We start from the raw sequence: 57,671 nt of genomic DNA on the forward strand, positions 1-57,671 counted from the left end.
CAAAAGTTAAAAGCAATTGGGGCTTAGATGTTGCAGATACTGCTTGGAATAAAGCGGTAAAAACATCTTTTTCCGATTTAAAAAATGGTTATGCCTTTGGTTTTGCATGGGACGATTATTTAGCCCCTAAAATGCTCAATACTTTACTTAAACAAGGTATTAAAGCACGCGTTGCATTGAGCTCATTAACTGCTAAATCAACATCGGGGGAGGTAAACTTCGAACCAGGTAGTATTATTATTCCAGCAGGCCTACAAACAAATATCGATTGGGTTGCCCAGCTTAGTAAAGCACAAAGTGAATTTGGTATTGCAATTAAACCAATTACATCAGGTTTAACAAGTAAAGGCGCTGATTTAGGTTCACGATCAATGGCCGTTGTTAGTGCGCCAAAGGTACTGCTTATTGGTGGGCAGGGCGCGAGCCAGTACGAAGTAGGCGAAGTGTGGTATTACCTAGATCGCTTTGTTGGCGCAGCGCCAACAATTGTTGAAATGAACCGCTTTAGCTCACTTGAGCTAAGTGATTACAGCCATATTGTACTTGCTCATGGCAATTACAATAGCTTATCTGACACTGATAAAGTGGCAATTAAAAGCTGGGTAAGAAAAGGTGGTGTTATTTGGGGTCACAAAGGCGGCGCTAAATTTTTAGTTGATCAGCAAATTCTTAAAGCAAGTTATCTATCACGACAAGATGTAGCGAGCGCATTTAATACGACAGGTTTAAGTTATGGCGACAAAGATCATTTAGCTGGACGTCAGCGCATTGCAGGTGCCATTTTTAATACCCATGTAGATTTAACTCACCCACTTAGTTTTTCACTTAATCGTAATACATTACCGGTATTTAAAAACAGCACATGGTTACTTGAAGCTTCCGATGCGCCGTTCGTAAATGTACTTACCTACACTAAAAAACCATTATTGGCAGGTTTTACTGATGCCGTTAATGTTGAGCAAGTTGCCGGCGGCGCCGGTTTAATCGCACACTCATACGGGCGAGGCACTGTGATTGGTATGACCGACGATCCTGTATTTAGAGGTTACTGGTATGGTACAAGCCGTTTACTTAGTAACGCTTTATTTTTTGGTCATACCTTTAGAGTGAATGGTGGGTAAAATTATTTTGTACTTTAAAACAGGCTGTTAAGACCTGTTTTAAAGTACGCGCTTTTTAATATGACATTTGCATGAATTTACAATGCAGGCGCATTTTAGTTCGTCATTTTAATTTACTATCTACCCTCTTTTAAAAGCATTATCGCTATAGGTTTAATTATGGTTTCCAGAAGACAGTTTCTTTTAAGTGCAGGTACGCTCGCATTTATCGGCCTTTCTAAAAGCGCATTTGGTAAAGTTACTTTAGCTAACTTAGCAGATAGCGTATATGCATACGGTGGTTTAATTCCTGATACAAAAAAACTACTCGATTTACCTGCTGGTTTTAGCTACAAGGTTATTTCTCAATTGGGCGATACTATGGATGATGGTTTAAATGTACCGGATAAAGCCGACGGCATGGGCTGTATTGCACTTGACGGCGACACTGTAGCGTTAGTTCGTAACCATGAACTTTCACCTAAAAATATTAAGCACGCAGCGACGAGCATTAAGTTGCATAAAACGCCTTTAGCTTACGATATATTTGATGATGGCGTAGCGCTCCCAGGTGGTACAAGTCACATAATTTACAACATTAAAGAGCATAAAAAAGAACAAGAATTTCTATCGCTCTGCGGAACAATAAGAAATTGCTCTGGTGGTATTACACCATGGGGAAGCTGGCTTACCTGTGAAGAAACCGTGGCTAATCAGGCTGATGGATTAGGTAAATCTCACGGCTATATATTCGAAATACCCGCTACTGCAAAAGGTTTGGTAAAACCAGAACCACTTGTTGCAATGGGACGATTTAACCATGAAGCAGCTGCAATAGATCCACGCACAGGCATTGTTTATCTTACTGAGGATAGAGGCGATAGCTTATTTTATCGATTTATTCCCAATGAATTTGGCAAGCTTAGTAAAGGTGGCAAGCTACAAGCAATGGTTATTAAAAAACACTCGCAATTTGATACCCGCAATTGGAGTGAATCAACAATGCTTAAACATACACCGATGGATGTTGAATGGATTGACTTAGATGAGCCACAGAGCCCAAAAGATGATTTAAGAATTAGAGGTTATAAACAAGGGGCTGCACTGTTTGCTCGTGGCGAAGGTGTACACTGGGGCGAAAACGAGCTTTATTTTTGCTGCACGAATGGTGGTAAAGAACAGCTTGGTCAAGTTATGAAATACCAGCCATCAGAGTTTGAGGGTAGAGAAAGTGAAGGCTCTGCCCCAGGTAAGATAGAGTTGTTTGTAGAAAGTGAAGATGAATCATTATTTAATTTTGGTGATAATTTAACAGTCGCACCGAATGGCCATCTTATTGTTTGTGAAGATCAGTATACCGATATTGTTGATAACCATTTGCGTGGAGTAACGCCAAACGGAGATGTTTATACATTTGCTCGCTTAACCGAACAAACAGAGCTTGCAGGCGCGTGTTTCTCTCCTGATGGTAATACACTATTTGTAAACGTATATTCACCAACTAAAACATTAGCAATAACGGGCCCGTGGAATAGCTTTAAAGGATAAAAGGTTAAACCTGTTGAGTTGATAATTTTAGAATCGATTAACAGGTTTAATGTACATGATAGATAAAAAGTAAATTAATTTATCGACACAAACACCTGTAACGTTATAGTATATCTATTATGCCAAGATTTACATTACATTCACTTCGAAATCAAACAACACTAATAAAATATGCATTAGTGCTTGTTGTGCTATTCAGTGTTTTTTCTGCTTGGCACGATACTTCTCACGTATTAAAGACAGATCAAGAATGTGAACTCTGTTTAAGCTCTATTGATTTAGAGCATTCAATACCTGCTAAAGTGACTCTGTTTGAGTCAGACTTTCATTCTTTTTCTTCAATAAAATTAAATAGCCAGCACTTTCACAGCGTGTTTGTTGCTATTACAGGTAATAGAGATCCACCGTTCGTTATTTTTAATTAATCAGTTAAACGTATTTTAAACGCTCGTTATTTAACAATAGTGAGTGAGTTTTATTGTGTATTTTTAGAGATAACAACATGAAAAATAACTATTCACCTTTAGTGCTAGCCTTATTAACGGCAATGAGCAGCACCGCGTATGCAGCCGACAAAAACCTTCAAAAAGATGAAACCGATATAGAAAGAGTCTTAATTACAGCGTCGCCAATAAAGCGTACGGTGCTTGAGTCAAGCACCCCTGTAACAATTTTAAGTGGCGAAGAGTTAGATCAAAATCAAGCTGCAACGTTAGGCGATACTTTGAAAAATGTACCCGGCGTACATAGCTCTTATTTTGGACCGGTTGCGAGTAGCCCAATAATCCGTGGCTTAGACGGGCCACGAGTCAAAGTTGTCCAAAACGGTTTAGGTGCTTCTGATGCTTCGCGTGTAGGGCCTGATCATCAAGTTTCAACCGAGACCTCTACCGCCACTCAAATTGAGGTATTAAGAGGCCCAGCTACACTTCTCTACGGAAGCGGCGCTATTGGTGGAGTGGTAAATGTGGTTGATAACCGCTTACCCTCACAAAGGCAAGAAGGCGTAAGTGGTGAAGTATTTGCACAGTACGATAATGTTGCAGATGCTAAAACTGTTTCAACAGATTTAAATGCAGGCTCAGGTGACTTTGCTTTCCATGTTGATGGATATACTCGTAAAACCGACGATTATAAAATTCCGCTACCCGCAAATATAGATGAAGAGGGCGGTAGTACAACTCTTGCAAACTCAGACATTGATGCCAGTGGCTATAACTTTGGTGCGGGTTGGATAACAGATGATACGCGAGTTGCTTTTTCGTATGGTCATATGGACTCTGAATACGGTTTACCGGGCGAAGAAGGCGTATTTATAAAGCTAAACCAAGATCGCTACCAAGGCGTAGTTGACTGGAATAATTTGGATGGCTTTATAAAAGCCGTGCATTGGCAAAATGCCTATACAGATTATGAGCATTCTGAAATTGAAGGTGTTGAAATTGGCACTACGTTTAAAAACGAAAGCATAGAATCGAGATTATGGGCTGAGCATGCACCTGTATATGGCTGGAAGGGTGTTGCTGGCTTACATTATAATAAAAGTGATTTTGAAGCGATTGGTGAAGAAGCATTTACCCCGCCTACTAAGACAGACAGTATTGCTGCATTTTTAATGGAAGAAAAAGAAGTTGGTCCACTTTTATGGCAATTTGGTGCACGTGTTGAGCAATTAACGCATGATGTAAATAATGACTTTTTCACAGGATTAAGCGGTTCAAATAGTGTTTCGTTTGATAACAAAGATTACACTGCGGTATCAGGGTCAGCTGGGGTTGTTTGGAGTATTGATGATAGAAACTCTTTAGCTTTTAATTACGCGTATTCACAGCGTGCACCATCGGCTTCAGAGATATACGCATACGGCCCTCATATTGGGTCGGGCACTTATGAAATTGGCGGTGGTTTTGAGCTTGACGACGACAATGGGCAATATAATGTTGTTCAAACTGATGAAAGCGTAGAAAAAGAGATCTCAAACAATATAGATATTACTTATCGTTATAACGCGGATACATGGAATGCGAGTGTTAGCGTATTTAATAATGAAGTAGATAACTATATTTTTGAAGATTTTACCGATTTAGTTATCAGCGATGGGGCTTTTATTACATCAGCTGATTTTGAGGATCAAGTTGCTATATCAGGAGGGTCGGATGAAGAAAGTGACGGCTTGCCAGTCGTTTTGTTTTCACAGCAAAACGCGCGTTTATATGGCTACGAAGCACAAGTTGATTGGCATTTAAACGATGACTGGTGCTTAGAGGTATTTACTGATTATACCCGCGCTAAATTAGATTCAGGCGGTAATGTACCAAGAATGCCACCAATGAGATTTGGATCATCTGTTCACTACGAGTATGGAAATTGGCATACCGAAGTCGAAGTTATTCGTAACGCTAAGCAAGACAAAGTAGCCGAGAACGAAACGCAAACAGATGGCTATACAATGCTATCTGCCTCAGCTAATTATTACCTTGATTTAGGTGATGTCGATATGACAATTTATATTAAAGGCGATAACTTAACGGACCAAGAAGGTCGAGTGCATTCGTCATACTTAAAAGATGAAGCACCTCTACCTGGTCGTTCAGTTAGCCTAGGTATAAGAGCTCGTTTTTAATCGTTAAAACTAAATAGGTGTTAAACACGTTGTAAAAGCCCAAACGTGTTTAGCGCCGGCTTGCTTTAAGGCGTATGTAGCTGCATTAAGTGTTGCACCTGTCGTCATCACATCATCAATAATAGCGACGGTTTTTCCGCTCATATCCTCTGTACAAATAAAGGCATTTTTAAGTTTTTAATACGCTTTGTTTTTGATAGTTTTGACTGAGCCTGTGTTTTTTTGTCGCGAATAAGTACGTTACTCAATGGTAAGTAATTAGTTAAACATGGATACCATACTTGGCTGACTTGATTAAATCCACGGTCCAAAAAACGATTTTTATGCAGTGGTAAAATAACAAAAGCATCAGGTAAGTTTTGGCTCTGAGCAAACAGTTGTACAAGCTGTTTTTTAATGACTTGCTGCAATGCCTTTTTATAATGAATTTGGTTATTAAATTTAAGTTGCTTAAGCCAGTGCTCAAAGGGAGGTTGATAAAAAGCGCAGGCAAATAACTTATCAAACTCGCAATTAGGAAACATCTCAACAATATCGGGTCGGTGCAGTAAATTAGTATGCTTACTAAAATCAAATAACGGTAAATCTTCAAGGCAATAATCACACAACCCTAAATTAGCTGTAATCGGGCTTTGGCATTGCACGCAATAAGAGGGAAATAACCAATTTAAAACGGCTTGTTTCATTGATTCACTCCGTGCATTACAACCACCTATTTAAACGTTATGATAAGCTTAAGTTTGGTAAAGGTTAGGCAAATATGCAAAACGAATTAGTGTTATTACATGGTTGGGGAATGAATCAAGGGGTATGGCAGTTGGTTCAGCCAGAGCTTGAATTTTTATATTCAGGGAATGTACGCAGCCTTGACCTACCTGGGTTTGGTAATAGTATTGCTTGCCCAAGCCCTTATACACTTCATGATGCAGCCGCACTTTTGAGTGAACAACTAAAACCACAATCAATTTTAATGGGCTGGTCATTAGGTGGCTTATTTGCACTGTATATTGCTAAGCATTGGCCTGAAAAAGTGTCAAAAGTAATATTGGTTGCATCAACGCCATTTTTTGCAGAGCAAATAGATTGGCCTGGTATTAATTCCAAAGTATTAGAACAATTTAAAGACCAACTAGTTAATCATAGAGAAAAAACGATAGAGCGATTTTTAGCAATTCAAGCGATGGGAAGTGAGTCGGCAAGGGATGATATAAAGCAACTTAAACTATTACTAAATCAGTACAGCGCACCAAATACTGAAGCGCTTATGGCAGGTTTGGATATTTTAAAAAACGAAGACTTGCGTGAGTTATTTACTCGTTGCCCGGTCTCTATTAAAGGTATATTCGGGCGTTTAGATGCACTTGTACCTTATAAAGTGATTGCGGAAATATCAGCACTAAATACTGAGTTTGAATATGAAGTGCTTGATAAAGCATCGCACGCCCCATTTATTTCTCATAAGAGAGAGTTTTTATCTGTCGTTAAATCAATGCTTTAAAATTGAGCTGAAAATAGCGCAGTTTAAAGCTTTATTTTGTGCATAACCTGAGCGATAATTAAGCAATGTTAATTTGGTGGAGGTTTTAATATGCCAATCGGATCTGTATTTAATAACGGTGTTGAAGGATTTAATCGTGCTAGCCAAGGTATCGAAAAGGCCAGTGCTGAGATTAATCGTGCCAATATTGAACAGCAAGACGACGCGCAGTTAGCGCAGCAACGTCAGCTTACGGCAGCACGCCCTGAAGAAGCTATTACTGCACCTGTAGCACAGCCTGCTCGTGTTGATGAAGCGCTTGTTAACTTAAAAGTTGAAGAGTTTAATGCCAAGGCAAATACGCAATCAATTCAAACGGCCGATGATGTACTTGGCACGTTAATCGATATTAAAGTTTAGTATTATGAATATTGTCACGCCATTTCCATCTATCAATATAAACACTGCAAATGTTTATACGGAAACTGCACGACGTGACAACCAACTACGCGAAGTCATTCCTGCACCAGCATCAAGTAGCGCAAGTAATACCGAAACTAAAGCCCAAAGTGACGCTGAAAAAGCGAAGTTGCCAGGTGGAAGTGATAGCGTAACATATGATGCAACGGGAAAAACAACAGACGAAAAATCAGTTCAAAAACGCGATGAAAACTCAGAAAACCCTGAAGGCTCTGAACAAGAAAACGAAGCAAGTGAGCAACAAGAATTAGAGCAAGAAGAGCTGCAATTAGAGCAAGAACAGCTACAAATTAAAGAGCTAAAGGCTCGAGATACCGAAGTCAGAATACACGAACAAGCGCATGCCTCTGTAGGTGGACAACATGCAGGTTCGCCAAGTTATGAATATCAACGCGGGCCCGATGGTACTAATTACGCAGTTGGCGGAGAAGTACAAATTGATGTATCAGAAATACCCGGCGACCCACAAGCGACGATTGATAAAATGCAAACGGTGCGCGCTGCTGCATTAGCACCTGCTGAGCCTTCGGGAGCTGATCGCTCTATTGCTGCAGATGCTACGCAAAAGCTAGCAGCGGCTCAGGCTGAGCTTGCACAACCTGAAAAAGAAGATGACGAAGACGCAAAAAGTAAACTTGAAGCTTCATTCTCTAGCGATGAAAGCAGCGATACAAAAACAGCTAAAAGTGACGAGCAAACACGTGATGCCGATGTTGAGGCACGTGCAGGGCGTATTGCTAACTTTTATCAAATGGCGACATCGCCAGCGAGCCAAAGTAGTTTTTCAGCGTTAAGTTAATAATCTAGCAAAACATAACCACAAAAAACCGCTTACGCGGTTTTTTTCGTTTTAGCTTAGCTGTACAACTATTATTTTTTTACTTTAGCATTAGCGAACGCATCGGCAAATGCATTACCCATTAACGCATTACCATTGTCACGTTTAGGCTTTGCAGCACGAGTTTGTGGCTTTTGCGTAGCTGGAGCTGCTGACTTATTACTTGTGTCAATTTCGTCATCTAAGCGCATAGTAAAGCTTATGCGCTTACGTGCAGCGTCTACCTCAACTACTTTAACCTTTACAATATCACCAGCTTTAACAACTTCACGCGGATCTGATATAAATTTATTCGTGATTGCTGAAATATGCACTAAACCATCTTGGTGAACACCTACATCAACAAACGCACCAAAATTAGCAACGTTTGAAACCACGCCTTCTAAAATCATACCTGGTTTTAAATCACTAATTTTTTCAACACCGGCTTTAAACTCAGCTGTTTTAAATTCAGGACGAGGATCTCGACCTGGTTTATCAAGCTCAGTAATAATGTCGGTAACGGTTGGTAAGCCAAATTTTTCGTCAGTGTAATCGTTAGCAGCAAGTTTAGTTAAAAAGTCGCTGTTACCAATTAGGTTACTGACATCGACGCTATTGCGTTCACAAATACGTTTAACAACAGGATAAGCTTCAGGGTGAACTGATGAGTTATCTAGCGGATCGCTACCATTGTTAATACGTAAAAAACCAGCCGCTTGTTCAAATGCTTTTGGCCCTAAACGCTCAACCTTTTTAAGCTCACTACGTTTAGTAAATGTGCCGTTAGCATCGCGATAATTAACGATATTTTGCGCTAATGTTTTGTTCAAACCAGATACGCGTGTAAGTAGCGGTACCGATGCCATGTTTAAATCTACGCCTACTGAGTTTACACAGTCTTCAACAACGGAGATAAGGCTTTGGCCTAATTGGCTTTGCGATACATCGTGTTGGTATTGGCCAACACCAATTGATTTTGGCTCAATTTTAACAAGTTCAGCAAGAGGATCTTGTAGGCGGCGCGCAATAGAAACAGCGCCTCGTATAGAAACATCTAAATCTGGAAATTCATTAGCTGCAAATTCAGAAGCTGAGTAAACCGATGCACCCGCTTCGCTAACCATAATTTTACTAAGTTTAAGTTCGCTGTTTGCTTTGATAAGTTCAGCAACTAACTTATCTGACTCGCGTGATGCAGTACCGTTACCAATCGCAATTAGCTCAACTTTATGCTGACGACAAAGTTGCTCTAACGTACGCACTGATTTATCCCAATGATTTTGTGGTGCATGAGGGAAAATAGTTTGTGTAGCTAGTAATTTACCTGTGCTATCAACAACGGCAATCTTACAGCCAGTTCGAAGGCCTGGATCAAGACCTAAAGTAGTACGAGGGCCTGCAGGTGCTGCCATTAATAAATCTTTTAAGTTTTTAGCAAATACGTCGATTGCACCAGCTTCTGCTTTTTCGCGCATGGCTGCAAAAAATTCGTTTTCTAAATGCAGCCCTAATTTAATTTTCCACGCCCATTGCACAACGTTTAATAACCAAGGACTTGCCGCTTTATATTTAATATCTAAACGGTAATGCTCAGCAATCATGTTGGCACAAAGTTGCGCTGAATTTTCAGCACTAGGCTCAGGGTTAACATTTAACTGAAGTACACCTTCATTTCGAGCTCTCAGCATTGCAAGTGCGCGATGCGAAGGTACTTTTTTTAGAAGCTCTTGGTGTTCAAAGTAATCACGGTATTTAGTGCCAGCTTGTTCTTGGCCTTTAATAACGGTACTTTGAATTGCGCCATTTTGGCTAATGTGGCTTCTAAATTTAGCAAGTAGTTTTGCGTCTTCAGCAAAGCGCTCCATTAAAATAAACTTAGCACCTTCAAGCACTGCCTTTATATCAGCAAAGCCTTTTTCGACATTTATAAACTGTTCAGCTTGTTGTTCAGGATCAAGGTTAGCATTTTTAAACAGTGCATCAGCAAGTGGCTCTAATCCGGCCTCAATTGCTATTTGGCCTTTAGTACGGCGCTTCGCTTTATACGGGAGATATAAATCTTCAAGTTCAGTTTTGCTTTGCGCAGTACTAATATCTGCCTTTAACTCTGCTGTTAATTTATTTTGAGATTCGATGGTTGATAAAATAAAGCTGCGGCGTTCTTCTAGTTCACGTAAATATGATAAACGCTGTTCTAAAAGGCGTAATTGGGTGTCATCTAAGCCACCGGTTACTTCCTTTCTATAACGAGCAATAAAAGGCACAGTAGCACCTTCATCAAGTAACTTTGTTGCAGCAACAACTTGCTGTTGTTGTGCATTTAGCTCACCGGCTAAACGTGCAGAGATATCGCTCATGCAAAAACCTTTTTAAACAAAAATAAGACCAGTTAGTAAGTTAACTGATACGACTAATTGCTTGAATAATATCACACGAGGTTGTAATAAAAAGCTCTTAAAGCAAGCTATTTTCCTTGCTTTAAGATGGTTGGCTTGATTGGGTAATTATAGCGTTAAAAGAGCCCCTAGTGAGGGTGCTCTATGTTTTCTAATACTTCACTGAATGAATTAGCTATGGGGGTAATATGCAGAGGGATATGTAGCGCTTTAGTAATTTGACGTGCTGAGATTAAACCGCAAATTTCATTGTCAGTTGTAGTCACTAATAAAAACATCACTCCTTGATGCTCCATTGTTTGCAACGCATCACCAATACATGCGTAGCTTAAGCTTTGCATACTTACACTCATTAACTGACTTATTGGTGTCATTATGTGGCGTAAGCTAACTTCATTACGCGGTGTATTTAAACGCTGGGCAATAATCGTGATTTTTGAGCTTTGTAAATCAGCACTTGAAACTATTCCAATTAATTTTTGGTTGTCGTCCGTTACTAAGACAAAATCAGATTGTTGAGCGCTAATCTGTTTTAGTGCTGCTTCAATTGTTGTTTCATACTGGGCGCGGACAGGTGTTTTTTGAGTGAAATTATTTACCACTTTTAATGCCGGAGAGGCTAAATCAATTAATGGTTGGTCATCTGCAAATGTGCTTGCAATAACGCCGTGAGAAATGCTTTGAGTACGTAATTCTTTAAAGTTAGACATAGTAGTCACCTTAGTCGTTATAAAATTTAATTAAGTTGTAAAATAATGAATTAAATTAAATAGCTAGGTGGTCCGCGTTGGTATGCAGTGCTAAAAGGTCTGTTTAGATTAGTGCTCTTATAAAAAGAATCTACGACATTAGGAAGTGGTTGAGGCGACCTAAAGGTAATAGTATTAACGTGAGAGTCTACGTCAAAATCGAGGTTTGCCTGGTCAGGAATATCACAAGCAATAAAGTGATTAGATAGTTTAGCGTTATCAAGGTTTACGTCAGTGTTGCTGGCATGCAGCGTCAAACTTACACTCATTAAAAGTGCAAACAATACGGCATTATTTAATATGCGCTGTACTATGTTTGACATAACCACGACCTTAATTAACTGCTTTCAAATTAAACAAATCAACTTGAATAATTCATTTATAGCTTATTGACCTAATTTACACAATCAAAAGTTAACATGATCTGAATCAAAACTTTTTATTTCTTTTTTTGGTAATCAATACTGTTTACATACCATTGCTTTTTACCCTGAGGAGTAGGTACTTCAAAGTCGTCATCTACTTGCTTTTTAATCAATGCACGCGCCATAGGTGAGTCTATTGATATGTAATCTTTTCGGTCGTAAATTTCATCAGGTCCGACAATTCTGAATTTTTTAGTTTCACCTTCTTCGTTTTCAATTTCGACCCATGCACCAAAAAACACTTTTCCATCTTGAACGGGAGAGTAGTCGATGATTTTTAAATCAGGTATGCGTTTGCGTAAATAGCGTACACGACGGTCAATTTGGCGTAGCAAACGCTTGTTATATTGATAGTCAGCGTTCTCAGAGCGATCTCCGAGACTGGCCGCCCAGCTGACTATTTTTGTTACTTCTGGGCGTTTAACGTTCCATAGTTGATCGTGTTCTTGTTGTAATTGCAAGTAACCTTCGCGGGTAACTAAATTTGTTTTCATGGTGAATTCTTTATTAACTCTAATGGTGTGCACGTTATTAAATTTGCCAAAACTTGTCGAGCGTAAAATGTAATAAAGTACGAGCAAGTAAGCTTTGAAATGTTCAGTAACAATCTAAGCAAGTAATTAGTTTTTGATTATTCAGTTTTTCATTTATATTAACTAATAATTGGATATAAAAATAAGAAAGAGATTATGGGACACGAGACCACAAAAGTATTAGTTGTTGATGACGATATGCGCTTACGCAGTTTGCTTGAACGTTACTTAGTTGAGCAAGGTTTTATTGTGAGAACCGCAGGAAATTCGGAGCAAATGGACAGACTCCTTGAGCGTGAAAATTTTCATCTAATGGTTCTCGATTTAATGCTTCCAGGTGAAGATGGATTGTCAATTTGTCGTAGGTTACGCCAAAAAGAAAACGAAATCCCTATTGTTATGCTCACCGCTAAAGGCGATGAAGTAGATCGAATTATAGGTTTAGAGCTCGGTGCTGACGATTACATCCCAAAACCATTTAATCCACGGGAATTACTTGCGCGTATTAAAGCTATTTTACGCCGCCGCGCAAAAGAAGTGCCAGGCGCCCCTGCTGCTGAAGAAAACTTGATCGCATTTGGTAAATTCACCCTTAATTTAGCAACGCGCGAAATGAGTGAAGGGGACAAAACAATATCGCTTACCAGTGGTGAGTTTGCAGTGCTTAAAGCGCTTGTTTCGCATCCACGAGAGCCACTTAGCCGCGATAAGCTAATGAACTTAGCGCGTGGGCGTGATTACAGTGCGCTTGAGCGAAGTATTGATGTGCAAGTGTCGCGACTTCGACGCATGATTGAAATTGATGCTGCCAATCCGCGTTATATTCAAACCGTATGGGGTTTGGGGTATGTATTTGTTCCTGATGGTGAAAAGTAATTTATATGGGATTTTTTCCGCGTAGTGCGTTTGGACAAACGGTTTTTTTGGTAGCCGCATTATTACTAATAAACCAAATAGTGTCTTACGTTACAGTAAGCTTATATGTTGTAAAGCCTACAATTGAGCAAGTAAATTTAATGCTCGCAAAGCAAATAAAAACTGTATTTATAGATTGGGAAGACGGCATTGAGATAAACGACGAGGTTTCAGAAAAGTTTTTTGAAATCACTGGAATTGAAGTAATGACTCAACGTGAGGCAATGCGTAATGGGTTAGGGCAAACTCGTGAGTATTCGGGGTTATCGCGCAGTATGACGAAACAGTTAAATGGCTTCTCGCGTGTGCGCATTAGCCAAACTGGTCCACTCATATATTGGGTCGAAGCCCCCCAAGCTCCAGGTTACTGGGTTAAAGTACCGTTAACTGGTTTCCAAGAGAATAATTTAGAATTTTTAACTTTTTATTTATCAAGCATCGGATTTTTAAGTGTGTTAGGTGGGTGGTTGTTTGCAAGGCACCTCAATAGGCCGCTTAAAGCGTTACAGCAAGCTGCAATAAAAGTTGGTAAAGGTGATTTTACTACTAAGTTAGCAGAGGAAGGTTCAACAGAAGTGATAGAAGTAACGCGCGCGTTTAATCAGATGTCGCGGGGTATTGCTGCACTAGAGAATGACCGCCGTTTATTAATGGCTGGTGTGTCACATGATTTACGCACGCCGCTTACACGCATTCGTTTAGCGACTGAAATGATGGCTGAAGCTGATGAGTACTTACGCGAAGGTATTATTTACGATATTGAAGACATGAACGGTATTATCGACCAGTTTATCGAGTACTTACGCCATCATAAGCGTGAAGAACTAACCTGTGAAAATATAAATGCACTGGTGGCTGAAGTTATTCATTCGGAGCTAAAGCATCAACGTGTAATTACGTTTAAAGAGAACCCAAGTATTGGCAATATACCGCTAAGCTCTGTGGCTATTAAGCGTGTAATAACAAACATGATTGGTAATGCGCTGCGTTATTCACAAGATGATATAGAAGTACTTAGTTATTTTAGTCCAAATAAAAAATATGTCGTTATTGCAGTAAACGATAATGGCCCCGGCATTCCTGAAAGTGAGTTAGAGTCCGTGTTCGAACCATTTAAGCAAGGTGATGCTGCTCGAGGGAGCGAAGGCAGTGGTTTAGGGCTGGCAATTATCAAGCGTATAGTAGATATGCACGATGGAAAAGTGATGCTTGAAAATCGTCCCGAAGGCGGGCTAAGTGCGCAAATATACTTGCCTATAAAAGTAACTAACCAAGCTGTTTAAAGCGAATAGCTGTGTAGTTACTAACTGTAAACTAAGTGTTTAATACCAAATAGACTTACAAGGTATAAGCCATATGATTACCTCCACATATTTCAAAATACATGTGCTATGTACGGTCAGGCATTAATCGTTTTTATTAGGGTATTGTATACAGCTTTTTCGTAGTGTTTTTTATAATGGAGCAAAATAGAGTGTTTGTATCGCTTCTTAGTATGCTTTTTAGCTGTTACATCATTAATACATTAATACCAATTCGTAATAATATTTGAGCAATTTGAGAGCTTAAACCTGACGCTAACTGTGTTAAATATTTCTTATATAGACCAACTAAATAACGAATTTTTGCCTTATAATCGACACTGTTTTCTTACCTCAAAATAGCTTACTTAATTAAGCAGATTGGTATTACGAAGATTAAGTAGTGACCTTACTTTTTATAGCTACTTGATTTGTAATTATTCGAGTAGTTAGAAAAATTATTAGCATTGGATAGCTAATATATATTTTTACTCCCCATAAATGCCAAACATGCTCAGCCCTTTGGGTTTGCCCTAGAGACGGTTTACTTTTACTTAGCCCACTAGGTTGCAAACTTCCTGCGATAACTAAATCACCCCTAGCTAAAGTAGCTTTAGTCATGAAAGATCAACACTCTAGCGTAAAAATAATCATGGTTATGCTTTATATTGATGTCTGCGTTGCCAAAAAGGCATTTTAGACCAGCGCTGTTCTTGGTTATAAAAGAAATGTTGATGGTGTAAATAATGACGCCATATTTGCTCTATTTGCTGTTGGTAAGTTTTGTTAAAGTGCTGTTGTATATCATTGTCGATAATGTTTAGTATATTTGATTTTTTAAGCAGTAATGCGAGTTGCATCGCATTTGCCATTGCGTTAAAAATTCCTTGTGATGACAAGGGATCAAAGCTTATAGCTGCATCACCTAATGCGGCCCATTGTTGACCTGAAAAGTTGTTCAAACGTGTTGAGTTAGCACTTACAATGCCCTGTAAATTTAGCGTTTTTTGATTGTCATTTAGTAATTTTGCGAGTGATGAGTGTTGTTGAGCATACTTAATAAAGTATGCTGGATCGCGATGCAGCCCCTTAGGCATTAGGTCTGAATCAGTTTGGAAGGCTAAAACACGCCGCTGGTTTGGAAGTGGAGCACTGTACCACCAACCATTATTAGTTGAGTGAATATTGCCCAGTTTATTTTCGCTATTGTCATCTAAAGTTGCCCAGCATGATATGAGGCGATCACTTTGCTGGCGATCGGTATACTTTTTGGCAAAATGTGCTTGGCGACCAGTTGCATCAATAACGAATGGACATACTATGCTTACTTCCTGATCTTCATTTAAGTCTGAATTTATAAGTGTAATATGCCAAGAGTTTTCTTTGTATTGACTGTTAATTAATTTAGCGGGCCAAATGCATTCTACGCCTCGCTGTTGGGCTTTTTCACGTAAAAACAACTCAAACCTTTTTCGGTCTAGTCGCCAGCCGAAACCATCAGGGTTATTGAGGTTATCTGCAATGTGCAGGGCTTCTTGACCCCAACTTATTTGCATTCCGGCATTAGGCAAATGATGAGGAAGTGCAATATCCGTTTCTAATCGGCTTTCAAATTCAGTTAGTAAGTTGAGTTGTTTTAAAATTCGTCTTGCTGCGGGTGCTAAGCACTCTCCAATACGTTCTTCAGGAGATGCTGATTTATCGATAAGCGTCACCTTATAAGAATCGCACAAAGCAAGCGCGGCAATACATCCAGCCACGCCAGCACCAATGATCACAACACTGTTTTTTGCGTCCTCATTTTTAATCATTGGCATAGCGATTTCAACGTCCTTTGATGCGATGAAAACGGTTGGCTTTTTCGGTCACGCCTAAATCTACTTTGCTTCGATTATGAGTCAAATCTACAGAGAGAGTAACGTTACTATGTTGTATTGCTTTACTGGCTAAGTTAACTAAACCTTCGCCTGCTTTATTATGAGGTAGCATGCCTACCTGCATAGTGTTGGGGAATTGTTCGTCGTTAATAGCACCAGTATGTGTTTGTACAATAGCAAGTTCTGCAAAGTGCTCAACCATACTATTTATTTGGTTGGTATAGGTTGCAGGGTTACCATGTAGGGGCAAGTCATCAAGCCAATCTGTTCTATATGCAAACGCTTGCTGGCGGGTACTATCAGATAATGATGTATCAAGAACCTGTTGATAGCGTCGTTGATTCATTATTTGATTGGGAACACGAGCTGGCCAAAATGTGGGTAAAAATGGGTCATACTCAGAGCTATAACCATCGCGACAACTGGCCGTGTCAGTTTGCCATGGAATAGCCATCCAACGTGTGATCCCTCCTGCTACTTGGCCACCAAACAAAGGGCCTTTTGCTAAAGTATAAATATCATGATTCATAATAGGCCCATAATAACAATGATCACTTTGTGTATCAGGTAATGCATGTTTTAGTCGAAATGGAGACATATACATTCCGGCCGTTCGCATTGGCCAAGTCATCTCACAGCCTGGATGAAATGCATCAGCAAGGCAAAACTCCATTGCACCACGCGTTAGCTGTTCAGGCTGTTCGGCAACAGGGTAGTCATCAATAGTTGGTGGCTGAGTTGGCACAGGGCAGCGTGATTGTGGTTTGTAATCATTAATGAAATCACCTTTTACCCACTGGTCTAAAAACGACAATTGTAAATTAGACAAAGTCGCATGCTGGCGTACTGAGCCTGTTGGAGGGATGCTAATAGCGTCACCATATAACCAAGGCCATAGTTGAGGTGCTTGTGCACCTGATACATCAGTTCGACGAAAGTTATTAGATAAAGTCCGGCGGAGCTCTTGATATGCAGGTGATGGGTCACTAAGTTTTGCCAACCATTCTGGAGTCGTATAATCAAATTGACCACCCCAGCCGAATGCACCAGCAAAGCCGCTATTAACCCACTGTAAATTGGTCATCCTAGAAAATATAGGTTGAATATCCTCTGTGAATGATGGGCGTTGTGGCCGTGCTAGCATGCTACTATTAACAGCAACATCGCGCATTAAATCCCACATAGTACGAACTGATTTTTGCATAGGCGCATAATCAGGCGGCGCACAAATGACCCAAGCTGGTTCAACTCTTAATGCAACACCATTATAAACAACCTCAGCAGTAATTGGGCCATCGGATATATCGTCATACCAACCTTCGTTGTTGGCGAAAGTTACCGCAATATCGCCTTTTAAATTACGGGCAACACCATGTCCTCCTAACATTATTAATCGACCGTGGTTATCGCTGCGCATCTCGCCTAAGTAGACATCTTCGTCCATAAACTTACCAATAAAGTTATGTTCGTTTTTGCTATTTACGTTTTTACCACTTAGCTTGCGCTGACCACCATTAATATGAAGTTTATCTCGGTCTGCTACATTATTATTACGCAGTAGCGAAGGTGGAGCGTCTGCGGCTTCAGGAATATCTAAAGCAATTTGAAACTCGTACCAAGATGATTTTTGATTGGCGAGTTGGGCGTGCCATGTGATATCTGCATTATCTAGTGTAAGCTCTTTTATAGCCTTACCTGCAGCGTTAAAACCATAAATTCTAAACTCTGCAGCTTGGCGTTTAAGTGCACCGCTTTTATCGCGATACGCATATTCGTCACTATTGGGAACTGGTTGAGGTTGCTGCGGACCAATAAAATAATCGTCCTTGCTGTTGCCAACGCGCATTACGCCAATAGGAGGGTAAATTCCGGCATAAACAATACATTCAGAATCCGCTTCTTGTGCTTGTTCTGGATTGAAGTTAGTTAATTTAGTTGGCTCTTGTAGCTGTTGTCCGTTAGCTGTGTGACGTGCTTTTGCACTGGCTGCATAGGCTGACTTTCGTGCAAGTGCGATACTGCCAAGTGGTTCATGGGCGGCTAAAGTACGCCAAATATTAAATGCCAAGTTACTACCAAGTTCGGCTTGGCCAATTGCTGTAATATTTTGTTGTGCTAGATGTAGACGAGCAATACACACATAAGGACTTTGTTGAGTGCTCCATACTGCTTGAGCGTCATCGAGTGGCATTGTTTCTGGATTTGTACGTAGTTGTACCTCAAACCGGAATTTAGCACTCCCTTCTCGTAATCGTCGCTGTAAATCTAAAGCAAGGTAATTGTTATCAACGCATGGCGCGCCGACTTCACTCTCTTCAGGAACTAAGCGATATTTAACAATTTGTTGATCACCTAGCTTGAATGGCAAAATAGCCCAATATTTGGCACTTAAGCAGCTCGATTCAACTTTTTGCATGTCGTTTAGGATGTTAGCAATGTCACTATTTTTAGGGTCATTTAGGTAAGCATCATAATCTTTATCAATCACACCTGCTGTTGTAAATTGGCACATCTGTTGCGCATTTTTAGTGAAAAAACGCTCCATATTTTGAAAAATAAAATCAGCGGTATTGCTTTCACCAATTAATTTATCTCCATTGACCGCAAACAACTTCATTGCTAAACCAAGTGTGCTGTGTAAATCGGGGGAGGAGGGAGTGGTATCACTCGAAAAACGTATGGCGCATTCATATTCACTTTTAGAAAAAATACCAATTTTGAATTGCGGGTCTATGTCTGGATTAATTTTAAACTTACCGTATGCGATGCCATGTTGCTTTCTAAAAACGGCACGTTGCGCAGGTTGTTGACCTTTATCAATACGTGGTACTTGGCCGAGGCCAACAAACATCTCAGTTAAACGTCTACAGGCTTGTTCAACACTTTCATTATCTGACCAACAAGGTATGTTGTTAGCTGATGGTTTTGTTGGATTTTCTTTTTTAGCCATTGTAAGTATTCCTTTTAAGCTATTGAGATATAAATTGGTTTTGAGAAAACATTGTATTTTTATTAATTTCAGCTGCGTGATTTTTACGAAAAAAAGAATAAAACTACCGTTGTTATTTGTTTTCAATATTGCATTCGGAATGCTGTGAGATTGGCAATCGAGATTGCAAGAAATAGGTATTAAATGCCTAAGCTGTATGAGTAACCACTTTTTATGTTTTTCTTCGTTTTAGCTGCAACTTAGGATTATTGTTATCCAATACTAATTTTTTAGTGGAATTATTGATAAAGGTAGATGATGCAGCTAAAGAAATCTATTACAGAGTATTACAGCAAATGGCATATCTAAAAAAGAATAGGTGAGGCTGACAAAGGGTTATTTAAAAAATGTGTGTTTGGTTTGTAGGCAAGGCTGCGCCTAATGTACATGGTTATCCCTCATAAATACCAAGTAAGTGCACGCTGCCATTTAAGTTACAAGCTTCGCACCGCGATTAAATAGCACCTGGGTTGAATTTCAATCTTGAAAAGCCAATAGCCCAGGTTACTCGGTATATTTTTTGTGTTATTTAAAGTGCTTTAAAGCGAATTGCTGTACCACCACTTGTTGCTAGTTTTAAAGTAAGCTTATCGTTTGCAGTTACAATACGTTTCTCGATAGTTAAATCGTATGGGTTATTTTTCCACTCGGCATTTTCACCGTCTTTATAAATTTGTGCTTCAAATTTTTTGCCTTGATCTAAAAAATCGAGTTTTACTTTAATCGTACGGGCTTTTTCATCGGTAACGGCACCCAAGTACCAATCGTTTCCTGAGTATTTACCACTTTTACGCTCTTTGCGGGCAAATACAATAAAGTCGCCTACTTCGCCATCTAGCGCAATACTTTGCTGCCAATCGGTGGGAACATCTTGGATAAATTGAAATGCGTCGGGCTTCGCTAAGTAATTTTTAGGTAAGTCGGCCGCCATTTGAATTGGGCTATACAAAACAACATAAAGCGCCAGCTGTTTTGCAAGTGTAGTTTGTGGGCGATTTGTGTCATCACCTAAGCCATTAAAGCTCATATCAAAAATACCAGGTGTAAAGTCCATTGGGCCTGCAAGCATGCGGGTAAAGGCAAGCATTGGTATGTGTTCAGGTGGGTTAGGCGGGGAGCCCCATGCATTAAACTCTTGTCCACGTGCGCCTTCACGCGCAATCCAATTGGGGTAGGTACGGCGCAGGCCCGTATCTTTAATCGGCTCGTGGGTATTTATACTAATTTTATGCTTTGCGGCAAGTTTTATGTTGTAAAGATACTCGTTAACCATAAACTGGCCGTCGTGCCATTCATGACGAGCTATGCCGTTTTCATCTATGCGTTTAATATTCCCGCCATCAGCTACGTAACCTGTTTTTACCTGGCTTACGTTTGATTTTTCGTAAAGAGCAAAGGCGTCTTCCATTTGATCACGATAGTTGCTCACATTACCTGACGTTTCGTGATGACCAATGAGCTGAACGCCTTTCTCTTTGCCATATTGTGCAAGTGTTGCAATATCAAAATCGTCATAAGGTTTTGTAAAATTAAATACATCGCCATTAAAATACCAATCACCATCCCAGCCAATATTCCAGCCTTCAACTAATACGCCATCAAAACCGTGTTGTGCTGCAAAATCCATATAGTATTTAGTTGTTTTTGTGGTTGCTCCGTGTTTTTCGCCGCTCCCCCACGTTTGTGTTTCTATGTGCATTCCCCACCAAATACCGACGTATTTACCAGGTTTAATCCACGATACATCGTCGAGCTTATTTGGCTCGTTTAAATTTAAAATAATATCCGAATTAACTAAATCAACAGCATGTTCGCCCATTTGGATTGTACGCCACGGGGTATTGAATGCGCCTTGTTTTTTAACTGCAATACCGTCTGACCAAGGTGTTAAATCTGCCTGAAATGTACCAGGGCGACGTTGATTAAGCACCATGGCGGCGTAATCAACAAGTGCAGCTTCGTGAATACTTAAATGTATGCCATCTTTATTTTTAAAGGTAAATGGAGTGTGCACTAAAGCTGCGTCATTAAGCGGGGTGGTGTTATAAACATACTCATAACGGTTCCAACCACGAGCAGGGATCCACCATGCTGTTGCATTGCTACTGTCGGCTATTGCAAACTCGGTAAGCTCTTTGGTTATTTCTGTTTTTTCGAAACCTATTTGTTCAGGCACTTCGTACCTAAAGCCAATACCATTATTAAAGGCTCTAAATTTTACGGTGAAAGTACCACCTTGAGGCTGTGATTTATTAAATGTTACGGCAACTTCATTATGCTTATCAGTCACTGTTTGGCGCTCACCCCAAGGCAGCTGCCATTGAGTATTAACGGTTTGTTTTTGGGTTTTTGCTATTTTAAAGCCTTCGCTAAAAGGTGCTTGTTGTTTAAATTCAAACCCTAGAGCGGAGCTAGTTATTACTGGTCTGTTTTTAAAATCAATAGAATATGTTGGAGTATTTAGTTCGTCTGATATAGTTATTTTTATATTGCCATTAGGAGATTGCAACGTCGCTGTTTGAGCAAAACAACTGCTCGAAAAAGCTAAAAGTAAAAGTGTTGATGTTCTCATTATGAGATCCTTGGTATGCCAGTATGAATTAACCAGCATAAAGGCAGTTATTACGGAATACGAACTTCTACATACGTATTCAATGTTATAAAAAATAGAAAGAAATAAGTAATCTAACCGGTCTATAATATAAATAAGTTGAAAATAAGAATGGTAAGCGAATGATTAAGTATTTAATTTTTATAATATCAATGGTTTTAAGTTGGCAAGCAGCGGCAATTCAAATAACAATTAAAAATACAAAAGATGAACCAATGGCGAATGCCGTCGTGTGGCTAACTGCAAAAAACACTTCAGAAGTAATCATTGCACCGGATGCGCCTTATGCAATGAGTCAAAAAAACAGAGAGTTTACACCACGCATTTTAGTTGTACCGCAAAACGCTAAAGTGGAGTTTCCAAATGCAGATTCTATTATGCATCATGTGTATTCGTTTTCTAAGGCTAAAACATTCGAATTAAAGCTATATAAAGAACAACCTAAAGCGCCCTTGGTGTTTGAGCAAACCGGTGTTGTAGAGCTTGGGTGTAATATTCATGATTGGATGTTGGGTTATATCGTTGTGGTTGATAGCACTATTTTTGCTATTACCGATATAACAGGAAAGGTTGATTTAGCAGCACCTTTAGGAGAATACACTCTCAATGTATGGCATTCAGGATTTGGTGATATTAGTAATGTTGAATCAGAGAGTGTAACTGTAAATTCAGCCCCACTTACTTATAAAATAAAGCAAACTATAACCGAACAAATTGATTTTGCCACGGACGAATTCGATGATTACTAATAACTTACTAAAGCTGACACTGCTGTGTTGTATTGTATTTTTTAGTGGTGCGTTAAGTGCACAGGTAAAAGGCTTAATACAAGTTAGAGCAGTGCAAGGTGATGATACGCTTAGTTTTCAAGAGGGCGGTATTGGATTGTATCGGCACGATGCTAAAAGCGATGAGCTTATTTTATCACAAGGTATTTTAGATTTTAATGTTGATTTAGCATCTAGTTGGTCGGCTCATGGTGTACTGAATATAAATCAAGACCCTGATGTGGCTTTAGGTTTAACGCAAGCTTACATAAAGTATCAACCGTTATCTAACAGTAACTATAAATGGCATGTACGTGTAGGTGGCTTTTATCCATTAATGTCTTTAGAAAACCCAGATATTGGCTGGACGTCGCCATATAATTATACAAATTCAGCAATTAATAGTTGGATTGGTGAAGAACTACGTACTGTCGGAGTTGAGGTTACTATAAAGCGACCTGCAAAGCGTTTTAATAGTGCACATGGCTTTAGTGTTATAGGAGCTACATTTAAAGGAAATGACCCCGCAGGTACATTGCTCGCATGGCGTGGTTTTGCATTACATGACAGGCAAACAACATTTAACGAAGGCGTCAGGTTTGCACCTGTAGCAGCATTAAATGAATCCCAATTACGTTGGCAAGCTAACCAAGTATTACCGTTTGAAGAGGTGGATAGTCGCTTTGGTTATTATGTGGGTATGCACTGGGATTACTTAAAACAATCACAATTTCGAATTTATTATTATGATAACAATGGCGATCCGACCAAGCTTAATATTAGCTCAGGACAATATGCGTGGGATACTCGGTTTACCAGCGCCGCATGGCTCTATAAGTTAAATAAAAAAACACGCCTCATTGCGCAAGTGTTAAGTGGTAAAACTGAAATGGGATATAATGCGTTAATAGACAATACATACTATAGTCATTATTTAATGATGAGTCATAAAGAAGGTAAGCACAGAGTATCGTTGCGTTATGATTATTTTAAAGTTACAGATAACGATACCACTGTATTTGACCCTAATGGCAGTCATGGTGAAGGTATAACTGCAACATGGCGTTATCAGTTGAGTGAAAAGTTACAAATAGGTGTTGAAGGAGCTACTCTTAAAAGTGTAGTTGAAAATAGAGCTGCAATTGGTTTTAAACAGTCTATTTCACAACAGCAAGTAATGCTTAACATGCAATGGAAATTATAAATTTAATGCATGTGTTGCCTTTTTAAAACTTAGTTATAGTGTGTAATCCCGTCAGGAGTGATAAATGAATTTGCATAGTATTCGCGTTAAAGTTTCTTTTCCTATAGTGATTTTAGGAATTGCAGTATTGTCGTTAATTATTGGCTACACCCATTTAATTAATCTACAAAAAAATGCATTGGATGTGCAATCTGAAAAATTTATTAAGGCAACTTCACTCGCATTAAATGCGGATCGTGACTTATATCAAGCTAAGGTCGCAGAGCTAAATCTTGTTACGCATACTAATAATATTGAAAAATATAAGGCAGAACACAAAGAAAATGCAGCGCAAGTAATACAAAAATTAAAGCAGTATTTGGATCTTCTCACGGATTATCCTGAAATTAAAAATGAATTTAGAAGTTTTGATGCTACTTTTAATGCTTGGCTTAATGCCTCGAACGCTCATATGGCTGATAAGAGTGAGGCAAAGCAGTTTGAATCGGAACAGACATTTGCTGATTTAAGAGTAAGGCTTGACCGCGCTGGAGAGTTAGCTGAAAAAACTTCCGAACAAGAAATTAATAAATTATCCGAAAAAATAGAGTCGACTAAGTTGATGATGTTAGTTTTCGTTATAATTATTTTATTAATAGCCGTTTGGTTTAGCTACATAATACCTAAACAGTTAACGCAACAAATTAATTATGTTACAGAACGTATTAATGATATTGCATCGGGGGATGGTGATTTAACGGGGCGTATACAAGTAACATCTCAAGATGAGTTTGCAGATCTTGCTACTAGTTTTAATGGCTTTTTAGATAATTTACAGCAGCTCATTCGCGATATTTTAGAGCAATCAAAAGAACTAAATACGCTAGGTGCAGAGCTAAGTAAGGTTGCGAATCAAAATAACAGTGTAAACCAAGCTTTAGGTCAGGCTTCTGAGTCTATAGTCAGTGCTGTACATGAAATGAGTGTAGCAAGTAGAGAAGTTGCAGGAGTTGCTCAACAATCTTCGAGTGAGGCTGATAACTCTTTAAATTTGGCGCAACAAGGTTTAACTGCCGTTGCTAATTCGAGCGCTCGTATTGTTTCTCTTTCACAAAATATGGATCAGGCGATGGCGCGCTCAACTGAACTACAACAAAGTTCAGATAACATAGCCAAAGTATTAGAGGTTATTCGTGCTATTGCGGAGCAAACCAATCTATTAGCATTAAACGCGGCAATTGAAGCAGCACGTGCTGGCGAATATGGCCGAGGGTTTGCTGTTGTTGCTGATGAAGTCAGAACGCTTGCAACACGTACACAGGTCAGCACTAACGACATCCAACAAATGATTGAGCACTTTGCGACAAGTGTTGAGCAATCTATAAAAGCAATTGATGAAGGAAAGCAGTTTGCTGATGATGCTGTGGGGTCATTTACTCAAACTAATGATGTACTTAATGCAATGCAAAGCTCGTCAACTAAAGTGAACGATATGGCAATGCAAACAGCGCAGGCTACAGAAGAGCAAACTACGGTCGCCGACGAAATAAGTCAAAATCTATCATCACTAAATGATCAAACTGTTGAAGGTGTTGCACTTGCACGAACAACTGAAGATGTATCTAAAAAAATGGAACAATTAACCGATGAGTTAAATCGTTTAGTGCATCGTTTTAAAGTTTAAACAGTGAGCTATTAAAACAATCAGGGGCCTATTAGGGCCCCTTTTTAATGCAATTTATATCTAAGTGAATGGGACTATTTTTTATCGAATGCGCGTTTCATGTAGTTAGGTGTAGCGAGTGCACCATGGTGAATACCGCTGTTGTAGTATTCACTTTGCTCAGCTATTTGTGCTGCGCCGTCTTCTCTGAAACCGTCAAATGCTTGTGATTTACGTGCAAGTGTTACCGACCATAAACCACTTGGGTAAATTGGTTGTGGGAATGGCAGTGTTTGTAAATCGTTAAAGCCTACGCTTAGCATTGCTTCGCGCATTTCAACTAACAATGGCATATGCATAAGTGGCGATTCACTTTGTTGTACTAAAATACCACCTGGGCGCAGTGCATCTAAACAGCTTGTGTAAAACGCATGGTTAAATAAACCTTCACCTGGACCCACCGGATCGGTGCCATCAACAATAACCACGTCGATAGATTCGCCAGCGGCTTCGCGCATGTATTTAATACCGTCGTCAAACATAACCGTTGCACGGGCGTCGTTGTTAGATTCACAAAGCTCTGGGAAGTATTTTAACGACATTTGCGTTACTACTTCGTCTATATCTATTTGCGTTACAGTTTCTACGCCTGGGTGTTTTAATACTTCGCGTAAAGTACCGCAGTCGCCGCCGCCAATAATAACGACGTTTTTAGGGTTTGGATGCGCTAAAAGTGCAGGGTGGCTGATCATCTCATGATAAAAGAAGTTTTCGCGGGTTGTTACCATAGTACACCCGTCGATGATCATTAAATTACCAAAGTCTGTGGTTTCAAACATTTCTACCTTTTGAAAAGGAGACTGTTTTTCATCTAACTTTTTATTAATACGTAATGAAAATGCGCTGCCATCGCGGTCGCTAATTTCAGTAAACCACTTACTTTGATCTAAATTTGCCATAGTTACTATTACACTTTTTAGGTTGAGTATGAAAAAGGGGCAATTCTGCCAGTGCTTGGCGTTTTGCTCAATGACATTTTAACTGATTTGACGAATAAAGTTAGTTAGGAGTGAGTGAAAGTTCAATTTTTGTTAGCCTAGTGGATAGTGACGTATTAAAATGCGCCTTTATACCTAATTGACTAAAGAAGAGTTACCATGACCTGGGGTTTAGAAACAGCACGCGCCACTTATAACGTTGCTCATTGGAGTGATGGTTATTTTGATATTAACGCACAAGGCGAACTGGTGGCTTACCCAGATGGCGACCAAGCAAAACCGGCCATTTCTTTAACGCAATTAACTGAGCAGTTTAAGCAACAAGGGTTAACGTTGCCGGTTTTAGTACGCTTTACCGATATTTTACAAAATCGTGTAGACACACTTACTAACGCGTTTACGCAAGCGCGAGCAAATCGTGAATATAACGGTAAATACACCTGTGTTTATCCAATTAAAGTAAATCAGCAGCGTTCTGTAGTAAGTAAACTATTAGCGCACCCAAGCGGACTTGTTGGCCTAGAAGCAGGCTCAAAGCCAGAACTTATGGCTATTTTGGGTGTAGCAAAAGAGCCAATCACAATAGTGTGTAACGGCTATAAAGACAGTGAGTTTTTACGTTTAGCGTGTATTGGTCAAGCAATGGGCCACAGCGTAAAAATTGTGGTAGAAAAGCTTTCAGAACTGACCACACTACTTGAAGAAATAGACAACCTAGGCATTGAACCTGCGATTGGTATTCGTATTCGCCTAAACTCAGTAGGCAAAGGCAAGTGGCAAAACACCGGTGGCGAAAAAGGCAAGTTTGGTTTAACGGCAGGCCAAGTACTAAGTGCTGTTGAAGTGCTTAAAAAGCATAATAAGCTGCACTTAATGCAAATGGTGCATTTTCATATTGGTTCTCAAATTGCCAACATTCGTGATATTCACCGTGCTTTGCGTGAATGCGCACGCCACTTTGCTGAGCTTACGCAATTAAACGTACCGTTAAATACCGTTGATGTGGGCGGCGGCTTAGGCGTTGATTACGAGGGATCTGGCTCACGCAGTGCGTGTTCAATGAACTACACAGTAGAAGAGTACGCACGTAATGTAGTGAATGCATTTGCAGAGGTGTGCGACCAACATAACCTTACCCATCCGGCTATTATCACCGAATCGGGACGTGCTTTAACGGCTCACCATGCGGTATTAATTACCGATGTAATAGACGTAGAAAAAGCGCCAAATCATTTAAATCCAGAGCCACCGCTTGAAAATAGCGCATTAGTGCTTGATGAAATCTGGCAGTGTTTACAGCGTTTAAACCCGCGTATGGCATTAGAGATTTATCACGACGCTATGCACTTATTTAGCGAAGCGCACGATCAGTACGTGCATGGCTTAGTAAGCATGCTAGAGTGGGCAAAAATAGAGCAGCTTTATTTTACTATTTTACATCGTGTACGTGCATCGCTTAGTAATAACGCGCGCGCGCACCGTGAAGTGCTCGACGATTTAAACGAAAAGTTGGCTGATAAACTCTTTGTTAACTTTTCATTATTTCAGTCATTGCCTGATGTATGGGGTATTCAGCAGTTGTTTCCGGTTATGCCAATCGAAAATTTAACTCAGCCATTGACTCAACGTGCGATTATTCAAGATATTACCTGTGACTCTGATGGGCAAATCCGTGAATACGTTGAAGGTGCTGGTATCGAAACTAGCTTACCCATTCCAGAATATAAACATGGCGAGCAATACCATATTGCGATGTTTATGGTGGGCGCATATCAAGAGATTTTAGGTGATTTACATAACCTATTTGGTGATACCGATTCGGTGCATGTAGAGCTTAACGACGAAGGTTATGTGTTAACCAATGCCATAAAAGGTGATAGCGTTAAGGATGTATTAAAGTTTGTTGACTATGATAGCGCTATTTTAGCTGACAACTTTGCGTACCAAGTTAATAAACTTGATGTATCGACGCAGTGTAAACAAGGTTATTTAGCTGAGCTTAATGCAGGCCTTGAAGGTTATACCTATTTTGAAGATTAATTTGTAAGCAACTGAAAGCGCAGTATTAGTTGCTGCGCCATGTTTAAAGGAAGTAGAAGTAATGTCAGTTATTCGCAGTGTACTTAGTATTATTTTGTACGCAATAAACACACTCTTTTGGTTTGTGCCTATTTTTATTTGTGGGCTTATAAAGCTTATCCCTATTAAGCCACTGCAAAAATTAATGAGCTGGGTTGCTAAACAATGTGCAACTATTTGGGTGACTTTTAATAGCTTAAATCAAATGTTATTTACGCCAACAAAACTTAACGTAACTGGCCTTGAAGAACTAAAACTAAAAGATTGGTACCTAGTAATAGCAAACCACCAAAGCTGGGTCGATATTTTAGTATTACAGCGCGTGTTTAATCGTAAAATTCCATTTTTAAACTTCTTTTTAAAAAAGGAGCTTATTTATGTGCCCATTTTAGGCTTGTGTTGGTGGGCGCTTGATTTCCCGTTTATGACGCGCACGAGTAAAAGCCAATTAAAAAAGAATCCAAAGCTGCGTGGTAAAGATTTAGAAACTACGCGTAAAGCCTGCGAAAAATTCAAAGAGATGCCAGTAAGTGTGGTTAACTTTGTTGAAGGCACTCGTTTTACTACGCAAAAGCATGCGCGCCAAAATAGCCCGTTCCCACATTTATTAAAACCAAAAGCGGGCGGTATTGCTTTTGTAATGCAAGCAATGGGCGAGCAAATTACTAAAGTGGTTAACGTCACAATTCATTACCCCGATGGCATCCCTACTTTTATGGATTTTGCTGGTGGTAAGGTAAAAAATATCAACGTACACGTGGAAGTAAGGCCGGTAAGCGAAGAGCTTATTGGTGACTACACCGGTGATTCTGAATTTAGAATTCGCTTTCAAAGTGAGTTAAATCGTTTATGGGTAAATAAAGAGCAAACATTGCAATCGCTCGAAAAACCATAAAGAAAAGGTAAAAAATATGAGCTTACAGTTATGCTAAAAAAGTGGTTACCAAATTGGCTTAACGGCTTAATTGTAGGCTGCGTGTTGTTTTCTAATGTCATACTTTTTGGCTCGCTGGTATTAATGCTGGGTCTTATTAAGTTATTGCTTCCTTTACCTATTGTTAATTCTATATTGCACAGCGCTTATCGTGGTTGGTGTAACGGCAATCGTTTAGGGCTTTGGTTAGGTTGCCCTAATATTGTGGTTGATATAAGTGGCGACTTAAACTCAAAACGTTGGTATTTACTGATTTGTAATCACGCGAGTTGGTTAGATATAACCGTACTTAGCTCATTACATGCTTTGCCTGCCCCTAAGTTCTTTTTAAAAGATGAATTAAAATACGTTCCTTTTATTGGCACTGGTGCGTGGGCTATGGGTATGCCGTTTATGAAACGGGTAAGCAAAGCGCAGCTTGCTAAAAACCCTAAACTCAAAGGGCTTGATGTAGAGCGAACTAAACATAGCTGTCGTAATTTCCGTCATCATCCTACTACCATCATTAATTTTGTTGAAGGTACACGCTATACGCCAGCCAAACATAATCTGCAACAAAGTCCTTTTAAGCATTTATTAAAACCCAAAGCGGGCGGCATTGCTTTTGCGCTTGAAGTATTAGCCGATCAATTTGATGCCATGCTTAATACAAGTTTAGTATATAGCGGCAAAACAGATCATGTTTGCCGTAACTTGTTGAAAGGTGAGTTAGATTCTATTTATGTTTCAATAAACGTAATGCCCATTAATGACAATATGCAGGGCAGCTATCAAAGCGATGACGTATTTAAAGTTAATTTTCAACATTATGTGAATGAGCTATGGGTTGCCAAAGATCAGCAGCTTGCCGATATTTATGCTCAACAAGATTTACCTGAACCACAAATCAGTAAGGAAATTGAAACACTATGACGAATACCCACCTGCAGGAGTTAATTACTCCTTGGTTTGATAAAGTGCCCGATGCAGATTTCCTGAGCTCAATTACAGCTACTGCGATTGGCGTATGTTCTCTATTAGTACTGTATTTATTTACGCGTCGTTTAATGTTGCCAGGCATTCAAAAAATAGTAACTAAGCTTTCTCCCGAGCGGATTGGTGCACTTTCTCCAATGTTAACCAAGCTCAACAAACGTATTGCAGGGTTGCTTTGTTGTGTTTTATTTTTAGCGACCTTCGACAGTGTTTATCCGGTTAACGAATTGGCCGCCGAAATATTAAAAACGGTGGGGCAGGCTTTATTAATTATCTACGTCGGCTTTATTATAAGCAGCATAGTGAGTATTGCTGGCGCTATTTATAACCAACTTGAATTTGCTCGTGAAGTACCTATTCAGGGCTTAATTCAGGTTGTTAAGCTAATCACCTTTATTGTGTGTGCAATTTTAATTGTGAGCATTTTTCTTGAGAAGTCACCCACTTATATTCTCTCTGGTTTTGGTGCTATTGCTGCGGTTACATTATTAGTATTTAAAGACACCATATTAGGCTTTGTAGCGAGCATTCAAATAGCTGCAAATCGTTTAGTAACGTATGGTGATTGGATCCAAGTAGAAAACTACGGCGCCGATGGCGAAGTGATTGATTTGGGTTTAAACACAGTAAAAGTACGTAATTGGGATAATACCATCACAACTATTCCAACTTATATGTTGGTGGCGGGCTCGTTTAAAAACTGGCGCGGGATGCAAGAGTCGGGCGGTAGGCGTATTAAACGTTCACTTAATATAGATATGCACAGTATTTGTTTAGTAAGTGATGAGTTTAGAAAGCAAATTGATGCGGCTATTCCGCTACATGACTATATCCGAGTAACGACACTACCTGCGCAAGTTTCTAATTTAGGGCTGTTTCGTCGTTATGCTGAGGGCTATTTAAAGCAGCACAGTAAAATTAATACGTCGCTTACGTTAATGGTACGAGAGCTACAACCAATGAACCACGGGTTACCGATTGAGTTTTATTGCTTTAGTGAAGACAAACGCTGGATTTCGTACGAGCATTTACAAGCCGAAATAATGGACCATTTACTTGCAGTATTGCCAGTGTTTGGGCTTAGGGCATATCAAAGTGTTAGTGGGCAATTAAGCCCTCCTAACGAGCAACAAACAGATAAGCCAACATTTAGAGTGATGGCAAATAGTGCTGCAAAAGACCCACAGCAATAAATAAAGCTAAGAGCCACCAAATAGGTGGCTTTTTAAATCGCAGCCATGCAAATGTAATTATTACTAACGCAATTTGCCAAAAGTTATGTACAGCCGATGTCCAAATTGGCGAATACAGTGCAGCCGCTAAAAAACCAACTACCGCTGCATTAAGCGCCGCTATTGAACTTGCAAAACGTGGCTTACTTGCCAAATTAATCCAACTCTTCTGAAACGCCAGTATAAGTAAAAAACCAGGCATAAATATAAGCAGTGTAGCTATAAGGCCACCCACTAGAGGTTGCTCAGTAGTAAGTTGTGCGCCTAAGTAAGTAGCAATAGTAAACATAGGCCCAGGGACAGCCTGCGCGCTCGCGTAAGCACTTAAAAACTGATCACCACTCAATACTGGTACGCTAGCTTGAAGTACCGGCAGTACTACGTGTCCGCCGCCAAACACCATTGCACCCGCTTGGTAAAAAGGGGTAAACAAAGCAAACTCATGCCCTAGTGGAATAAAGCTAACACCAAGTAAGAGCGCAAATAACCCCAGTGCAATCCAATTAATATTACTTTTTGTACTGCTAGCATCTTTTGCTACTGTGCCAAGTTTTAATAAAGGCCATATAGCACCTATTGTGGCAGCGGTGATTAAAATAGCGATTTGAGTTCCCATCATTGGAAATAACACCAAAGCAAGTGTACTCATTACCGCAAGTAACTTAAGCGCAGCACTTGTACAAAAGCTTTTAGCCATACTAAGTGTTGCATCAGCGACTATAACAACGGCAAATAACTTTAAGCCTGCAATAATAGCAAAGTAAACAGCGTCAAACTGATGGGCACTAACCGCAAGCAGCACCATTATTAAAAACGAAGGCAAGGTAAAGCCTACAAAAGCAGCTATACCACCCAGTACTCCTGCACGCTCAACACCAATAGCAAAACTAACTTGGCTAGAGCCTGGCCCTGGTAATGCTTGGCTTAAGCTAATAAGTTGTGCGTAACGGGTGTTAGTTAGCCAATTTAACGAATCTACAAAGTGGCGCTTAAAATAGCCTAAATGCGCAGCTGGGCCACCAAAGCTCATGCACCCCAGTAAAAAAAACTGTCTAAAAATAGCAATTAACATTGCGCTCATATCCTTTGTAAAATTCATTAAATTGTCACAAGGGAGTATGACATTTTTATTAAAATGGCACATTAGTTAGCGTATATAACTTAAAGTGCGCTGCTTTAAATTAAATAAGTCTATTTTTATTTGTCAGACATTGCTAAAAGTGCTCTTTATGCATACACCTCTAATTCAGAGATCAAATAACGAATGCTAATACATTAAACCGCATTTACCTCAGTAAATTTTAAGCCTTTCAGGTTATGCTGTTTCACCAAGTCATATAGACCGTCCTTTTGATCTGTACAAAAGGTGAAAATACCGGCTCCCTTAACGTTGAATAATCCACCCTGTTGTATAGCACCTTTACTGAGGACTAACTTTTTAAAGCGCCTTACCCTGTTAACACGGCCATTTTTAAAATTTAACTCTGTATGCTCTTCATTAATAGCTACTTGCTGACCTAAGATATTTAATGCAAACCAACTCTCACCATTCAAGCTTAATGGTAAAAATTCACAACAATCCTTTAACGTAAGCTCAAATACTTTTTGTAAAGCAATAGGTATAGCGAGCGACATAGTCCCCCATGCAGCTATATCTGGTTTGTTAGTCGGGGTTTCACCTTCAACTACCAACCAATTAACATCTACAGGACGCCAATTATCATTTTTTGGCGTACCGTCGAAAGTAAAAATATCGTTGTTTGTTAACTGCATAGATTGCTCAAACATCGTTTCTTGTAAAAGTAGATATTCACCTGCATTAACGCTAACAGCGTAGATTTTATCAAAATTTTCCATTAAATTACCTTAGTACCATGTTTGAAATTTCGTCATGTATTGGGAAGTCACCACTTTGTAGTTCGCCACCAATACCTTTAAGCAGCTCAATTGTAGTGGTCAAAAACAAAAGGGATTAACATATTGCGCTAGGCAATGCCTACTTAGCTTTATAAGGTTTGTGTCATTAAGAGGTATTTGGAGCAATACTCATTACGGGAGATGAACCGCCCATTGCAGTTCTCGCTAATAAAAACGCATGATGAGTGGTGTGGAGGTTAGAGACCTTCGGCTACCCGATTAGTTGTTTGACCGAACCACACAGCTATTTATCTTCACCAGACTCCTTAATATCATTTAACATATCTTGATAATCATCTTCTGTTTTAGGGCCAATCACACATGAATCTTTTGGATGCTCTTTATCTAAAGCTTTCTCGGATTTTTTATGTATTTCGCTTTGCTCGCGCATAGATTCAATATTATCTTCTAATATTTACATTGCTTCTTTTTCATTCATTTAGTTAACCTCAGTTGTAATATTCAATTTGTTTTTCCTATTCTTATAGTCTGAACGCTCATAAACCTCAACAAGCTTACTGATTCACCGGATTACTAATTAAACAGAACATATCAATTAAACAGAAAACACAATTACACGGACATCTATACTAAATTTTGTTTAATGAGTGATGCTTGGGTAAAAATGTAAAAGGAGATGAACTTTTAGCTTAAAAAGCAAATTAACAGCACAATATTATTTGTACAATTAAAGTGGCTGTCTAGTTTAATTCATTTCAGTTTATATTCACGTCGAACTTCATCAATTAAACGATGCCTAGAGCTCTTAAGTCGCTCATGTGGTGCAAACATAGAGCTAGATTTATCTAATAAATTAACCGCTTTAGTTAATTGTTCAAGATCTATTTTTTCTTTATTTAGTTCTAGAGTTTCACTAATTTGCAATACAGCTAACTCTTTACCTGCTATATCTTCAGGAAGTCCAGACTTTGTACATAAGCCATAAATGCCGTTTAAAAAATGGCCCCATTCTTCTTCAATATGTAATTCAAGCTTTGAATTAACTTTTGCATTATTAGAAGCAAACCCAGCTTCTTTTAACTCTGATATTGACTTGGAATATCTTTGGGTAAAAATAGGGAAAACATCTTGAAGATTAGCGGTTACCTTAAGCATACCAATCCATGATAAATATCCTTTAGCATAATATTCAATTTCGTTTTGGTTATTAAATTCACCAAAGAATGAATCGCTAGAATAATTTAACGATAATTTATATGAACAGGTTGGCATTACTTTTTTTTCTTGAAAATAAGAAAGCTCAGCTTCACTAATTTTGGTTAAATTAAGTAATTGTTGTTTAGTATAATAGTTTTCATTTAGGTAATTGATAAGATCCATTTACGAGGATACTCCTTGAAAGCTCTAACAAGCTTGTGAATTAACGCGTTTTTATTTATAAACGAACCAATTAGAGTGGCTGTCTAGTTTATTTTCTATTCATTACGGGAGATGAACCGCCCATTGCAGTTCTCGCTAATAAAAACGCATGATGGGGCTGGAGGTTAGAGACCTTTGGCAACCCGATTAGGCTTATTGGTAGATAGTTTCTCTTTTTGAAACCAAACAAATATTATTAGCCGTGCCTTGTGGGGATAGGTAATAATTAGCACCGCCAGCATTTTTTAAAACTATAGTTTTGTCATTTAGTGTACCCACAAACTCCATATCTTTATATGTTTTTTCTCTTGCCATTAAGCAAGACTTTGCTAGTGCAAAGGTTTCAACATAGTAAGTGTCACATTTACCGTCAGAGTTAATGCTTGCAATTACTGATACATGAGAATCGCCATCTGTATATCCTTTTGAAGAAAGTGAAGAGTACATTCTGTTATCAGCAGCGTCTTTATTCCATGTAGCATGAGAACCATGTGCTTTTTTATCTATGATAAAGTTAGATATGTGTTCTATTTGAGGAATACAGCGTTTAACTCCTTTCTCTTTTGCCATACTTACAACTGAATTGTCTTCCGCTAGAGCATTTGTTGCTAAAAAAGATAACCCAAGAAAAGTACCGATTAACCTAAAATTCATTATAACTCCCTAGTTTGATTTTAATATTGTAAGCCTAACAATTAATAGTTCACTCATCGCGCATATTTGTGCCGATAAAACGCTTATTTTAGTTTTAACAAATTACCTAAGATATTACTATTACTAAGTTTTCTATTGTCTTTGGGCAAAACTAAATGAAGCAATATGCGCGCCTCGTTCATTTTGTGAATATGTAAGCAACAGTTTGACTATTCAATTAGTTATTATATTTTGACAATACCAATGTTCGCTTATAGCTCATGGTCGCCTATCAGATGAACTTTAAACCAAGTCCTAATGACTGTAAGCCTTGGTATGAGCTGCTACATTTTAACACTCTCTTCATAGTTTGTTCATACGTGTATTTGCATACTCCTGCTAAATTCTTATTGAATAGGTAACATCATGACTTTAACTAAATCACTTTTAAGCGTAACCGTATTAGCTGTATTGCTTTCAGGTTGTGAAATGAATAACGCAGGTAAAGGCGCAGCAATTGGCGCTGCCGCAGGTGGCGTATTAGGTAAAGCTACGAGTAACCATAAAGATAAACGCTTTTTTATTGGTGCAGCAATAGGGGCACTTGCGGGCGCTGCTGTTGGCGACTACATGGATAAACAAGAAGAAGCATTTCGTGATGAACTAGCGGGTTCGGGCGTTGAAGTTGTGCGTGAAGGCGACAACTTACGTTTGGTTATGCCATCAAATATTACCTTTGCGACGGATCAATCTTATATTTCATCAGGTTTTAACGACACCTTAAACGCGATTGCTAACGTTATGAATAAGTACGAAAAAACCTACCTTAGTGTTGAAGGGCATACTGATAGCACAGGTAAAGATAGCTACAACATGAACTTGTCGCGCGAGCGTGCACAAAGTGTAAAAGACTACTTAGTGAATCAACAAATTATGGCTGCACGAGTTAGCACTAAAGGCTATGGCGAAACTCGTCCAATTGCGACTAATGAAAGTGCAAATGGTCGTGCTCAAAACCGCCGCGTAGAAATTCAGATAGTGCCTAATACGCAAGGTTAATTTGTAATTTATCAGATGGCTTCCTACTGCAAGCAAACTCAACGTAGTTAACGTTGAAAATAGTGACTTGAGATAGTTTATTATTCTCAGTTGAAGTTGGTTATAAACCGCGCTCATGCGCGGTTTATTTGTTTATTTAATGGCACTTTTAAACCGGTTAGCTGTCATAACTAGTTCTTTCATAGGGACATATTTATGGCAAAGTGGCGTTCGACAATTATTTTATCAATACTTTTACATGGATTATTGTTGTTTTTTTTAGCAACTTTAAAGGTACCTGAAATAAAGCAGCCGCAATCACCGCCAATTAAAGCCTATATGGTAAGTGTGCCAGCCAAAATTAAAGCAACACAGCAAGCGCTTCAACAGAGTGTTAATAAAAGTGTGCGCATAGAAAAAAAGCCAAGTGAGCCGGTAAATAAAACAGTATTAAAATCAGTAAGCTCTTCTAGTAAAAAAGCAGAAAAAACGGCTGAACCGGTAAACTCCACTATAACAAGCTCGACCACAATAAATGCCCACTCTGCAGAATTAACGCCATATAAAAAAATCGACTTACAAAAAGGCCTTAATAGCATTTTACAGCAACAAATAGGATCTTTACCTGCTAGTACAACCTCTACTGGTACAACAGCTGATGAATACGCAACGGTAAAGAGGATCACAGTTCCAAAAGTACACTCTGCAACGGTAAAACCACTATTACAAATAGAGCAGCAAAGTATGCAATTTACTACCTATCGCAAAGGTGATACTTGTTTTAAAAAGGTGTTTATTGGCGCAGGCGTTATGCCAAAGAATGACTTACCAGATAGTTATTTAACCGCAGGGCAATTGTGCGGTAAAACTAAGTTAACAGAGGCTTATGATGCGGCTATGAACAAATGGTTTAGCAAAAAGTAGCAGCAAAGCCGCTGCTACTTTAATTAATTACTTGTACCAGCTCAATCTTTATTAAACTGTAATTCACACAGTTTTTGATACAACGGGTTATTTGCTAACAATTCTTGGTGAGTACCCGTTGCTATAATCTCCCCATTTTCCATCACTACAATTACATCGGCATGTTTTACCGTTGCCAGCCTATGGGCAATTATTAACGTTGTTCTGTTTTGCATTAGGTGTTCAAGTGCCGCTTGTACGTGGTGCTCACTTTGTGCATCTAGTGCGCTGGTGGCTTCATCGAGAAGGAGTATTTCTGGGTCTTTTAATATAGCGCGGGCAAGCACAATACGTTGCTTTTGCCCACCAGATAACCTAACGCCTTGCTCGCCTAAAAAGCTGTGATAGCCTTGTGGCAACTGTTTTATAAACTCATCGGCGTGGGCGTGTTTTGCAGCGGTATACACTTGCTCATCGGTTGCATTTGGGTTGCCGTAGCGGATGTTATGCATTACGTCGGAGCTAAATAAAATAGGGTTTTGCGCTACCATGCCCATTTTATTACGCAGAGTATTAAGCGATAAATCTTTAATGTTTACATCTTTAAATTTAATGGCTCCGCTGGCCGGATCGTAAAAACGTTGTAGCAATTCAAATAATGTAGTTTTACCAGCGCCGGAAGGGCCAACAATAGCCACAGTTTGGCCTTGCTCGATATTTAGGCTTATTTTATTAAGGGCACTTACGTCGGGGCGAGAAGGATAGTTAAAGCTAATGTTTTCAAGCGCAATTGCAGGGCTGCTACTTTCTTGCAGTAAATTACTATCTTGTGGGTTTAACGGGTTTTCTATTTCACTTTTAACAGCAAGTAACTCAAGTAATCTTGCAGCCGCGCCTGCTGCTCGTTGTAGTTCGCCATACACTTCAGCAACGGTAGCCACCGACATTGCCACCATAATAGCGTAAAACACAAATGCACCTAACTCGCCGCCGGTCATAGTACCCGCAAGTACATCGTTACCACCCACCCAAAGCATTGCGCTAATGGCACTAAAGGTTAAAAAAATCACTACGGCTATTAAAAACGAACGTTGTTTGATACGTTTTTTAGCCACGTTAAAGGCTTTTTCGGTCTCGAGTGCAAAGGCATGTTGCTCTTGTTCTTCGTGGCTATAGCTTTGCACTACTTTAATATTTTGTATGATTTCGCCGGCATAGGTACTTATGTCGGCAATAGCATCTTGGCTAGAACTTGCTAGTTTTCGTACCTTGCGACCAAATATCATCATTGGGACAAGTACCAGCGGTACACACGCTACAACTACTAAAGTAAGTTTTAAATTAGTAAACAACAGCATAGCAAGCCCACCAATCAACATAAGTACACTGCGCAGCGCCATAGAAAATGATGAGCCAATAATTGATTGTAGTAATGTGGTGTCGGTGGTTAAACGCGACATAAGCTCGCCACTGCGGTTTTCTTCAAAGTAGCTAGGGTGTAGCGTTACAATACGATTAAACACGGCTTTTCGAATATCGTTACTGACTCGTTCGCCAATCCACGACATTAAATAAAAACGGCTAAAAGTGCCTACTGCTAATAAGCTGATTAAACCAATAAGTACTAATACGGCCTGCTGTAATTGGGCCTTTGATCCTGCAATAAAGCCATGATCAATAACAAATTTAACACCTTGCCCTAATGACAAGTTAACGCCTGCGGTAACTAATAACGCAGCTAGGGCAGCTACTACCATCCATTTGTACGGTTTAATAAACGCAAAAACAGGTAATAAACTGCTAAACGCAGCTTTTTCGGCTATAGATGTTTCTTTTGACATAGTGGATTCTTTTTGAAGGTTAAGGTATAGATATGGCATCATCGAATTAAAAATCAATAGTATTAAATATCATCAATAAGGATTCGTTATGACTACAAATATAATAAACGGTGAATTTACAGTCACTTTAGCGCCCATTGAAGGTTATGCCAAAGGGCAGCAAGGCATTAACTTAGGACGCATGTCGATAGATAAAACATTTAAAGGTAGCTTAAATGCCACCAGCCAAGGCGAAATGCTTAGCGCCATGACGCCTACGCAAGGCAGTGCCGGTTATGTTGCCATAGAGCAAGTGTTAGGTGAGCTTGACGGCAAAAAAGGCAGTTTTGTATTACAGCATTTTGGCACTATGGATAAAGGCCAAGACAGCCTAATTTTAAATGTAATTCCCGATTCAGGCACTGGCGAACTTGAAGGCTTAAGCGGCAGTATGAAAATTCGTATAGAGCAAGGTATTCATTACTATGACTTTGAATACACTTTAGATAGTAAATAACCTCAATTCTGGATAATAAATCTATCTTGAGCAGCTATTTTCAGCGCTAACTGCGTTGAATTTACTTGCAATAGGCCCGCTATTGACGCGTAAATTCGCCTTGTTTTCACTGAAAATCTCTGGCTAGAGAAAATAAATTTAAATATCATTATGATTCAATACGTTAGTAAGTTTCTTAACCAGATTTCAGGTTAAATAAAAAAGCATAGGTAAATACTTATGCGGATTAGCTATTGAAAACCATAAGTTATAAGGGGTATAAATGGCTTTATCTGTTTGGTTGAGTTTAGCATTGGTATGCATGATGGGTGCAATGTCACCAGGGCCAAGCCTTGCAGTGGTGTTAAAGCACACGCTTAGTGGTGGCATGAAAAACGGTATGCTTGCCGCGCTCAGCCATGGTATTGGCGTTGGGCTTTATGCTGCAGCCTCATTACTTGGCTTAGGTGCATTAATGGCTCAACTTCCAACACTATACCAAATATTGGTGTATTTAGGCGCTGCGTATTTAGCCTATTTAGGTTTAAAAATATTGCTAGCAAAACCAATTAATAACGAGCTGCAAGTACAAAAGAGTGAAGTAAGTGCGAGTAAAGCGCTACAAGATGGATTTGCGATTGCTTTTTTAAACCCTAAACTCGCGATTTTCTTTTTAGCGTTGTTCTCACAATTTATAGATCCGCAAAATCTCACTTTAAGCATTGGTATTATTATGTGCTTAACCGTGTTTGTAATTGATACTGGTTGGTATTTATTAGTTGCAGTGCTAACTGAGGTGTCTAAAAACCGTTTTGGTTTTACCAAGCAAAATCCATGGTTAGACAAAATACTGGGTGTTGTGTTTATTGCCCTAGCCATAAGGGTGGTAATTGGTTTGTAGTTTCATAATCGGTTGTTGCTGAATTATTTGTACAAAATAGCTACAGCCAAAGCCCTCTATGATGCATACGTATTCATCACAATTTGATTACCTTTTAGTTACACTTTGTTGGTTATGTTTTAACTGCACTGACTGACATAACGCATAACAATAACTAAAAGGTACGCACACATGAAAAAATTCAAATTAAGCGCGCTAATGCTGGCATTATTTGCTGCAAATAGCGCAATAGCGAATGAAAGCCAAACTAAGGACGAAAGTAAACCTGAAAAAGTTCAAGCAGACTTAGAAGTAATTGAAGTGAGCGGCTTTAGCCGCAGCTTAATACAGTCTTTGAATCAAAAGCGCTTTAGCGATACGGTATCGGAGCAAATATCAGCGGATGACTTAGGTACTTTACCTGATATATCAATGGCTGATGCACTGACGCGTTTACCTGGTATATCGGCGGTAAGAACCGGCGGCCAAGCTGCACAAATTAACATCCGTGGGCTTTCGGGCGGCTTTGTTTTTTCGACATTAAATGGTCGCGAGCAAGTATCGACCAGTGGTAGTCGTAGTATTGAGTTTGACCAATACCCTTCTGAACTTATTAGTTCTGCTGCGGTATATAAATCACCCAAAGCATCCTTAATTGAAGGCGGTGTAGCGGGCACTGTTGAACTTGAAACAGCAAGCCCATTAAATAATTCACAACAGCATAAATTTGTAGCCAATGTGCGAGGCATGTATAACGACCGTGCGTCAGAGGTATTTGATGCAACGGAGTTTGGCGACCGGATTAGTTTTTCATATCAAGGTAAATACCTCGATGACACACTTGGCGTAGCACTTGGTTATGCGCGATTATTTCAGCCAAGCGTCGCAACTCAGTTTATTGGCCTTGCTTACAATGATACTAAAGATGTTGATGGGCTCGCTAACGACACTAATGGGCCAACGCAAAATCCAGCAAACGAATACATAAGTGAAGGCTTTGAACTACAGCACTCAGGTGGAGAAGAAACTCGAAATGGTTATTTAGCCGCAATAGAGTGGGCACCTGTTGATAACTTTAAACTTAAAGGGGATGCGTTTTTATCTCGATTTGATAAAAAGTCATTTGCTCGTGGTTTTAGGGTGAAGTTAGGTGGCCCTTCTGCAGCATATGCAAATCCTCAGCTTGATGGAAATACAGTTATTGGCGCTGCCGTAAATCGAACTTCACAAAGCTATACTCGCGTTGAAATAGTAAATGATGATAACCAAGACTTTGACGAAGTAGATAGCTTTGGTGTTAACGCTGATTGGCAAGTGAATGATCGTTTAAGCGTTAATGCAGACGTGTCATTATCACGCGCTAAAAGTAACTTTAGAAATGGTTTGTTATGGAGCTTAGTAGCTGAAGATGCCAACGCAGAGGCCCCTGTGTTTGATACGAACGTTGCGATTAACTATCAATTAAATGGCCTAAGTTTACCCGATGTTGGCTTTAATCAAGCTGCTGCATTTAGCGATATAAACCGCGTTATGGTTAGTAAATACGGTATTTACCCGGATCAAACCGAAGATGAAGTAACCGCATTTAGGCTCGACTTTAAATACGAATTAGAAAACGATATATTTAGCTCTGTTGAGTTTGGTGCACGCTATTCTAATAGAGAATATAGCCGTAAGCGTTCGGTATTTGAATACGGAAATGATGGCGCATTTTCATCAACACAGCCTCCGATGCGTTTAACAGACGAGATGACCTCAATTGTTGATTGGCAAGGTGAGTTTAGTTATTTTCCCTCTTATTTAGCCATTGATTTAGACAAAGCGCTAAACGCATGGTTTCCAGATGGGACACCACAACCAGTGCAAACATGGGGTAATGCAGACGGTGTTGATGACGCCCAAGGATATACTAGTAATTACTCCTGGACATTATTGCAAAGTGGTTCAGTGTTTGAAGATGTATTGGCCGCTTACGTGATGGTGAATATAAATACTGAAGTTGCTGGTTTAGCGTTGTTAGGTAACGTGGGTGTACGTCGAATTGAGACAGACCAGTCGGCAACCGTACTTGAAAACGTAAATGGTGATGCCCGCTTGGGAGCACAAAATATTGTCGACGAAAACGGGATTATTAACGACCTTTATGCACCCAATGTACTAGGGACAAAGTACACCGATTATTTACCATCACTTAATTTAAACCTGCAATTGAATGACAATTCTCAATTGCGGTTTGCTGCCGCTAAAGTGATGTCGCGAGCACCAATAAACCGCCTTGCCGGTGATGCCAGTGCTAACGTAAGTGATGATGGTGTCATTAATGGTTCGAGCAATAACAACCCATTTTTAAAGCCATTTTATGCTGACCAATATGACTTATCTTACGAATATTATTTTGAAGAGAGTAACGGGTCTGTAGCCGCAGCCCTATTTTATAAAAACATAGACTCGTTTGTTGAAACCTTATCAATCGAAAACTTCGACTTTAAAGGCAATGGTTTTAACGTACCTGATTTTATTGAAGACCCAATAAGTGGTGAACAAGTTGCCACAACCAATGGGATTTACACCACCGCCGTTAACAATGGCAAGGGCGGTTATATTAGAGGGTTAGAGTTAGCTTATACCCATGTATTTACGTTTTTACCCGAGCCATTTAATGGGTTAGGGATCAACGGTAGTTACTCTTACACCGAGAGCGAAATCTCGTCTATTACCAGTTTAGGAGGCGATACCGTATCGCAATCTTTACCTGGGCTTTCGAATAATGTAGTTAACGCGACTTTGTTTTATTCAAATAACAACTTCGAAACACGTTTAAATGCACGTTATCGTGATGAGTTTGTATCTGAGCAAGTTGCTATCAACGAACAAGTTGTTAATTTTGACTCTGAAACGGTGATAGATTTTCAAACGTCATACAAACTTACTGATTCCCTAACAATGCTTTTGCAAGTTAATAACCTGACAGACGAACCGACCCAAAGCTACTTTGGCACAAAGCAACGCACCGGTACGACTCAGTACTTTGGTCGTCAGCTTTATCTTGGTTTTACTTATAGTCATTAATTTAGCAAGTTGGAGCGTTTAAAAATGAAAAAAATTAAAAAATATAGTTACTTCTTAGTCGCCTTAAACTTAATGCTATTAGTTGGATGTGGCAGTGGTGATGATGTGAAATCGGGGCAAGTGTTACTCACTTGTAATGTACCTCAAGTACCAAACGAAACTGGCACACAGTGTGTCGATCCTGAGCCGATTGAATGCGCAGCGCCAACGGTTCCCGACGAAAAAAATGAAAGCTGTATTGTTGGCGCTGATCCAACGTTACCTGATCCTGTTGTATTTCCTGGCGATAATGAGGCAATTTTATTTTATAACCGCGTAACAGACGCTAACTATGAAGGTTACCGATTGCATTCGTGGAATAACGATGTGTGCGATGCTTTTGCACCGCCTTTTGATACGAGCGATTGGGAAAACGGCCATGTGCATGATGGGATAGATCCGAATTATGGTGCTTATTGGATTATAAAGCTCAAAGCCGATTACAACGAGTGCGCTAATTTTATTATTCATATAGGCACAGAAGGTGATGGTAAGGCATTTGGTGATGTTGATTTAACAATGCCATTAATGCAAGACGACGAAAAATTTCAGCGTATGAACTTTACTTTACATGGTGAGCCGTCTGTTTTTGAGTTTCCTATTTTAAATTTAGGTGAGCGTCCGGTTGCTATTGCAGGGGCTTCTGCACATTGGATAGATTTAAATACAGTATTATACAAACCGAGTAATGAACTGAGTCAAATCATTAAATTATATAGCTCTGCAAGCGCAGATTTAAAGGTTGATGAAGAGACTGGATTAAATGGTCAAAGCATTGAGTTGATACAAACCAACTTAACCGATGAGCAAGCACTAAAAGTACCGCACTTGAGTGATTGGACCGCTTATCAAGGTAACTGGGATGCAGAGGCCGCTAAGCAATTAATTAAACAACAACTGCTAGTGGCGGGTTTTGATGTTGATGGCAAACTTCTTGAAGCAAGTTACGTTCAAACAGCAAAAGCACTAGATGCGCTTTATACGCAAAATGAAAATGATGCTAACGAGGCGCTACTAGGCGTTAATTACAATAACAATGCAATTGATGTATCAGTATGGGCACCTACGGCCAATAATATGATACTTAATGTGTTTGATGCCGATAAAGCACAAGTGCATAGCAGTGCAATGTTATTTGATAGTAATACTGGCATTTGGTCTATCAGCTTAGATACTAAATACGATCGCCATTACTACCGTTTTGCGTTTGATGTATATCACCCAATCACTAAAGCGATTGAAAGTTTATGGAGTACAGACCCCTATTCACTCAATGTATCAAGCAATGGTTTGTATTCGCAGCTAATCAACCTAAATGACGATGACACCAAACCACAGGGCTGGGATGAACGCAGTATACCGACCGTTACCAATCCAGAAGATGCGATTATTTATGAAGGGCATGTACGTGACTTTAGTGTGCGCGATACCAGTGTTAGTGCACCAAATCGCGGTAAATACCTTGCATTTACAGAGCGCGAAAGCGTGCCAATGCAGCATCTTAAGCAGTTGGCTGATAAGGGTTTAACTCACTTTCATTTACTACCAGTGACAGACATTGGCACTATTGAAGAAAATGCCGCAGAGCGAGTTGAAATAACCGATGCGTTAGGTAAGTTATGTGAACGTATAAATGATGAAGCAGACGCTTGTAAAACAGAAGACAAGAACAGCACTATTGTCCAGTTGCTACAAAGTTATTTACCAGGCTCCGACGATGCCCAAGCACTTGCCAGTGCTATGCGTGACCTAGATGGTTTTAACTGGGGTTACGATCCGCATCATTTTATTGCCCCTGAAGGGTCTTATGCCTCAACGGCTGAGGGTATTGCTCGCGTAGTTGAAACGCGCGCTATGGTGCAGTCGCTACAAGAAATTGGCTTAAGAGTCGTGCTGGATGTTGTTTATAACCATACAACAGCATCAGGTATTTGGGATAAGTCGGTATTTGATAAATTAGTACCCGGCTATTATCACAGGTACAACGAAGTGAGTGGTGGCATTGAGCAATCAACATGTTGTGAAAACACCGCCACTGAGCATGTCATGATGGATAAGTTTGTCACTGATTCATTAGTGATTTTAGCCCGTGACTTTGGTTATGATAGTTTTCGCTTTGATGTGATGGGGCATATGCCTAAATCATCTATTTTAGCAGCGCGTGAAGCGGTTCAAGCAATCGATGCAGATAACTATTTTTATGGCGAAGGTTGGGACTTTGGTGAAGTAGCTAATAACCGTTTATTTACGCAAGCAAAACAAGCCGATATGGCGGGTTCAGAGGTGGGTACCTTTAACGACCGTATCCGCGAGGCTATTCGAGGTGGAGCATTGTTTAGCAATAACCCAACCGATGGCAATTTAGCTGAGCAAGATACATTGCGTTTATCGCTTGCTGGGAATTTACAAAATTATATTCTAAAAGACTTTAAAGGTAATTCAGCCAAGGGCAATAGCTTTACGTGGAATACTCAGCCAACAGCATATGCACTTGACCCTGCCGATAGCATTAACTACGTCTCTAAACATGACAACGAAACGCTATGGGATCAATTACAATATAAACATGCTGCTAGTATGAATATTGAAGAGCGTGTACGTGCTCACAATATGGCGCTCGCTATGCCGCTTGTAAGCCAAGGCATACCATTTATGCAACTGGGCGCTGATTTACTGCGTTCAAAGTCAATGGATCGTGATAGTTACAATGCCGGAGATTGGTTTAATGCAGTTGATTTAACTAAGCAAAATAATAATTGGAATATTGGCTTACCTAATGCTGAGAAAAACCAAGAGAAATGGTCTGAAATAATGCCTATTTCGGGTAACCCTCAAGCTGCTGCACAACCGCAAAATATTGCTTATGCTGGTGGTGTTTTTCAAGAGTTTTTAGCTATTCGCAGTGCTAGCCCATTATTTAGATTAACCACAGAGCAAGATGTAATAGAACGTGTTGGTTTTCATAATGTGGGCAAAAACCAGCAACATGGCTTAATTGTTATGAGTATTGATGATGGCGAAGGATTAACCGACATTGATGCAAACAACGATGCGCTCGTTGTGGTTATTAATAGCACCGAGCAGTTGCTTACTCATAGCATACCAACGGCGAATGGCTTTGAGTTACACAGTATACTTAAAGATAGTGTTGATCCAATGATGGCTGCAGCTTCTTTTACTCAAGGAGATGGTGAAGGTAGCTTTAACGTACCAGCATACACAATGGCGGTATTTGTTAAGCCGCAAGACGATGGCCAAGGTGTAGGGTTAAGTGCTAATGCAACGGTGGGCGCCCCCGATGTAGTACCTTTTGCGAGTACTGCCGTTTATGTGCGCGGCTCGTTAAATGATTGGGGTACTCGTGATGTACTTGAATATGTTGGTAATGGAGAGTACCGCTTAGCTGTTACGCTTAGTGCGGGTGACTATGAATTTAAAATAGCCTCAGAAGATTGGTCTACTGTCGATTTTGGTGCGCTATCAGATGCTGATAAAGAAGTAATTGAAAGTCAAAGTGAGCCCCTAACAGCTAGTGGGTCTAACATGACTTTTACTGCCGCTATTGATGCCACTTATATGTTTGTATTTGATGCTAGCGATAAGGAGAGCCCAACACTTAAAATTTATAACGAGGAGCCATTTGTTGGTAATGCCATTTTTGTGCGAGGTACATTAAATAATTGGGGAGTCACAGGCGAACTGATTTACAAAGGAAAGGGTATTTATACTTTTACTAATACTCTCGCTGCAGGGAGTTACGAATTTAAAGTTGCCTCTGAAGACTGGAGTTCGGTTGATTATGGCTCTGCTGATAGCGATATTAGTGTAACTATAGACAAAGCTAAACTATTAGCACTTGGTGGCGCAAATATGACTATAGATATTGCTAATGATGGCGAATATCAATTTGTATTGGATGCGAGCGATTTAAGCGCCGTTACATTAATCATTTTAAATGCGGAAATGTTTGCTGATACGCAAGTATTTATTCGAGGCAATTTAAATGAATGGAGTACGGATAACCCACTTATTTATCAGGGTAATGCTACTTATACAACGTCATTAGCTTTAGAAGCGGGTGATTATGAGTTTAAAGTGGCTTCTGAGGATTGGAGTACCGTTGATTACGGTGGTGTAGGTGAATCCCCAATTGTAAATATAGGTGAACTGACTTTACTGGAAGCGGTGGGTACTAATATAGCTTTGAGCGTTGCTGAGCAGGGTAATTATACATTTAGCGTTATTGGCCCTGATAGAAATAATATAAAGGTAATAATTAATCAACAATAGCATTTAGAGGCCGAGCATTACTATATGCTCGGCTTCTATGTTTTAAATTAGAACTGATAGCTAACCGACATCATGGCAGTTGAGATACTCGACGTATCTATAATTGGCGAGTCTTCAATATCAGAGTCTAGTTGTGTGTAGTTAATCATAGCACTCACATTCCATTTTTTATTAAGCTGGTAGCTGAGTAGCATACCGGCATTATAATTCACTGTAGAGCCTAATTCGTATGCATCAAAAGTGTTTGATTCGCCCTTTGTAACACCGTAATAATAATTTGATACTTTGCTACTGCTTAGCTCAACTCCAAATGAAGGTATTAACATAATTTGTTTAGAAAGTTTGAATGGGTAGCTATAGCGAGCTTTTAATTTTGCGCCATCGCCATGGCCCAATATATCGTGTGACGCACTGGCACTTAAACGACCATACCCTGTGGTATAACTTACTTTAGAACCTGCATAGAGAGATATTTTGCGATCGTCGAGTGCTTTAATCTCGGCGAGATCAGAATCAGACGAATCAAAAAATTGACCGGGTTCCAGTATTACTGACCAATTAAACCCCTTATTTTCAACTAATTTGTAATCGAGTGCAAAGCCTCTAAAGGTTAATTTTTCACCTTCATAGTTGATCATAGGTAAGAGCAATGTTCTATTATCTGTGCCCGCATAGGGAGATTCAGTTGAAATAAGCCCAGCACCAACCGACCACGGAGATTTATCTTGCGCTTGAGCCATTAGGCTTGATAAGGCTAATGTGCTAAGTAACAGTTGCAAACTCTTTTTCACATAAATATTCATGATTACCTTCGCTATTAATGTAGTTATAAGATTTGTTATTGGTTTGACGCAGTGAGTGTAACGGTTATAAGTATTTTGAGTTGTAAGTTAGTGTGTGAAATTTTAAATATATGTAAGCAGCTGAAGTAAAGTGTTTAGTGGTTTTTTGGATTGCAATTTTTTATATGTATTACGAAATATAAGTAACATATTTTTAGAATAACTTTATATTTTTATATTTTTATATTTGATGAAATTGCATTCAATTTTGTAATGGAGTACTTTGAATTTTTATGGTGATTAGAAATAATATGATTATGGCTGAAATTATTTTAAAAAGTGCATCATTCGATTTCAAAGTAAAACAATACTGGATGGTTACTGCATCACTCATTAGTTTTTTAGCATTGGTTACTATTCCACTCATCCCTTTGATTTTATTTATAGTGTGGTTGGCGGCTGGGCGAATATTAGCTGCGATGTCTGCTGAACTATTACCACAAAAGCTAGTAGTTAAACGTGGGGTATTATTTAAAGAGGAAAAGTCGATACCGCTTGAAAAAATAACTGATGTTGGGTTGAGCCAAGGCCCGTTAATGCGGCTCTTTGGGTTATATCGCTTAAGTTTTGAAACGGCAGGGCAATCAGGACACGGCGCTTTAGTATCTTTGCTCGGTGTAGTTAATGCGAGTGAGTTTAGAGAGGCGATACTTGAACAAAAAGATGTATTGGCTAATCAAGGTAAAACGTCGCAGCAGTCGACAGAGCAAAGTGAGAAAGAGCTACTAAGAGCGCTGACTTATAGTGTAAAAAATATAGAACAAATGCTACTTGTTTTACTGGATGAAAAACAACAAAAGTAATTTATCTTTAAGTATAGGTAGAGCGCTTACAAGGATATTTTTATGAATACGGATATAAAAAATATATTTAATAATTATCCTGAGATAGCAAAAAGTAAGCTTATAAAATTACGAGAGTTAATTTATACCGTAGCACAAGAGCAAAACTTAGGAGCTGTTGAAGAGTCTTTAAAGTGGGGAGAGCCAAGTTATAACGTAATAAATGGCAGCCCCATTCGCATAGGCTTTAAGGGCTCATCGTGTTATTTGTTTTTTCATTGCCAATCAAAGCTAGTCAGCACATTTAGAGAGTTGTATTCCCACAGTCTCACTTTTGAAGGTAACCGGGCAATTGTATTAAATAGTGAAAAGCCATTACCAGAACACCCAGTTAAAGAGTGTATTAAATTAGCACTGACTTATCACAAAGTTAAACGCCTACCTTTGTTAGGCGCATAATTATAAGTACTTAGTTGATGCTTAAAATACGCTACAAATTTGATTTGCATCACAGGTAATAACGCTAACGTTTTCATAACCAACACGCGTTAACGCTTCTGCTCCCAATGTTGCGCGAGCACCACTTGCACAGTGTAAGTATATTGGCCGTGCAGCATCTTTTTCTATTTCCATTAATTTCATTTCGAGTAACCCACGCGGAATGTTTATTGCTCCTATCGCGGCTTTTGTAGCGTGCTCTGCGGGTTCTCGCACATCAATAAGTAGGCCTTTATTTTGTTCGAGCTCTATTTTTGCTTGCGCTGCGTCAATACGCCGCTGGTTAGGTGTGATAACTTTTAGTAAGTCAGGAATTGAAGTAAGCATTAGTCTGTGAATCCTCTTTTGCGTAAAAAAGACATTAATGGGCACCACTTTGTGAAAGCTGACTGCACTAAGTTAATACCTATGAATAATGTTAGAAACTGGAAATTACTATGTACAAAATAGCTTAAAAGTACTGATATTGTTACTGCACTACCGCCGATTAAAAGTATCGCATCGCTTATTTTCATTATAATCTCAATTTTATATTAGTAATACCTAATGTTAATTTATATTAGAGTTATCTAATGTAAAAGTCTATACTTAAAAGCATATTTATAAATGATGTGATTAAATGAATATTGAACAACTCACTGTGAATGCAGAACAAGCCGAACAGTTTTTAAAATTAATGGCTAATAGAAATCGTTTAATGATTTTATGCAGTTTGCTACAAGGTGAGCAAAGTGTTGGTGAATTAAATAAAAATGTGCCCTTGGCTCAATCTGCACTATCTCAACATTTAGCCAGTTTACGCAAGGCGGATATGGTTATGACCCGCCGACATGGACACACTATTTATTACTCATTGACCGACCCAAAAGTTGAGTCGATCATTGCTTTGCTATATGAGTGGTTTTGCCGAGCAGAAAACACTAAATAAAAGTAGCTATTTCATCAATAGATTTTTTATCCAGTGCATGAGCAGGTATTGTTGCATCATCACTTGGGTAACCTGCAATAAGTAGCATGTATGGGCGTTCGTTATCCCTATCGCGGCCACATATGTCGGTTAAAAAACTCATTGGCTTTGGAGTATGAGTAAGGGTTGCCAAACCACTGCGATGCAAAGCCTGAATTAAAAAGCCGGTAGCTAGACCAACCGATTCGTGTACGTAGTAATTAGTATTTTTATCATCGGTGCTTACGCCCCCCTTTTTTTGACTAAATACAGCTATAAGCCAAGGTGCATGCTCTAAATAAGGCTTATTGGCGTCGGTGCCTAACGGTTTTAGCGCATCTAACCACTCTTCACCTGCTCTGCCTTCGTAAAAAGATCGCTCTAGTTTTTCGGCGGCTTCTCTTATTTGTTTTTTTACATCACTGCTGTTTATAGCCACAAAATGCCAAGGCTGATGATTCGCTCCACTTGGTGCTGTGCCCGCTGCTTTTATACATGTCTCAATAATATTTTTTGATACTGGGCGATCGCTAAAGCTGCGAATGCTATGGCGGCGTTGGCTAGTGGTTAAAAACTCGTTAGCGCGATTTAGCATTTCGTCGTGTGGGTATTCTATAAAGTCGTTTAATGGCTGGCTTTGGTGATCTTGCATGGCTTTTCGCTTCTTATAAAAAGTATATGTGGTTTTTATACCGAGTGAATACAGTGCAAGCAAGTATTATGAGTTTAAACTATGTTTATTTGTTGTTACAAATTTAACCAGCAAGTAACTTATGTTCCTATTTTTCTTGTGGTATAAAACATTATAAAAATAATTACTTATATTCAAGGAAGTAAAAATGCTATCAATAACAGGGTTATCAAAAACCTACGATAACGGCGTACATGCACTACAAGGTGTTGATTTAAATATCCCTAAAGGGATGTTTGGTTTACTGGGTCCTAATGGTGCGGGTAAATCTTCATTAATGCGAACGATCGCTACACTGCAATCAGCCGATAGTGGCAGCGTTGTATTTGATGGTATTGATGTGTTAACACACCCTAAAAGCTTGCGTGAGCGTTTAGGTTATTTACCGCAAGATTTTGGTGTTTATCAGCGTGTTAGTGCTTATGATTTACTTGATCATATGGCGATTTTAAAAGGTTTAAGTAATAAGGCTGAACGTAAAGAGGCCGTTGAAGGGTTGTTAGCGCAAACCAATTTATATGATCATCGAAAAAATGCGGTAAGTGGTTTCTCGGGCGGTATGCGCCAACGTTTTGGTATTGCACAAGCTTTATTAGGCGACCCTGATTTACTCATTGTAGATGAGCCAACAGCAGGTCTAGATCCTGAAGAGCGAAATCGTTTTCATAATTTGTTAGTGGGTTTAGGTGAAAGTAAAGTGGTGATTTTATCAACGCATATAGTTGAAGATGTGTCTGAGCTTTGCCCAAATATGGCCGTATTAGCTAATGGTCAAATTTTACTTGAAGGTAACCCAATTGAGCTTACGAATACGTTACAGGGAAAAATTTGGCACAAAGCGATGAGCCAAGCCGAGGCTTTGGAACTCGAACAATCATTACCGGTAATAGCGAAGCGTTTGTTTGCAGGACAAACATTACTCAGTGTGTTTGCTGACGATGCGCCAGAAGGGTTTGAGTCTAAGCCTGCTGATTTAGAAGATGTCTATTTTTCAACATTGCACCAACACCGCAATAAAGCAGCATAAGGATACTGATTATGTTGTTTAAAATGATGCAATTTGAGCTGCGCTATTTTATGCGTCAGCCCTCTTTCTATATCACGTCACTTATCTTGTTTTTTCTTACTTTTATGGCATCGGTTTCTGACTCGGTGCAAATAGGGGGAAGCAGCAATGTAAATATAAATTCTCCTTACGCAATTTTGCAAGTTATTGCGATTATGTCGGTGTTTGCTATTTTTTTAGTGGTCAACTTTGTTGGAAGCTCAGCCATTCGTGATGACGTGAGTAAACTCAACGAATTAGTTTTGAGCAAGCCACTGAACATAGTTCAGTATAAAGCTGGGAGATTCATCGGGGCTTATTTAGTCACGCTATTAGTGTTTTCAAGCACTATGTTGGGTGTGTGGGTTGGCAGTGGTTTTGGTAGCTTAATGGGTTGGTTAGACAGTGAAATGATAGGTGAAAACCAACTAAGTTATTATTTAGTGCCTTTCTTTTATATTGCAGCTCCTTCTTTGTTTGTTGTCTCATCGCTCATTAATGCTGTGGCAATGCGCTTTCGTAGCATGGTAACGCTCTATCTAGTTGCTGTTGCCCTACTTATTAGCTATTTGGTTGGATCTAATATTTTCTCTGATATCCAATATCGTGAAATCTCAGCTTACCTAGATATGTTTGGTATGTCGGCAATGAGAATGCAGATGGAATACTGGACAATAGCAGAGCGTAATGTAATGGAAATTACGTTAACTGATCAGTTATTACATAATAGGTTAATTTGGGTCGGTGTTGCCTTACTAGCATTGGCAATTGCAGCACTCAATACATCTCATCATTTGGCTCAAAAGCAAAAAGTGAAAGGCAAGGCGAGTAAAAATAATAATACTAATTTTGCAGCTGCACTTAAGTTTAATATAACGGCAAAAGCGACGGGAAATAATGCGTGGTCGCAATTTTTAACGCGTACTGTTTTTGAAGTCAAACAAGTTATAAAAAGCTATTCGTTTGGTATTTTACTTATTTTATCTTTAGCGACATTAATTCCAGCGTTGGTAGGCTCAATGGGTCCATACGGAACTGATGTTTGGCCAGTCACATTTAGAATGGTTGAGCTTATTCAAGGTAGCTTTGGCATATTGATGATGATAGTACTTGTTTACTATTGTGGTGAACTTGTATGGCATGATCGTGAATCCAGAATGGCCGACATTATCGATGCGTACCCTGTTGCGAATTGGGTGTTCTGGGGCTCTAAATATGTAGCGCTGAGTGCTGTTTTATTATTGTTATGCGCATTTGGCTCCGTGGTGACATTGTTTTATCAAATGATGATGGGCATGGCGAACTTTGATATTGCACAATATGTAATTAGACTCGGTTATTTATTTGTACTCGGGCTTATCTTTCAAGGTGGTTTTGCCTTTTTACTACAAGTAATTAGCCCAAATAAATACGTAGGTATGGGATTATATGTGCTGTATTTTATCGCTACTTTGGTGATGAGTAACTATGGTTTTGAGCATAATATGTTTGTAATAGGTCGGACACCAGAGGCGCCTTATTCAGATATTAATGGTTATGGCCACTTTTTAACTGCAGTGCATTGGTATAATTTATACTGGCTAGGTTTTAGTATGATCATTGCTGCACTTAGTTATGCGCTTTGGCCTCGTGGAGCTGGGCAAAATTTAAAAGCACGCGTTCAGTTGTTAGGCTATCAGCTAGGCAATTCAGGTAAAGCGGTTATTGTATGTGGTGCCCTTATTTTTGGTGGTGTAGGAAGTTTTATTTACTACAACACAACGGTTCTCAATCAATTTATAACCAGTGAACAGTATGAAGACTTACAAGAGCAGTATGAGCGTGAGTTCGGTCAGTTTGTAGATGCGGCTTTACCTATTCCAACGGATGTTGTTGTTACTGCTGATATCTACCCTCAAGGACGTCGTATTACAGCTACCGTGATAATGCAGATAGAGAATAAATCGCAACAACCGATTACGCGAATATTAGTAAATAAGCCTGATAATACTCATAAATGGAGTGTTGAGGTGGATGGCGCGCAACTTGGGGAGTTAAACGAGCAGTATCGTCATGCTTGGTTAGATTTTACTAAACCCATGCAACCAAACGAAAGCCGCGAAATTACAATGAGTGTAGAGCGTTATACCGAAGGGTTTGAAGATAGAGGAAGCGATGAGCGACTTGTGTATAACGGTACTTTTATTGACAACACGGCACTGTTCCCGAGTTTTGGTTATTCCTTTGGTAAGCAAATACAAGATAAAAGTGAGCGTCGTCAAAGGGGTTTGCCAGAGTTAAAACGCGGCAATAAAATTGAAGAAACGCAGTATCATAATCAACCTTTGTTTGCAGATAACTATGTAAGTTTTGCTGCCACAATTTCCACTGATGAGTCGCAAATTGCGATGGTTCCAGGTTACTTGCAATCACAAAGTACTAAAAATGGCCGAACCACGTTTGTATACGAAATGGATGCACCTATGTTGCACTTTTACACTTTACTCTCAATGGAACTTGAGGTGAAAAAAGAGCAGCATCATGGCGTAAACATTGAAGTGTACCATCATAAAGATCATGCTTGGAATGTAGATGCAATGATTCAGTCGACTAAAGATTCTTTAGATTACTTCTCTAAAGAGTTTGGTCCTTATCAGCATAAGCAAATGCGTATTATTGAGTTTCCTCGCTATCGTAGTTTTGCGCAAAGTTTTGCTAATACAGTACCGTATTCTGAAAATATGGGGTTTATTACAGATACACGTGACCCAGATAATATTAATTTTCCTTACTATGTAACATCGCATGAATTGGCGCACCAGTGGTGGGCGCACCAAGTGATTGGCGCGAATGTCGAAGGCTCTAATATTTTATCTGAAATGCTATCGCAATATGCAGCTATCATGGTGATGAAAGAAAAGTATGGTGAAAACAACCTTCGTAAATTCTTAAAGTATGAACTTGATCGTTACTTATTAGGACGCACGACAGAGCTTTATGAGGAACGTACACTTGCACGCGCCGCAGGGCAGCAGTATATCCACTATAACAAAGGTGCCGTGGTAATGATGGCCATACATGATTTGTTAGGTGAGCAGCGCGTAAATGCCGCTTTGCGAGCGTTTTTGCGAGATTACCAATATGCGCAAGAGTTTTACCCAACCACGTTAGACTTTATTGCCTATCTAAAGCGAGGAGCGAGTGAGCAAGAACAAGCATTCATTGAAGATCAATTTAATGCCATTACGTTATATGATTTAAAAATCAGTGATGTTGATGTGCAAGAGGCTGAATCTGCTGATGGGGAACATATCATTACATTGACTATTGCTGCAGCGAAAAAACATGCCGATGGCGAAGGTAGTGAAGAAGATGTACCGCTAGCGCAAATGATAGATGTTGCTTTATTCAGCGCAGATCCGAATGAGATACATAGTGAAAGTGCTGTGATCTATATGCAAAAGCACGAGATAAAAACGGGTGTAAATACCATTATACTAAAGGTAACTGAATTACCTAAATTTGCAGGTGTGGATCCTTTTATTAAGTTAATTGACAAGAAAAGTGGCGATAATATTAAAGCACTGTAGCTTTTAAGTGCAGTATAAAAATGCCAGTTGTTTTACTGACTGGCATTTTTATAGCTATTGAAAGAGGTTATTGATAGCTAACAGTAAAGTTATTTTTACTATATCTAAACTCATTTAGTAAGTAGCCCTCATCCTAAACTTTGTAGAAAATTGTATAAATTTTTGTATAAACCGCTACATTTTCCCCACACCTTCTTACTAACTTAACTTTAGTTTTTTTGTACACTGCTGTCATTAAGAGTAAACAACAAGGGATAAGAATGAAGCAGCTAATGATAAGCGTTTTAATACTAAGTTTAACCGCTTGCTCTGCGGTGACAATTCAGCCACAGCAAGCAGCCAAAATAACAAGCAAAGCGAGTTATGAAGATAGTCGACCGTTCTTTTTATGGGGATTAGTTGGAGAAGAGCGCGTTGATGTGAAAAAAGTATGTGTAGATAAATCAGTAACTCAAATGCAGTCACAACAAACGTTTAGTGATGGAGCACTTAGTTTAATTACACTTGGTATATATGCACCTCACACTATTAAAGTATGGTGCGAAGATGAAATAGTAGGAGAGGCATTATGAGTATTAAGTTACTTATAACAAGTTGTATGCTGATTATATTAACGGGATGTACGAACATTTACTTTGATAATGGTGTACAAGACAACGTGAGCAATAAAACTCAAGAGAGTTCACAATGGCATCATAATTTTGCTCTTGCATTATATGAAGGATCTAAGCCGTTAGATTTAAGTACTCATTGCCCACAAGGTGAATGGCAAAGTGTCCATACGTATAAATCGTTTACTAATGGTTTGGCAGAGGTGGCTGTTAATCAAATTGCTCCGGCTTGGTACCCTAAAACAGTTGAAGTGAGTTGTACTAAGGTGCCATTCAAGTAATATTATAAACGAGAAAAGGGCCAAAAGGCCCTTCGTGTTGCAGCAAGTAACACATTCTTTTTTATAAGTTAAAGTCTACAGAGTAAGCTACGTAGGCTTTAATATCTGAATCATCTATATCTGTATCAGACAAACCAAAAGTAAAACCGTCTTTTGAAATAGATATACCGTAATCTAAGATATTGTCGTCACCAATAAAATCACCAGAGTAATGACCTAAATGTAGTGCCATTTCAGTACCGTTACTACCGACAGCAAAGCCATAA

General features: G+C 39.3%; 48 protein-coding genes and 1 pseudogene (2 of these 49 cut by a window edge). 29 read left to right on the forward strand and 20 right to left on the reverse strand.

Going from position 1 to position 57,671, the window contains the following annotated elements; translation table 11 throughout:
• The 4 genes from P20495_RS02795 to P20495_RS02780 form a co-directional block, all read left to right on the forward strand.
• Positions 1-1,121 carry the 3' end of a M14 metallopeptidase family protein gene (locus P20495_RS02795; RefSeq protein WP_033016343.1) on the forward strand. 1,429 nt of this gene lie to the left of the window's left edge, so 1,121 of the gene's 2,550 nt are visible here — the last part of the coding sequence; its start codon lies off the left edge, out of view; the stop codon is at positions 1,119-1,121.
• 159 nt (positions 1,122-1,280) lie between these two features.
• Complete coding sequence (locus tag P20495_RS02790; RefSeq protein WP_008138724.1) at positions 1,281-2,648, forward strand: alkaline phosphatase PhoX; 1,368 nt, start codon at positions 1,281-1,283, stop codon at positions 2,646-2,648.
• 119 nt (positions 2,649-2,767) lie between these two features.
• A complete protein-coding gene (locus P20495_RS02785) occupies positions 2,768-3,073 on the forward strand; it encodes a hypothetical protein (protein WP_008138725.1) in 306 nt (101 codons plus the stop codon).
• 77 nt (positions 3,074-3,150) lie between these two features.
• Positions 3,151-5,271 (forward strand): TonB-dependent receptor, encoded by a 2,121-nt coding sequence (locus P20495_RS02780; RefSeq protein ID WP_008138726.1) that lies wholly within the window; start codon positions 3,151-3,153, stop codon positions 5,269-5,271.
• A 9-nt stretch (positions 5,272-5,280) separates the two neighbouring features.
• Here P20495_RS02780 and P20495_RS02775 read toward each other — a convergent pair.
• Positions 5,281-5,957: pseudogene (locus P20495_RS02775) on the reverse strand (ComF family protein).
• A gap of 74 nt (positions 5,958-6,031) precedes the next feature.
• Between P20495_RS02775 and bioH the strand changes: the two are divergent.
• The 3 genes from bioH to P20495_RS02760 all read left to right on the forward strand — a co-directional run bounded on the left by bioH (position 6,032) and on the right by P20495_RS02760 (position 8,027).
• Positions 6,032-6,769, forward strand: a complete 738-nt coding sequence (bioH, locus tag P20495_RS02770) for a pimeloyl-ACP methyl ester esterase BioH (RefSeq protein ID WP_008138729.1) — start codon at positions 6,032-6,034, stop codon at positions 6,767-6,769.
• 90 nt (positions 6,770-6,859) lie between these two features.
• Entirely contained in the window at positions 6,860-7,168 is a 309-nt protein-coding gene (locus P20495_RS02765; protein WP_007376419.1) for a hypothetical protein, read from the forward strand.
• A gap of 4 nt (positions 7,169-7,172) precedes the next feature.
• Positions 7,173-8,027 carry a putative metalloprotease CJM1_0395 family protein gene (locus P20495_RS02760; RefSeq protein WP_008138731.1) on the forward strand — a complete coding sequence of 285 codons (855 nt, stop codon included), beginning with the start codon at positions 7,173-7,175 and terminating at the stop codon, positions 8,025-8,027.
• A 71-nt stretch (positions 8,028-8,098) separates the two neighbouring features.
• Here the strand turns inward: P20495_RS02760 and P20495_RS02755 are convergent, their stop codons facing one another.
• From P20495_RS02755 to greB, 4 genes are all read right to left on the reverse strand, one after another.
• Positions 8,099-10,405 carry a Tex family protein gene (locus P20495_RS02755; RefSeq protein ID WP_008138733.1) on the reverse strand — a complete coding sequence of 769 codons (2,307 nt, stop codon included), beginning with the start codon at positions 10,403-10,405 and terminating at the stop codon, positions 8,099-8,101.
• 167 nt (positions 10,406-10,572) lie between these two features.
• Positions 10,573-11,154 (reverse strand): CBS domain-containing protein, encoded by a 582-nt coding sequence (locus P20495_RS02750; RefSeq protein ID WP_007376422.1) that lies wholly within the window; start codon positions 11,152-11,154, stop codon positions 10,573-10,575.
• A gap of 50 nt (positions 11,155-11,204) precedes the next feature.
• Complete coding sequence (locus P20495_RS02745) at positions 11,205-11,516, reverse strand: hypothetical protein (RefSeq protein ID WP_008138735.1); 312 nt, start codon at positions 11,514-11,516, stop codon at positions 11,205-11,207.
• Positions 11,517-11,632: 116 nt separating this feature from the next.
• Positions 11,633-12,112 carry a transcription elongation factor GreB gene (gene greB / locus P20495_RS02740; RefSeq protein WP_007584978.1) on the reverse strand — a complete coding sequence of 160 codons (480 nt, stop codon included), beginning with the start codon at positions 12,110-12,112 and terminating at the stop codon, positions 11,633-11,635.
• 195 nt (positions 12,113-12,307) lie between these two features.
• Between greB and ompR the strand changes: the two genes are divergently transcribed.
• Together ompR and envZ are read left to right on the forward strand one after the other, a co-directional pair.
• The gene (gene ompR / locus P20495_RS02735; protein WP_007376425.1) at positions 12,308-13,027 is read left to right on the forward strand and encodes a two-component system response regulator OmpR; all 720 of its coding nucleotides are present in this window, start codon (positions 12,308-12,310) and stop codon (positions 13,025-13,027) included.
• A gap of 5 nt (positions 13,028-13,032) precedes the next feature.
• Entirely contained in the window at positions 13,033-14,349 is a 1,317-nt protein-coding gene (gene envZ / locus P20495_RS02730) for a two-component system sensor histidine kinase EnvZ (RefSeq protein ID WP_007376426.1), read from the forward strand.
• A gap of 674 nt (positions 14,350-15,023) precedes the next feature.
• On the opposite strand, the gene P20495_RS02725 is transcribed toward envZ, so the two are convergent.
• The 3 genes from P20495_RS02725 to P20495_RS02715 all read right to left on the reverse strand — a co-directional run bounded on the left by P20495_RS02725 (position 15,024) and on the right by P20495_RS02715 (position 21,805).
• Positions 15,024-16,184 (reverse strand): tryptophan 7-halogenase, encoded by a 1,161-nt coding sequence (locus P20495_RS02725; protein ID WP_008138739.1) that lies wholly within the window; start codon positions 16,182-16,184, stop codon positions 15,024-15,026.
• Between the two features lie 7 nt (positions 16,185-16,191).
• A complete protein-coding gene (locus P20495_RS02720) occupies positions 16,192-19,194 on the reverse strand; it encodes a LodA/GoxA family CTQ-dependent oxidase (protein WP_008138741.1) in 3,003 nt (1,000 codons plus the stop codon).
• A gap of 568 nt (positions 19,195-19,762) precedes the next feature.
• Positions 19,763-21,805, reverse strand: a complete 2,043-nt coding sequence (locus P20495_RS02715; protein WP_008138743.1) for a glycoside hydrolase family 97 protein — start codon at positions 21,803-21,805, stop codon at positions 19,763-19,765.
• A 161-nt stretch (positions 21,806-21,966) separates the two neighbouring features.
• On the opposite strand from P20495_RS02715, the gene P20495_RS02710 reads away from it, so the two are divergent.
• The 3 genes from P20495_RS02710 (at position 21,967) to P20495_RS02700 (ending at position 25,478) form a co-directional block, all read left to right on the forward strand.
• A complete protein-coding gene (locus P20495_RS02710) occupies positions 21,967-22,593 on the forward strand; it encodes a methylamine utilization protein (RefSeq protein ID WP_008138744.1) in 627 nt (208 codons plus the stop codon).
• Positions 22,583-23,815, forward strand: a complete 1,233-nt coding sequence (locus P20495_RS02705; RefSeq protein WP_008138746.1) for a hypothetical protein — start codon at positions 22,583-22,585, stop codon at positions 23,813-23,815. Before P20495_RS02710 ends, P20495_RS02705 begins: the two co-directional genes overlap by 11 nt.
• A gap of 64 nt (positions 23,816-23,879) precedes the next feature.
• Entirely contained in the window at positions 23,880-25,478 is a 1,599-nt protein-coding gene (locus tag P20495_RS02700; RefSeq protein ID WP_007376432.1) for a methyl-accepting chemotaxis protein, read from the forward strand.
• Between the two features lie 74 nt (positions 25,479-25,552).
• Here the strand turns inward: P20495_RS02700 and speE are convergent, their stop codons facing one another.
• Entirely contained in the window at positions 25,553-26,416 is an 864-nt protein-coding gene (gene speE, locus P20495_RS02695) for a polyamine aminopropyltransferase (protein WP_008138747.1), read from the reverse strand.
• Between the two features lie 198 nt (positions 26,417-26,614).
• Between speE and speA the strand changes: the two genes are divergently transcribed.
• From speA to P20495_RS02675, 4 genes are all read left to right on the forward strand, one after another.
• Entirely contained in the window at positions 26,615-28,495 is a 1,881-nt protein-coding gene (gene speA / locus P20495_RS02690) for a biosynthetic arginine decarboxylase (RefSeq protein WP_008138748.1), read from the forward strand.
• Between the two features lie 61 nt (positions 28,496-28,556).
• Positions 28,557-29,429 (forward strand): acyltransferase, encoded by an 873-nt coding sequence (locus P20495_RS02685; protein ID WP_008138749.1) that lies wholly within the window; start codon positions 28,557-28,559, stop codon positions 29,427-29,429.
• 30 nt (positions 29,430-29,459) lie between these two features.
• The gene (locus P20495_RS02680; protein WP_007376436.1) at positions 29,460-30,380 is read left to right on the forward strand and encodes an acetyltransferase; all 921 of its coding nucleotides are present in this window, start codon (positions 29,460-29,462) and stop codon (positions 30,378-30,380) included.
• Positions 30,377-31,636 carry a mechanosensitive ion channel family protein gene (locus tag P20495_RS02675; protein WP_008138750.1) on the forward strand — a complete coding sequence of 420 codons (1,260 nt, stop codon included), beginning with the start codon at positions 30,377-30,379 and terminating at the stop codon, positions 31,634-31,636. Before P20495_RS02680 ends, P20495_RS02675 begins: the two co-directional genes overlap by 4 nt.
• Here the strand turns inward: P20495_RS02675 and chrA are convergent.
• The 5 genes from chrA to P20495_RS02655 form a co-directional block, all read right to left on the reverse strand.
• Positions 31,593-32,747, reverse strand: a complete 1,155-nt coding sequence (gene chrA, locus P20495_RS02670) for a chromate efflux transporter (protein WP_008138751.1) — start codon at positions 32,745-32,747, stop codon at positions 31,593-31,595. The genes P20495_RS02675 and chrA overlap by 44 nt on opposite strands.
• Before the next feature lie 203 nt (positions 32,748-32,950).
• The gene (locus tag P20495_RS02665) at positions 32,951-33,532 is read right to left on the reverse strand and encodes a hypothetical protein (RefSeq protein WP_008138752.1); all 582 of its coding nucleotides are present in this window, start codon (positions 33,530-33,532) and stop codon (positions 32,951-32,953) included.
• Positions 33,533-33,836: 304 nt separating this feature from the next.
• Positions 33,837-33,983, reverse strand: a complete 147-nt coding sequence (locus P20495_RS22145) for a hypothetical protein (protein WP_008138754.1) — start codon at positions 33,981-33,983, stop codon at positions 33,837-33,839.
• 320 nt (positions 33,984-34,303) lie between these two features.
• On the reverse strand, positions 34,304-34,933 hold the full coding sequence (locus tag P20495_RS02660) for a DUF6058 family natural product biosynthesis protein (protein ID WP_008138756.1): 630 nt from the start codon (positions 34,931-34,933) through the stop codon (positions 34,304-34,306).
• A gap of 192 nt (positions 34,934-35,125) precedes the next feature.
• Entirely contained in the window at positions 35,126-35,626 is a 501-nt protein-coding gene (locus P20495_RS02655) for a hypothetical protein (RefSeq protein ID WP_008138757.1), read from the reverse strand.
• A 405-nt stretch (positions 35,627-36,031) separates the two neighbouring features.
• Between P20495_RS02655 and P20495_RS02650 the strand changes: the two genes are divergently transcribed.
• Both P20495_RS02650 and P20495_RS02645 read left to right on the forward strand, forming a co-directional pair.
• Positions 36,032-36,664 (forward strand): OmpA family protein, encoded by a 633-nt coding sequence (locus P20495_RS02650; protein ID WP_008138759.1) that lies wholly within the window; start codon positions 36,032-36,034, stop codon positions 36,662-36,664.
• A 195-nt stretch (positions 36,665-36,859) separates the two neighbouring features.
• The gene (locus P20495_RS02645) at positions 36,860-37,567 is read left to right on the forward strand and encodes a hypothetical protein (protein ID WP_008138760.1); all 708 of its coding nucleotides are present in this window, start codon (positions 36,860-36,862) and stop codon (positions 37,565-37,567) included.
• Between the two features lie 41 nt (positions 37,568-37,608).
• Here the strand turns inward: P20495_RS02645 and P20495_RS02640 are convergent, their stop codons facing one another.
• On the reverse strand, positions 37,609-39,387 hold the full coding sequence (locus tag P20495_RS02640; protein ID WP_008138762.1) for an ABC transporter transmembrane domain-containing protein: 1,779 nt from the start codon (positions 39,385-39,387) through the stop codon (positions 37,609-37,611).
• Between the two features lie 88 nt (positions 39,388-39,475).
• Here P20495_RS02640 and P20495_RS02635 point away from each other — a divergent pair, with 88 nt between their 5' ends.
• The 4 genes from P20495_RS02635 to P20495_RS02620 all read left to right on the forward strand — a co-directional run bounded on the left by P20495_RS02635 (position 39,476) and on the right by P20495_RS02620 (position 48,140).
• Complete coding sequence (locus P20495_RS02635; protein WP_007376442.1) at positions 39,476-39,883, forward strand: DUF3224 domain-containing protein; 408 nt, start codon at positions 39,476-39,478, stop codon at positions 39,881-39,883.
• 262 nt (positions 39,884-40,145) lie between these two features.
• Entirely contained in the window at positions 40,146-40,763 is a 618-nt protein-coding gene (locus P20495_RS02630) for a LysE family translocator (RefSeq protein ID WP_033016328.1), read from the forward strand.
• 171 nt (positions 40,764-40,934) lie between these two features.
• The gene (locus P20495_RS02625; RefSeq protein ID WP_008138767.1) at positions 40,935-43,811 is read left to right on the forward strand and encodes a TonB-dependent receptor; all 2,877 of its coding nucleotides are present in this window, start codon (positions 40,935-40,937) and stop codon (positions 43,809-43,811) included.
• A 24-nt stretch (positions 43,812-43,835) separates the two neighbouring features.
• Complete coding sequence (locus P20495_RS02620; protein WP_008138770.1) at positions 43,836-48,140, forward strand: alpha-1,6-glucosidase domain-containing protein; 4,305 nt, start codon at positions 43,836-43,838, stop codon at positions 48,138-48,140.
• Positions 48,141-48,187: 47 nt separating this feature from the next.
• On the opposite strand, the gene P20495_RS02615 is transcribed toward P20495_RS02620, so the two are convergent.
• Positions 48,188-48,943: a MipA/OmpV family protein gene (locus P20495_RS02615; protein WP_008138772.1), complete on the reverse strand. Its 756-nt coding sequence runs from the start codon at positions 48,941-48,943 to the stop codon at positions 48,188-48,190.
• A gap of 296 nt (positions 48,944-49,239) precedes the next feature.
• Between P20495_RS02615 and P20495_RS02610 the strand changes: the two genes are divergently transcribed.
• Both P20495_RS02610 and P20495_RS02605 read left to right on the forward strand, forming a co-directional pair.
• Complete coding sequence (locus P20495_RS02610; RefSeq protein ID WP_033016345.1) at positions 49,240-49,785, forward strand: PH domain-containing protein; 546 nt, start codon at positions 49,240-49,242, stop codon at positions 49,783-49,785.
• A 42-nt stretch (positions 49,786-49,827) separates the two neighbouring features.
• Positions 49,828-50,223: a DUF1801 domain-containing protein gene (locus tag P20495_RS02605; protein WP_008138776.1), complete on the forward strand. Its 396-nt coding sequence runs from the start codon at positions 49,828-49,830 to the stop codon at positions 50,221-50,223.
• Between the two features lie 21 nt (positions 50,224-50,244).
• On the opposite strand, the gene P20495_RS02600 is transcribed toward P20495_RS02605, so the two are convergent.
• Both P20495_RS02600 and P20495_RS21745 read right to left on the reverse strand, forming a co-directional pair.
• Complete coding sequence (locus P20495_RS02600) at positions 50,245-50,589, reverse strand: rhodanese-like domain-containing protein (protein WP_007376450.1); 345 nt, start codon at positions 50,587-50,589, stop codon at positions 50,245-50,247.
• On the reverse strand, positions 50,589-50,777 hold the full coding sequence (locus P20495_RS21745; RefSeq protein ID WP_033023357.1) for a DUF2892 domain-containing protein: 189 nt from the start codon (positions 50,775-50,777) through the stop codon (positions 50,589-50,591). Before P20495_RS21745 ends, P20495_RS02600 begins: the two co-directional genes overlap by 1 nt.
• Positions 50,778-50,881: 104 nt before the next feature.
• Between P20495_RS21745 and P20495_RS02595 the strand changes: the two genes are divergently transcribed.
• Positions 50,882-51,190, forward strand: coding sequence for a helix-turn-helix transcriptional regulator (locus tag P20495_RS02595; RefSeq protein WP_008138778.1), 309 nt, complete (start codon positions 50,882-50,884; stop codon positions 51,188-51,190).
• Here P20495_RS02595 and P20495_RS02590 read toward each other — a convergent pair.
• Positions 51,183-51,860, reverse strand: coding sequence for a nitroreductase family protein (locus P20495_RS02590; RefSeq protein ID WP_008138779.1), 678 nt, complete (start codon positions 51,858-51,860; stop codon positions 51,183-51,185). The two genes, P20495_RS02595 and P20495_RS02590, sit on opposite strands and share 8 nt — an antisense overlap.
• Positions 51,861-52,047: 187 nt before the next feature.
• Here P20495_RS02590 and P20495_RS02585 point away from each other — a divergent pair, with 187 nt between their 5' ends.
• From P20495_RS02585 to P20495_RS02570, 4 genes are all read left to right on the forward strand, one after another.
• Positions 52,048-52,926: an ABC transporter ATP-binding protein gene (locus P20495_RS02585; protein ID WP_007376453.1), complete on the forward strand. Its 879-nt coding sequence runs from the start codon at positions 52,048-52,050 to the stop codon at positions 52,924-52,926.
• Between the two features lie 11 nt (positions 52,927-52,937).
• Positions 52,938-56,513, forward strand: coding sequence for a M1 family aminopeptidase (locus P20495_RS02580; RefSeq protein WP_008138784.1), 3,576 nt, complete (start codon positions 52,938-52,940; stop codon positions 56,511-56,513).
• A gap of 260 nt (positions 56,514-56,773) precedes the next feature.
• Positions 56,774-57,085, forward strand: a complete 312-nt coding sequence (locus P20495_RS02575) for a Bor family protein (protein ID WP_008138786.1) — start codon at positions 56,774-56,776, stop codon at positions 57,083-57,085.
• Positions 57,082-57,405, forward strand: a complete 324-nt coding sequence (locus P20495_RS02570) for a Bor/Iss family lipoprotein (RefSeq protein WP_008138787.1) — start codon at positions 57,082-57,084, stop codon at positions 57,403-57,405. The genes P20495_RS02575 and P20495_RS02570 overlap by 4 nt, the downstream gene beginning before the upstream one ends.
• 61 nt (positions 57,406-57,466) lie before the next feature.
• Here the strand turns inward: P20495_RS02570 and P20495_RS02565 are convergent, their stop codons facing one another.
• On the reverse strand, positions 57,467-57,671 hold the 3' end of the coding sequence (locus P20495_RS02565; RefSeq protein ID WP_033016347.1) for a TorF family putative porin. The gene runs 482 nt beyond the window's last position; the window shows 205 of its 687 coding nt (coding positions 483-687); its start codon lies off the right edge, out of view; it ends in the stop codon at positions 57,467-57,469.

It is taken from the genome of Pseudoalteromonas sp. BSi20495, assembly GCF_000241185.1.
GTDB lineage: Bacteria > Pseudomonadota > Gammaproteobacteria > Enterobacterales > Alteromonadaceae > Pseudoalteromonas > Pseudoalteromonas fuliginea.

Bases quoted from the DNA above. Each gene is read 5' to 3' on its own strand.
- P20495_RS02790 (WP_008138724.1), top strand. From the start codon at position 1,281: ATGGTTTCCAGAAGACAGTTTCTTTTAAGTGCAGGTACGCTCGCATTT.
- P20495_RS02785 (WP_008138725.1), top strand. From the start codon at position 2,768: ATGCCAAGATTTACATTACATTCACTTCGAAATCAAACAACACTAATA.
- P20495_RS02780 (WP_008138726.1), top strand. From the start codon at position 3,151: ATGAAAAATAACTATTCACCTTTAGTGCTAGCCTTATTAACGGCAATG.
- bioH (WP_008138729.1), top strand. From the start codon at position 6,032: ATGCAAAACGAATTAGTGTTATTACATGGTTGGGGAATGAATCAAGGG.
- P20495_RS02765 (WP_007376419.1), top strand. From the start codon at position 6,860: ATGCCAATCGGATCTGTATTTAATAACGGTGTTGAAGGATTTAATCGT.
- P20495_RS02760 (WP_008138731.1), top strand. From the start codon at position 7,173: ATGAATATTGTCACGCCATTTCCATCTATCAATATAAACACTGCAAAT.
- P20495_RS02755 (WP_008138733.1), bottom strand. From the start codon at position 10,405: ATGAGCGATATCTCTGCACGTTTAGCCGGTGAGCTAAATGCACAACAA.
- P20495_RS02750 (WP_007376422.1), bottom strand. From the start codon at position 11,154: ATGTCTAACTTTAAAGAATTACGTACTCAAAGCATTTCTCACGGCGTT.
- P20495_RS02745 (WP_008138735.1), bottom strand. From the start codon at position 11,516: ATGTCAAACATAGTACAGCGCATATTAAATAATGCCGTATTGTTTGCA.
- greB (WP_007584978.1), bottom strand. From the start codon at position 12,112: ATGAAAACAAATTTAGTTACCCGCGAAGGTTACTTGCAATTACAACAA.
- ompR (WP_007376425.1), top strand. From the start codon at position 12,308: ATGGGACACGAGACCACAAAAGTATTAGTTGTTGATGACGATATGCGC.
- envZ (WP_007376426.1), top strand. From the start codon at position 13,033: ATGGGATTTTTTCCGCGTAGTGCGTTTGGACAAACGGTTTTTTTGGTA.
- P20495_RS02725 (WP_008138739.1), bottom strand. From the start codon at position 16,184: ATGCCAATGATTAAAAATGAGGACGCAAAAAACAGTGTTGTGATCATT.
- P20495_RS02720 (WP_008138741.1), bottom strand. From the start codon at position 19,194: ATGGCTAAAAAAGAAAATCCAACAAAACCATCAGCTAACAACATACCT.
- P20495_RS02715 (WP_008138743.1), bottom strand. From the start codon at position 21,805: ATGAGAACATCAACACTTTTACTTTTAGCTTTTTCGAGCAGTTGTTTT.
- P20495_RS02710 (WP_008138744.1), top strand. From the start codon at position 21,967: ATGATTAAGTATTTAATTTTTATAATATCAATGGTTTTAAGTTGGCAA.
- P20495_RS02705 (WP_008138746.1), top strand. From the start codon at position 22,583: ATGATTACTAATAACTTACTAAAGCTGACACTGCTGTGTTGTATTGTA.
- P20495_RS02700 (WP_007376432.1), top strand. From the start codon at position 23,880: ATGAATTTGCATAGTATTCGCGTTAAAGTTTCTTTTCCTATAGTGATT.
- speE (WP_008138747.1), bottom strand. From the start codon at position 26,416: ATGGCAAATTTAGATCAAAGTAAGTGGTTTACTGAAATTAGCGACCGC.
- speA (WP_008138748.1), top strand. From the start codon at position 26,615: ATGACCTGGGGTTTAGAAACAGCACGCGCCACTTATAACGTTGCTCAT.
- P20495_RS02685 (WP_008138749.1), top strand. From the start codon at position 28,557: ATGTCAGTTATTCGCAGTGTACTTAGTATTATTTTGTACGCAATAAAC.
- P20495_RS02680 (WP_007376436.1), top strand. From the start codon at position 29,460: ATGCTAAAAAAGTGGTTACCAAATTGGCTTAACGGCTTAATTGTAGGC.
- P20495_RS02675 (WP_008138750.1), top strand. From the start codon at position 30,377: ATGACGAATACCCACCTGCAGGAGTTAATTACTCCTTGGTTTGATAAA.
- chrA (WP_008138751.1), bottom strand. From the start codon at position 32,747: ATGTTAATTGCTATTTTTAGACAGTTTTTTTTACTGGGGTGCATGAGC.
- P20495_RS02665 (WP_008138752.1), bottom strand. From the start codon at position 33,532: ATGGAAAATTTTGATAAAATCTACGCTGTTAGCGTTAATGCAGGTGAA.
- P20495_RS22145 (WP_008138754.1), bottom strand. From the start codon at position 33,983: ATGCGCGAGCAAAGCGAAATACATAAAAAATCCGAGAAAGCTTTAGAT.
- P20495_RS02660 (WP_008138756.1), bottom strand. From the start codon at position 34,933: ATGGATCTTATCAATTACCTAAATGAAAACTATTATACTAAACAACAA.
- P20495_RS02655 (WP_008138757.1), bottom strand. From the start codon at position 35,626: ATGAATTTTAGGTTAATCGGTACTTTTCTTGGGTTATCTTTTTTAGCA.
- P20495_RS02650 (WP_008138759.1), top strand. From the start codon at position 36,032: ATGACTTTAACTAAATCACTTTTAAGCGTAACCGTATTAGCTGTATTG.
- P20495_RS02645 (WP_008138760.1), top strand. From the start codon at position 36,860: ATGGCAAAGTGGCGTTCGACAATTATTTTATCAATACTTTTACATGGA.
- P20495_RS02640 (WP_008138762.1), bottom strand. From the start codon at position 39,387: ATGTCAAAAGAAACATCTATAGCCGAAAAAGCTGCGTTTAGCAGTTTA.
- P20495_RS02635 (WP_007376442.1), top strand. From the start codon at position 39,476: ATGACTACAAATATAATAAACGGTGAATTTACAGTCACTTTAGCGCCC.
- P20495_RS02630 (WP_033016328.1), top strand. From the start codon at position 40,146: ATGGCTTTATCTGTTTGGTTGAGTTTAGCATTGGTATGCATGATGGGT.
- P20495_RS02625 (WP_008138767.1), top strand. From the start codon at position 40,935: ATGAAAAAATTCAAATTAAGCGCGCTAATGCTGGCATTATTTGCTGCA.
- P20495_RS02620 (WP_008138770.1), top strand. From the start codon at position 43,836: ATGAAAAAAATTAAAAAATATAGTTACTTCTTAGTCGCCTTAAACTTA.
- P20495_RS02615 (WP_008138772.1), bottom strand. From the start codon at position 48,943: ATGAATATTTATGTGAAAAAGAGTTTGCAACTGTTACTTAGCACATTA.
- P20495_RS02610 (WP_033016345.1), top strand. From the start codon at position 49,240: ATGGCTGAAATTATTTTAAAAAGTGCATCATTCGATTTCAAAGTAAAA.
- P20495_RS02605 (WP_008138776.1), top strand. From the start codon at position 49,828: ATGAATACGGATATAAAAAATATATTTAATAATTATCCTGAGATAGCA.
- P20495_RS02600 (WP_007376450.1), bottom strand. From the start codon at position 50,589: ATGCTTACTTCAATTCCTGACTTACTAAAAGTTATCACACCTAACCAG.
- P20495_RS21745 (WP_033023357.1), bottom strand. From the start codon at position 50,777: ATGAAAATAAGCGATGCGATACTTTTAATCGGCGGTAGTGCAGTAACA.
- P20495_RS02595 (WP_008138778.1), top strand. From the start codon at position 50,882: ATGAATATTGAACAACTCACTGTGAATGCAGAACAAGCCGAACAGTTT.
- P20495_RS02590 (WP_008138779.1), bottom strand. From the start codon at position 51,860: ATGCAAGATCACCAAAGCCAGCCATTAAACGACTTTATAGAATACCCA.
- P20495_RS02585 (WP_007376453.1), top strand. From the start codon at position 52,048: ATGCTATCAATAACAGGGTTATCAAAAACCTACGATAACGGCGTACAT.
- P20495_RS02580 (WP_008138784.1), top strand. From the start codon at position 52,938: ATGTTGTTTAAAATGATGCAATTTGAGCTGCGCTATTTTATGCGTCAG.
- P20495_RS02575 (WP_008138786.1), top strand. From the start codon at position 56,774: ATGAAGCAGCTAATGATAAGCGTTTTAATACTAAGTTTAACCGCTTGC.
- P20495_RS02570 (WP_008138787.1), top strand. From the start codon at position 57,082: ATGAGTATTAAGTTACTTATAACAAGTTGTATGCTGATTATATTAACG.